The following is a 57,671-nucleotide window of genomic DNA, read 5'->3' as shown; positions in this document are numbered from 1 at the left end:
ACTCCTGACGCCGGGGACGACGGCATACGGTACGGCCTGCTGCTCGGTCTCTACCGGCCGCACGACCCGGACGCTCCCTCATATTGATCGACGATCTCTCCATCAGCGTTTTCTCAGCTTGCCGCAGTTGAGGTGGGCATAACGCGTAAGGAGAGGTGGTCGTCTACATGAGCGCACAATGGCGTGAGCGGTTGCGGACGGACGTGCCGGCGTCCCTGGTGGTGGTGCTGGTGGCACTGCCCCTGTCGCTGGGCATCGCGGTGGCTTCCGGGGCGCCTGTACTGGCCGGATTGATCAGTGCCGTGATCGGCGGGATCGTGGTGGGAGCCCTCGGCGGCTCCGTGGTGCAGGTGAGCGGCCCCGCGGCCGGCCTGACACTGATCGTGGCACAGACCGTGGCCACCTTCGGCTGGCGCGGGGCGTGCGCGATCACGGTCGCCGCCGGGGTGCTGCAACTGCTGCTCGGCGCGTCCCGGGTGGCGCGGGCGGCGCTGGCCGTCTCGCCCGCCATCGTGCACGGCATGCTCGCCGGGGTCGGCGTCGTGATCGTCCTGTCCCAGGTGCACGTGCTGCTCGGCGACGCCCCGCAGGCCTCGGCGCTGGCCAACCTGCGCGCGCTGCCCTCGGAACTGCTGCACAACCACACCCCGGCGGTGTTCGTCGGCGTGCTCACCCTGGCCGTGCTGTGGGGCTGGCGGGCCGTGCCGACGCTGGCCGGGATCGTGCCCGCGCCGCTGGCGGCGGTGGTCGTCGGCACCGCCGTCGCGGCGGCGACCGGCTGGGACCTGCAGCGGGTGGACATCCCCGACGACATCCTCGCCTTCGACGCCGGGCCGATCTGGCCCGACGCCGCGCCCTCGACGCTGCTCGCGGCGGTCGGCGCGGTGGCGTTGGTGGCCAGCGTCGAGTCGTTGCTGTGCGCGGTCGCCGTCGACCGGATGCACGACGGACCCCGGGTCAACCTGGACCGCGAACTTGCCGGGCAGGGCGCGGCCAACGTCGTGGCCGGGGCGCTCGGCGGTCTGCCGGTGGCCGGGGTGATCGTGCGCTCGACGACGAACGTGAAGGCCGGCGGCCGTACGAGGCTGTCCACGGTGCTGCACGGTGTGTGGATCCTGGTGCTGGTCCTGGTGGCCGCGCCGGTGATCGAGCTGATCCCGCTGCCGGCCCTGGCCGCGCTGCTGGTCTACACCGGCGTGCAGATGGTCAACCTGACCCACGCCCAGCAGGTGCACCAGCACAGGGAGATGCCGGTGTACGTGCTCACGCTGCTGGCCGTGGTGGTGCTGGGCCTGTTCGAGGGGGTGCTGGTCGGCATGGCGTGCGCGCTGCTGCTGTCGGTCTGGCGGCTCACCCACGCCACCGTGCGGGCCTACCAGGACGAACACGGCTGGCACGTCGCGATCGAGGGTTCGCTGACCTTCCTGGCGGTGCCGCGGCTGAGCCGGGCGCTGGCCCAGGTGCCCACGGGGGTCGCCGTCGGCGTCGAGCTGAACGCCGACTTCATGGACCACGCCGCGGTGACCGCGCTGCACGACTGGCGCACCGGCCACGAGCGCGGCGGCGGCACCGTCGAGGTGCACGAACTGCACCACAACTGGTACGCCGACGCGATCACCGGCCAGCGCGCGCCGGCCCGGAAGATCCACCCGACCGCCTGGCTGCTGCCGCGCGTGCACCGCGCCGTGCCGCACGGCGCCCGGGAGCGCCTGACCCGGGGTGCGCGGCTGTTCCACCGGCACGGGGCCCGCCGGGTCGGCCCGCTTCTGGCCGAGCTGGCCCGCACCGGCCAGCAGCCCACCCAGCTGTTCATCACCTGCGCCGACTCGCGCATCGTGCCCAGCATGATCACGTCGACCGGTCCCGGAGACCTGTTCACCGTGCGCAACGTGGGCAACCTGGTGCCCCGGGACGGCGACGGCGACCTCGACGGCAGTGTGCCGGCCGCGATGGATTTCGCGCTCAACGTGCTGCAGGTGCGCACCATCACGGTGTGCGGACACTCCGGCTGCGGCGCGCTGGCCGCGCTGCTGCGTCCGGGCACCCTGCCCGCGCCGATGCCGCACCTGCTGCGCTGGCTGCGGCACGCCCAGCCCAGCCTGCACCGGGTGGGCCAGGTCGGCGACGGCGACCACCTGACCCGGCTCTGCCAGCAGAACGTGGTCCAGCAGCTGGAGAACCTGATGTCCTACCCGGGGGTCGCCGAACGCGTGCACGACGGCCGCCTGGAGCTGGTCGGCATGTACTTCGACATCGCCACCAGCCGCATCCACCTGCTGGACCCGACCCACACCAGGTTCACGCCCGTCTCGGCGCACTGACGCGGGCCGGGGCGCGGCGGGCGGCAGCGCCCGCCGCGCCCGGCGTCACGCGATGTCGCGGCGGCGGTTGATCATGATGCCGATCGCACCGGCGACCAGCGACCAGCCGGTCAGCACCAGCACGCCGACCCACCACGACGCGGCTTCCGGGTACAGCTTCTCCGGCGAGACCATCACCTGTGATGCGATCGACGGCATCATGACGGCCGAAGTCAGCACCCAGTCGCTCTGGATGAGGTAGGCCCGGATGAGGTTGAACACGCCGATCCCGCCGACGAATCCCCCGAGATAAATGATCATCGCGGTGACGACCGCGCCGATCTGGCTGTTGATGAGCGTGCCGAGCCCGAAGCCGAGCAACGCCCACAGCAGGTACGCGACCAGGTTGAACAGGAGCGCCCGCTGCACGGGCCACTCGCCCAGGGAGTTGGTCAGCCCGAGGTTGTCGAAGAAGATCAGCCCGGCGGTGAGCGACAGAACCCGCGCCACGAGCCAGAAGACGAACCCGAGTCCGAGCACCGCGAGCAGCTTGCCGAACACCACCTGCGTGCGGCGCGGGGTGGTCAGGAACGTGGCCGTCGCCGTCTGGTACTGGAACTCGTTCGTGATCACGAGCGCGCCCAGCAGCATCACCAGCAGCAGGCCGAAGAACTGGCCGCTGGTGAAGATGTTGCCGGCCGCGTTGACCGCCTGCAGCGGCAGGTCGTGCAGCTGTGCGAACTCCGCCCTGGCCGCGGCGGCCTCGGCCGCGCTCATGCCGCGGCCGGGCTTGAACACCGCGGCGGTGTCCCGGGCCCGCTCGATGTGCTGGGCCGCCTCGGACATGTTGATGAACAGCGCGAACCCGGTGAAGAACACCGACGCGAGGCCGAACAGCCACCACGCGTTGGTGGTCGTGATCTTGCGGAGCTCGCTGCGGACGAGCCGGAGCCCCGGGATGCCGACGTGCGGGATCACCGGGCGGGCCGTGGCCGGGGGCGTCTGGAGGGTCGCGGTCATCGGATATCCGCCTTTCCGGCCGTCAGCTGCAGGAACACGTTCTCCAGGTCGCGCCGCTCGGCGGTCAGCTCATGGATCTCCGCGCCGACCCGCAGCGCCGCCGCACCGATCGTCGGCCCGTCGGCGCCCACGATGCGCAGCGCTCCGCCCTCGACCGGCGTGGCCGTGACCGCGTCGCCCAGCTCGGCGACCAGGGCCTCCGGGCGAGGTGTGCGGACGAGCATCTGGGCGGCCCCGGCCGACGCGAGGATCTCGGCCACCGTGCCCTGCCGGACCAGCCTGCCCGCCGCGATGATCACGACGTCGTCGGCGAGCAGCTCCATCTCCGACAGCAGGTGGCTGGACACCAGGACGGTGCGGCCCTCGTCGGCGAGCGACTTGAGCAGGTCCCGCATCCACCGGATGCCCTCGGGGTCCAGGCCGTTGGCGGGCTCGTCAAGGACGAGCACGTCGGGGTCGCCCAGCAGCGCGGCGGCGATGCCCAGCCGCTGCCGCATGCCCAGCGAGTAGCCCTTGAACTTGCGGTTGGCGGCCGGTGTCAGCCCGACAGTGGACAGCACGTCGTCGGCCCGGCCGACGGGGATGCCGGCCGCGTCGCAGAGCATGCGCAGGTGGTTGCGGCCGGTGCGGCCGCGGTGCGCGCCCGAGGCCTCCAGGAGCGCGCCGACCTTGCGGATCGGGTCGGTGAGGTCGGCGTAGCGCCGTCCCCCGATGGTCGCGGTGCCCGCCGTGGGCCGGACCAGGTTCAGCACCAGGCGCAGCGTGGTCGTCTTGCCCGCGCCGTTCGGCCCCAGGAACCCGGTGACCCGGCCCGGGCTGACGGTGAACGACAGGTCGTCGACCGCGCGCACGTTCTTGTAGACCTTGGTCAACCCACTGACGGCGATACCATCGTCGGCCATCGGCCAGCTCCCCTCACGTCCGACACCTAGAAGCGTGATGCATAGTAGTTCTAGGTATCGTGGCACACAAGAAGGCGGCCGGCGCGGCCGGGCGCACCGAGCACGCCCAGGCCGCGCGGAGCCGGATCAGGCCTCGGGGGCCGGGGCGGGGGCGTACACCAGGTTCAGCACGCCGGTCTTGAACGTCTCCGACGACACCAGGGTCAGCGGGATCGTCTCGCCGTCATCGAACAGGCGCTGGCCGTGGCCCACCACGATCGGGTGGATCAGCAGGTGCAGCTCGTCCAGCAGGCCGGCCCGCAGCAGCGAGCGCACCAGCACCACGCTGCCGGTGATGCCGAGGTCCTTGCCCGGCTCCGCCTGCAGCGCCCGCAGCTCGTCGAAGTCCCGGACGACGGTGGTGTTCTCCCAGGTCGGGTCCTGCAGGGTGGTGGACACGACGACCTTGCGCTTGCCGTTCATGACGGCCGCGAACTCGTCCTCGCTGCTGGGCCAGTACTCGGCGAAGCCGTCGTAGGTGGTGCGGCCCAGCAGCATCACGTCCGAGTCTTCCATCAGCTTGCCGACGGCCGCGCCCATGGCGTCGTCGAAGTAGGGGAAGTGCCAGGTGTGGGGGTCCTGGACGACGCCGTCCAGCGACACGAACAGCCCAGCGACGATCTTCCTCATGATGACCTCCGGTCGGTGCCGGCGCCGCGCCCCGTTGGCTCGGCTGCCGTCTCACCCACTCCGACGAACGAGCCCCGCGAAACTCATCGGCCCCCGGGAAGAAAATTCTGTCGGCCCCGTGAGCTGCGGCAACACGATCCGCCTCGGGGCGTCGATGAATTCGGCCGCCCTCGACCGTCCTATCTGACGAGGCGTACAACCGACCGGGCGGCGGGCGGGCGCGCCGCGGAGGAGGCAGCGGTGCGCGAGCATGTGCGGCAGGCGTACACGGTGCTGGTCATCGGCCCTTCGCTGGGCGCGGGGGACCTGGCCGCGCTCTGCGCCCGGGTCGACGACGCCCGCCGCGACCTGCCGCCGGGCAGTGACCTCGTGGTGCTCTGCGACGTCGGCACCCTGACCCGGCCGGATCTGGCCGGGCTGGACGTGCTCGCGCGGCTGCGCCTGCACACGGCGCGGGCCGGAGGCTCGCTGCGGCTGTGGCGGGCCGGTCCGCACCTGCGGCTGCTGCTGGAGCTGACCGGACTGCGCAGCGTGCTGCCGTCGTTTCCCGGCTCAGCCGACGAGTTCGGCCTCCTTGCCGCGCACGAGCACGGGCGGCAGGCCGAACAGCGGGAACAGCCGCTCGGTGTCGAGGAAGTTGTTGACCCCGGCGATCCGCCCGGCTGAGATCTCCAGGACGATGAGCGCCCACGGCTCGTGCCGGTCGGGGTCCTCGGTCGGCCGGTACTGCCCGAAGGCGGGCAGGCCGTTGGCGGCGACGGGCACCAGCCGGGAGCTCCGGCAGCCGCAGCCGAGGCCGAGCATCCAGGTGCGGATGTCGTCGACGCCGCGGAACCACAGGTCCAGCGGCGGCATGGACAGCGTCGCGTCCTCGTGCAGCAGCGTCGCGAGCGCGTCGAGGTCGTAGCGCTCGAACGCCTCCACATACCGGGTGAGCAGGGCGGCCTGCTCGGCGTCGGTCGGGGCCAGCACGTCGGCGTCGCTCGCGTGGGCGGCGCTCAGGCTCGCGCGGGCCCGCTGCAGCGCGCTGTTGACCGAGGCGACAGTCAGGCCGAGCAGCTCGGCGGTCTCCGCGGCGCTCCACGCGAGCACCTCGCGCAGGATCAGCACCGCGCGCTGCTTGGGGGCCAGGTGCTGCAGCGCGGCGACGAACGCGAGCCGGACCGACTCGCGGGCCACCGTCAGGTCGGCCGGGTCGGCGGTGTCGGGCAGCAGCCGGTCGTCGGGTGCGGGGCCGACCCACACCGACTCGGCCAGCGGCACGGGCGCGCTGGTGACCCGCTCGGGCGCGCCGGCCGAGGCCAGGTCCATCGGGCGGGCCCGGCGCTGCGCGCTGCCGAGCATGTCCAGGCACACGTTGGTGGCGATGCGGTACAGCCACGAGCGCACGGCCGAGCGGCCCTCGAACTGCTCGTAGCCCTTCCAGGCGCGGATCATGGTCTCCTGCACCGCGTCCTCGGCCTCGAACGCCGAGCCGAGCATCCGGTAGCAGTAGGCGGTCAGCTCCCGCCGGTGCGCCTCGAACATCTCCTCCACGTCCGCGAACCTACACCCGCCGCCCGACAACACCCGTCACCCGCGACGGTCCACCGGCTGCTCAGCGGCCGTCGGCAGGGGCCCGGCCTGCGGCAACAGCCGCCTCGATCCGCAGCAGGAGACCGCTCACCAGCAGCAACGCGCCGACGAACACCCCGTCGTCACCCAGGAAGCCGTACCGGCGGCCCAGGAACGAGATCACGATGACGATCACGCCGATGACGGCGGCCGCCGTGCCGCTGACGCGTACCGCGGGGCCAGGTCTGTTGTCCACGCGCGCACGCTACACAACGTCGGCCACACACGGTGCCCGCGCGACGGCCTCGTGCACGGCGCGGGCCCTCCGCAGGGGACGGTTGCGGGTGGCGGCGGGCCGGGCGACGTATTCTTCGGGCGATGGACAGCCGCGAGATCTGCACGGACCGACGCCTCACCGAGTTCCTGGTCGAGTACCTGGGCGGGTGGACCGAGGCGGAAGGCCTGACCGTGGTCGGCAGCCCCGCGCGGACCCGGCCGGGGTGGGACGGCCAGGTCCGCGACGTGGTCGGGGTGTCGACGCCGCACGGCGGGGTGCTGTCCGTCGCGCCGGAGGCCGTCGACGCGGTACGCGACGCGGTGCCGACCTGGGAAGACGTGCTCGACCGGCTGCCCGCCGCGCTCGGCCGGCCCGATGCGCCCGCGTTCCGCGGGGTGTTCCGGTGGACCGACGCTCCCGCGGAACTGCCGGACGCCGGTGAGTGGGTGCCGGCGCTCGACCCGCGGGTGCCGGAGTGGCTGCACCCGTTCGGCGGCCACGTGCTGATCGCGTTCGACGACGCGGGCCGGTACGCGGCGGGCGTGGGGATCAAGCGGCACAACAGCGCGGGCATGGAGATCTCCGTCGGCACGGAGGAGGCACACCGCGGCCGAGGGCTGGCCACGGGGCTGGTCGCGCAGGCGGCACGCTGGATCGTCGCGCAGGGCGCCGTGCCGATCTACCTGCACGACCCCGCGAACACCGCCTCGGACCGCACCGCCCGCAGTGCCGGCTTCCCGGACCTCGGCTGGCACATCATCGGCGTCGGCGGCCGCCCGCTGAGCGAACCGCGCTCGGAGCAGTCCACTCCCGACTAGAGCGTCTTCACGTAGCGGGCGTCGCGGTGCTCGACGGCGAACCCGGCCGACCGGTACAGCCCCAGCGCGCCGGTCGGGCCGGCCGCGTCGACCCCGAGCCCGGCCTGTGCGAACCCGTCCAGCTGGGCCTGCCGCAGCGCCGATGCCAGCAGCGTGCCCGCGACGCCGCGGCGGCGATGTTCGCGGCGGGTGCCGAGGACGGAGATCCACGCCTCGGCACGGCCGGTCGCCTCCGTGTCGGCCTCGTAGTAGTGCGTGAGCAGGATCGCGGCCGGCGTGTCACCCTCGCCGGCCGGCCCGTGCTCGGCGGTGGCGACGAACGACAGTCCGGGGCGGAACGCGCGGGTGCCGGTGTACCACTGCTTCCACATGTCGGGCGTCTTCTCCGAGAAGCCCCAATGGTCGACGAACGCCGCGTTGCGGACCAGCCGCGCCGCCTCGTCGTGACGCTCCAGGTCGAAGCGTTCGACGCGGTACCCGGCGGGCACGGCGACCTCGGGCAGGTCGCCGGTCAGCGGGCGGCACATCGCGAAGAACCAGCGCTGCGGCGCGAAACCCGCGCGGGCGAACAGGGCCTGCTTGCCCTCGTTGGCGTCGCTGACCTCGGCATGCAGCTCCAACGGAGGGGCAGGGTGCCCGGCTATCGCCGGGGCCGCCTCGATCGCCCAGTCGACCAGCCGCCCGCCCAGACCCTGCCGCCGGTACGCCGGGCGCACGTAGCCGCCGAAGATGAAGCGCCGCACGGGGACCGAACCGTTGGACGCCAGCACTCCATACGCGGCCAGGCGGTCGCCGTCCCACACGCCGACGGTCGCCGCGGCCAGGTCGAGGTCCGGATCTGCCAGCTGCTCGGCGACATCGTCGGCGTCGTAATGCTCACCGGTCCGATCGACCAGCTCCGCCTCGGCGATCACCTCGGCGCAGGCGGCGGCGTCGCCCACCCGCAACGGTTCCCATCGCATCGCGCGAGCCTATGAACGCGTGATGCCGGTCGCGAGTGATTTACGCGGCAACCGCTGTCCAGGGCAGGATGGCGCGTGGAACCATGCGAACCATGATCGGCGGGGGCAGACCATGACCTATGCAGTACGCAGGATCGAGCCGGGCGAGTGGCGTCAGCTGCGCGCCCTGCGCCTGGAGGCGCTGCAGGACTCGCCGACCGCCTTCGGCACGACACCCGCCGACGCCGCCGCGCTCGCCGACGAGGTCTGGCAGCAGCAGGCCGAACAGGCCGCGAGCTCGCCGACCACGGCGACGTTCATCGCCGTCGCCGCCGACGGCCGCTGGGTGGGCATGGCCGGCTCCGCACCGGTGGAGGTCGTCGCCGGCACCTACTGCATCCAGGGCGTCTACGTCACGCCCGCGTACCGCGGCCGGGCGGCCGGACTCGCGGCCCGGCTGGTCGACGCCGCGATCACGTGGGCCCGCGACGTCACCGACGCGTCCTGGCTCACGCTGGGTGTGCACGAGGACAACGAGCGGGCGCAGGCGTTCTACCGGCGCATCGGGTTCACCGAGACCGGCAAGGTCGTGCCCTGCCGCCTCAACCCGGCCCGGAACATCACCATCCTGGGATACGAGAAGTTCCGGCTGACCACGGCCCGCTAGTCTGACGATCATGGCAGATTGGGCTACCCGGCGGGCTTCGACGTCCGACGTCGAGACGGTGGCGGAGTTGCGGGCCGTGGTGCTGCGACCGGACCTGGAACGGCTCGGGCGCTACGACGAGCACCGGGTGCGCCAGCGGCTGCGGGACAAGTTCGTGCCGGAGCACACCCAGGTGATCGAGGTCGGCGGCGCGTTCGCCGGATGCGTGACGCTGCGTCCCGCCGAAGACGCCCACTGGCTGGAGAACTTCCTCCTGGCCCCGTGCCTACACGGCAGCGGGACCGGCACGGCCGTGCTCACCGAGCTGCTGGAGCAGTGCGATCGCGACGGCACCGTGGTCCGGTTGCAGGTGCTACAGGGCAGCGCGGCCCGGCGGCTGTACGAGCGGCACGGGTTCACCGTCGAGTCCGAGGACCCGGTGGACGTGTTCATGAAACGCGAACCGATGACATCGTCGCGAATGAGCTCGAAGGAGTAGTGCTCGGTCCGGTCGAGTGCCGGGGCCACCTCCGCCCAGGCGGAGCTGTCGGCGCTGCCGCCGTGCAGCAGGATCATCGCCGGTGCGGTGGGAGCCCCGAGCACTCGGTAGGCGAGCCGTACACCGCGGATGTCGATGATCTGGTCACCTGCCGTGGCAGCGAGACCACCGGCGGTCGGCCAGGGGCTTAAGCTCTGCCTTCTCATGGGCGGCGCAAGGAGGAACATGCGAGATCATGATGTATCCGGGTGGGCGCCGGCGGTCGTTCGCGACGTAGGCGAGGACGACAGCGGGGTTTACGTGATCGGGATTCGCGAGACCACCGAGGCTGATGCCTGGTCGCTGCTATTCATGGAGTGTTACGACGCGGACGATGAGCAGGAGATCGACCTCGACATGAACACGTACTGTCTGGTCGTCGACCCCGGACAGGCAACCTACTACGGCGGCGTTCGTGAATGCGTCCTCGCCGGTGGGCGGCTGCGCTTGAGGTTGACCGAGGACGCTGCCCTGACCCTGGGCATGCCAGTCGATGCGATGCTGGTCCTGGACGTTGCTCCCGAGCAGATCGACCTGCTCGCCCGTGGGCTGACACGAGTGTTGACCTCGGGTAGCCCGGCCGCACGGCCTGAACTGCTGGTAATGCCATGAGTCCGGTCATCGCACGCTTCCATGCCGAGACGGGTCCTGAGCCGTTGTTCGTCCGTGTACGGCAGGTGTTGTCGAGCGTACGTGAGCTGCGGTTGCACGGCGGGCATCTGGCCGAGCGGACTGTCGGCACCGACGCTCCGCTGGCCGACCTGCGGGCCTTCGACCCGGCGGCGTGGGATCTGATCCTCGTCGAGGCCCGGCAGGACACAGGCAAGTTCGTGTCGACGACATGGCGGCGGCGCTACCCGAATGGCGAGTGGTGGGTCGTCATCGGCTTCGGCGACACCGTGCGGACGCTGTACCAGGCTTCTGGCAACAAGCGAGCACTAGGCGCTGGAATCGTCACGGCAGGTCCGTTATGGGACTTGGTGTACCAGGTCAACACGAGCCTTGTCGAAGCGCACAGCGTATGACCGTCCTCGGTTGTCGGGTGCCCGGCAGGAACGAATCGGCTGCTCACTCCTGATTGGGCATACGCTTTCCTCAGGCCGCCGGTGGGGTCGCGGCTCAGGGGAGGAAACCGTGTCCGCACCGTCCGAAGCCGCCACCGTGACCGCCGCCGAGACGACACCCGCCACGGCCTCCGTGCTGCCGAAGATGCGCACGATGTGGTGGGAGGAGGGGGTCCGCGCCCGCGCCGACGCCGGGCTGCGCACCCTGGCCCAGGCCCTGCCCCGGCTGGTCGGCACCGCGCTGCGCATCGCCTGGCGCGCCGACCGGGCCCGCACCGCGATCGTGCTGTCGTGCACGGTGCTGGCCGGGGTCATGGCGACGGCCGGGCTGCTCGCGACCCAGCAGGTCCTGGTCGGCCTGTTCTCCGCCGCGCCGACCCCGGACCGGGTGGCCACGGCCCTGCCCGCGCTGATCGTGCTGGCGGGGGCGGCGGCGCTGCGGGCGGGCATGGGCATCGCCACCGGGTACGCCCTCAACGGGCTGACGCCCCGAGTCGACCGGGCGGTGCAGCGGCAGCTGTTCGAGGCGACCACCGCCGTGCGGCTGGACGCGTTCGACGAGGACGCGTTCGCCGACGACATGGAGCGGGCCGCCCGCGGCATGGAGTCGGTGATCGGCCTGGTCAACGCGATGATGGCGCTGGCCGCGGGCGCGATCGGGGTGCTCGCGGTGGCGGTGGCGCTGGTCGTGGTGCACCCGCTGCTGCTGGGCGCGATGCTGCTGGCGACGGTGCCGAACGCGTGGGCGGCACTGCGGGCCGGGCACCTGGAGTACCAGACGTACCTGGCCGGGTCGGTGCGCAGGCGGCGCATGTGGATCCTCAACCGGCTGATGGCCGACCGGATGACCGCGGCGGAGCTGCGCGCGTACGGGCTGCGCGGGTTCCTGCTCGGCCAGTACGACACGGTCATGGACACTGAGACCCGGATCCAGCTCGATCTGGCGCGCCGGGTCACCACCACCAACGCGCTCGGCGCGATGGCGGGCGGCGTCGCGACCGGCGCGGTGTACGGACTGCTCGGCTGGCTGCTGTTGGACGGGGCGATCCCGCTGTCGGCCGCGGCGACCGCCGTGATCGCGTTGCAGGCCGCCCGGCACTCGCTGGCGACGGTGACCTACCAGGTCGACGCGCTGTATATGGAGGGGCGGCACTTCGACGACTACACCGGGTTCATGGAGCGGGCGAAGGCGCACGTGCCCGCCGCAGATGGCAGCCTGCCCGCGGGCGCGCTGGAGACCCTGCAGGTCGACGCCGTCTGCCTGAGCTATCCCGACCGCGAGGCGCCCGCCGTCGACGAGGTGTCGCTGGACGTGCGAGCCGGACAGACGGTGGCGTTCGTGGGGGAGAACGGCTCCGGCAAGACCACGCTGGCCGCGGTTATCGCCGCGCTGCGTGCCCCGTCGGCGGGCACCGTCCGCTGGAACGGCGTGCCGCTGGCCCAACTGGACGCCGACGGGCTGCGGGCGCGCATCGCGGTGGTGTCGCAGGATTACTGGAAGTGGCCGTTCACCGCGGAGGTGAACATCCGCCTCGGCGAGGCGGGCGCGCCGGTGCGGCGCGAGCGCATCGAGGCGGCGGCGCAGCGCGCGGTCGCCCACGACATGATCATGCAGTTGCCGTTCGGGTACGACACGCTGCTGGACCGCACCTTCGCCGACGGGCAGGACCTGTCCGGGGGGCAGTGGCAGCGCATCACCGCCGCGCGCGGCTTCCTGCGCGACGCGGACCTGCTCATCATGGACGAGCCGTCCTCCGCGCTGGACCCGCGCGCCGAGGACGCCCTGTTCCAGGCGATCCGGGACCGGCAGGGCCGGCGGACCACCATCCTGATCACGCACCGGCTGGCCAACGTACGCCACGCCGACGTCATCTACGTGCTGCACGAGGGCCGGCTGATCCAGTCCGGCCGCCACGACGAGCTGATGGTGGCCGGCGGCCGGTACGCGGAGCTGTTCACGCTCCAGGCCAGCGGTTACCTGGACGCCGCCTGATCTCCTCATATCATGACAAGGTGGACGAGGTGCCGGAGGAGACCGTGCGTGAGCTGTACACGGCCCTGCCCGAGGAGTTCACGGCCGCCCGCGACGCGGCGGCGGCCGCGGCCAAGGCGGCCGGGCACGGCGCGCAGGCCACGGCGATCAAGCGGCTGCGCCGCCCCACCGTCGCCGCGTGGCTGGTCAACCTGCTGGCCCACCGCGCGCCCGAACGCATCACCGAGCTGACCGCCCTGTCCGCCGCGCTGCGCGACGCCCAGCGGCAACTGCGCGGCGCGGACCTGCGCGCGCTGACCACGCAGCGCCGCGAACTGCTCTCGGCCCTGGCCGAACAAGCCGTCGACCTGGGGGTACGGGCTCAGCCGGGCCTGACTCCGGCGAAGCTCCCGCAGGCCGAGGTCGAGCAGACCCTCGCCGCCGCGCTCGCCGACGACGAGATCGCCGCGCAGGTCCGGGCGGGCACGGTCGTCAAAGCGGTGTCGTACACCGGGTTCGGCGCGGCTTCGGCGTTCGGCGGCGCGGACACCGACGACGCGGACGACGCGGACGTGGTGGTGCTGCCGCGCAGGTCGGCCCGCAAGGCACCGGCGGGCCCGGCCCCGACACGTCCGGTTCCGGCACACGACGGCGCAGCGGCACCGGCTGGGGGTCGCGTCGCCCGCAGAGCGGTGGCACAGCGCGACCGGTCAGCCGATGACGTGCGGCCGCAGCAGGAGACCCGCGCGACCGAGCCGCCCCGTGTGCCGTTGGAGCTGCGGCGGGAGTTGGCGTCGGCGCGGGAGGCCGAGCAGCGGGCGCGGGACGAGGCGGACCGGGCGCGGGCGGCGGAGGCGGCGGGCGCCGACGAGCTGGCGCAGCTCAGGGAAACGCTGGCGGCCCTGGAGGAGCGGCGGGCCAGGGCGCATCAGGAGGTCAACGGGCGGCGGGCCGCCCGTACGGCGGCGGAGCGGGCGCTTGCCGCGGCCGTGCGACGCACGACGAAGGCGCAGGCGGCGATCGACGCCCGTAGCGCGACGGCATGACGCGGGCCCCGGCCGGGGCCGGATCGACACAGCAGGAGGAGCACACGATGTTCGGCAGGACGCGAGCGTTCTCGGGGTTCTCGGTCGACGACACCGAGACGGCCCGGCGATTCTACGGCGAGACGCTGGGTCTGGAGGTCACCGACCTCGGCGACGGCCTGCTGCGGCTGGAACTGGCCGGCGGCGGCCAGGTGCTGATCTATCCGAAGCCGGATCACGTGCCGGCGACGTACACCATCCTGAACTTCCCGGTGACGCACCTGGAGGCCGCGATGGGGGAGCTGCGGGAACGGGGTGTCGAGTTCGAGAACTACGACACCGCGGACCTGAAGACCGACGCCGCCGGGGTGTCCGACGCCGACACCGGCCCGCGGATCGCCTGGTTCAAGGACCCGGCCGGCAACATCCTGTCGGTGCTCGAAGAAGACTGAACGCCGCTGCCTCTGGCGTGGCCGCCTTCCGGGCAACTACGGTGACGGCCCAGGATGTCCACCGGCGACGGGGAGTAGCGCATGGCCGGGGCGGGACCGGGCGTGGCCCGGCGTGCGATCGTGGGCGGACTCGTGCTCGCGCTGCTGCTGCCGCTGCTCGCGTGCACCGGCGGTTTGCCGGGCCGGGACGAGGAACCGGTCGCGCTGTCGCCGGAGCAGACCGCGGCCGCACTGGCGTCACCGGATCCGGCGGAGCGCCGCCGCGGGGCCTGGTCGGTGCTGGCCAACCTCGGCGTGGCCGTGTACACCCCGGCGGGCGAGCAGGTGCTGGCCGGAGTGAGCCCGGGTCCGGACGGGGTGCACGTGCTCGAACCGCAGGTGGACACTCTCGCCGAGATGGCGGGCACGGCCCGGGAGCCGATGCTGGACTTCACGAGGCGGCTGTCGGCGCTGGGCGTGCGGCGCGAGCCGGCGGAGCTGCTGGAGCTGTACCGGACGGCGTACTGGCAGGCGCGGGACCGGTGGCTGGTGCGGCTGCTGCAGGCCCGCAAGGTGGACTTCTCGGGGGACGGCGAGCTGGGGCCCTCGGTCGACGCCCTCTCGGAGTGGCTGATGCTGCTCGACGGGTTCGTGGCCCCGGTGGTGGCGAGCCGGGTGCCCGAGCGGGCCGGTGAGCGGCCCGCGCCGGAGGCGGCCGGCTGGGGCGTGGTGTACGCGGCTGGCGGCCGGGACCTGTCGCTGGGCGGCGCGCCCGCGACGGCGTACGCCCAGGCGATGTTGCGCTGGCAGGATGTGCGGATCCGGCTGTCGCCGCAGAACGCGCGCCTGGCCCAGGGCGCCGGCGGTCCCGGCGACGCGCTCGACGTCGTCGCGACCGTGGACACCGCGCAGGCCGCCGCGACGGCCTTCGGGCCCGCGCCGCTGCTGGTGGCGGCGTCGCCCGCGCCGGGCGCGGTCGAGGTGGTGTTCTCGCCGCCCGCGCACCTGGCCGGGCATGTGGAGCTGGGCGGGGGCGGGCTGTCGCCGCACCGGGCCGCCGCCGACGCCGCCGGCCGGGCGTCCGTGCGTCTGCGGGCCGCGGTCGACCCGGGTGCGCCGTCCGATCCGGAGCGCTCCGTGACGGGCCACGTGCGAGCCGCGGCGGCGGACGAACTGGGACTGTTCCGGGCGGTGTTCACGAGTGCGCCGCAGGGCCTGGCCGCGTTCCTGGCGCCGATGCCGCGGCCGGTGGCCACGCTGCCGGTGACCGTCTCCTGGCACGGGGTGGAGGACTGCGCCACGTTCACCGACGGTGAGTGGTCGGGCACCGCGACGCTGTCGGGCACGGTCCGGGTGGCCGGTGCGACGTTGCGCTCCAACGGTGGCCAGGTCAGGTTCCGGCTGGTCGTGGCGGGTGGCAACGTCGTCGACGGCGAGGTGGAGCAGGTGATCGACCTGACCGGCACGGTGGACGGCCGGCAGGTCGTCGCGACGCTCGACGGAGTGGGCCCACCGGCGGGCGGCGCGGGCGCGGCGACCTTCGCGTACACCACGAGCACGCTGGAGCAGTCCGTGGGCGACCAGTCGTTGCCGACCGTGAAGCTGGCGACCCAGGGGCGGTTCACGCCGCGCACCGGGGACTGCTCGACGTTGACCGGTGACCTGTCGCTGACGGTGCGCGGCACCCGCGCCGCCGACGGGATCACCGGAACTCTCACCGCTCGGTTCGAGGCCACCAGCGCCGGCTGACAGGCCGCCGCACACCGTCGATGAGCTGCACCGTACGATGTGGACAGTTATCGAACATGTGTTCTAAAACACACACCGTATATTAACCGACTACTGGTTGACACCAAAGTGACGCATCTATATATCCTGATGGTGCGCGGATAACCAGTGGTTTGATGGGCGGCCTTCGGGCAAACCGCTGGTTGTGCCGGTGTGCTCCACCACGTCCGAACCGGGTGCGGGCCCGGACCGGGCGAATGCCGGCTCCGCGTTGCTCACCACTGCGATGACGGAGGCGGAACAATGTCAGACAGTCCAGGAGCCACCACCACGGCCACCAGTGCATACGACCTCATCGGCGGCGCGCCGTCGGTGCGGGAGGCGGTGGACCGGCTCTACACCTACCTGCTCGCCGACGAGCAGCTCGCCGACTACTTCGACGGCATCGACCTGCCCAGGCTCAAGAGCCACATGGTCGCGCTGCTTACCCACGTGCTCGGCGGCCCCACCGGATACCCGGTGGAGAACCTCGGGCCCGCGCACGCCCGGCTGAACATCAGCGCGGCCCACTACCAGCGGGTCGCGCAGTACGCCGCCGGAGTCCTGTTCGAACTGCACGTCCCGATGGACGTCATCCTCCAGGTCGGACAGGTGCTGGCCAGCGTGCAACCCCTGATCGTCGCCGAGCCGGCGGCGGTCTGAGGATGGACGCGCAGCGCCTGCAGGCCAGCTTCGCCGCCGTGCAAGCCCACGGTGACCGGGCCGCGCAGCACTTCTACGCCTTCCTCTTCGTGGCGTATCCGGAGCTGCGCGACCTGTTCCCGGTGTCCATGGCCGGCCAGCGGGACCGGCTGCTGCAGGCGCTGGGGCACGTCGTGTCCCACGTCGACCGGCTCGACCAGGCCGTGCCGTACCTGGAAGGGCTGGGCCGCGACCACCGCAGGTTCTCGGTGGTCGGGGCGCACTACGCGCAGGTCGGGCAGGCGCTGCTGGCCACCCTGGAGCACTTCCTGGGCGAGGAGTGGACCGACGACCTGGCCGCGTTGTGGTCGGCGGCGTACGAACTGGTGTCGGGCACCATGCTGCGGGCGGCCGAGCACGCCGCCCGCAGCCAGCCCGCCTGGTGGACCGCCGACGTGCTCGAACACGAACGCCGCGGCCCCGACCTGGCCGTGTTCACCGTGCGCCCGACCATGCCGCTGACCTACCGGCCCGGCCAGTCGGTGGCCCTGGAATGCCCGCTGCGGCCCCGGGTCTGGCGCTACCTGTCGCCCGCGAACACCCCGCGGGCCGACGGCACCATCGAATTCCACGTCCGCGCCCAGCCCGGCGGCGAGCTCAGCCCGGCGCTCGTCCACCAGCTCCGCGAAGGCGACCAGGTGCGGCTCGGCGCGCCGCTCGGCCGGCGGCTCACCCTCACCCCGGGCGGCGGCCGCGACCTGCTGCTGATCGCCGCGGGCACCGGCCTGGCCCCGCTGCGGGCCCTGGTCGAGCAGGTCGAGGTCGAGACCGCCGCCGGGGTGCCGGCCCGGTCCGTGCAGCTGTTCGCGGGCGCCCGCGGCGTCGGCGACCTCTACGACCTGCCGACCCTGCGCGGGCTGGAGGCGGCGCACCGCTGGCTGAGCGTGCTGCCGGTGACCCCGGAGGAGCGCGGCGGCGACGACGTGCTCGGCGCGGCGCTGCGCACCACGCGCCTGGGCGAGCGCGAGGTGTACGTGTGCGGGCCGCCCGCGCTGGCCGGGAACGCGCGCGAGGCGCTCGCCGCCGCGGGTGTGCCCGCCGCGCAGATCCACGTCGAGGACTACGACGGCGCGCGTTACCAGCCGTCCCAAGCACCCGCGGCGAGCCCCGCCGCGATCCGATGACACAGGGGGAGAAGTGAGCACTGTCCACGCGTACGAGCAGCCGGACCTGCGCAAGCGGGTGCCGCACACGCCGGAGTCGATCGTCCGCCACCACCTGCCCGACGCCACCGGCCGGCGGCGCGGATACGACAAGGAGGCCGTCGACCGGTTGCGGCGCACGCTCGCCGAGGACGTCGACGCGCTCAATGCCTACATCGCCGCCCAGCAAGCCGAACTCGACCGGGTCAAGCGGCTCGGCGACCGGCTGCAGCCCGTCGATCCGGCCGTGCGGGCCCGGCAGGTAGCCGCCGAGGCGGTCACCCTCACCGCCCGCGCGCAGGCCCAGGCCGACACCGTGATCGCAGCCGCGCAGCAGCAGAGCCGACTCATCGTGGAGAGCGCGGAGAAGCAGGCCGCGCACATCCTCGACGCCGCCCGCCGCGACGCCGACCGGGCCGCGGCCAGCTACCGGGCGAGTGCCGGGGGCGCGTACAGCCCCGACCGCGAACGCGAGGCCCGCGACGTGGCCATGCTGGCGACCTGCCTGCGCTCGCTGGAGGCGGCCCGGTCGAACCTGCCCGCCATCGAGGCCCAGTTCGACGCCGTGATCCTGGCGTTCGCGCACCAGCTGAAGCACCTGAGCCCGTCGCCCGACTGACCCTGGACCGCCGACGGCGTCGTGTCCTAAATGGAGTGAACATGTCCGGCCCGGCCTGCCCGTCAGATGATGTCCAGATGCAATCACGCCCCGTGTTGCCGATGTTTGCTTTGCGTTACAACCGGCTGCTGGACGCGATCCAGCCTGGCGGCGTACGCCAGACCGACGAGATGGTCGCCCGCGCCGTGGACGTGTCCGCGCAGTACATCGGCATGCTGCGCACCGGCAAACGCACCAACCCTGGCCACGAACTGGTCGGGCGGATCGCCGCGCACTTCGGCGTGGACGTGGCGTACTTCCTCGACCCCGAGCGGGCCGCGGCCGTCGACCGGGAACTGGAACTGCTCGGCGCACTGCGCGACACCAAGGTGCGCCGGCTGCTGCAGCGGGTGAGCGGCCTGTCCCCGGCCAGCCTCGACCTCGCCGCCGAGGTCGTGGAACGCCTGCGCCTGCTGGAAGGGCTCTACGACGACGAGTAAACGAACGGTAACCTGCCGGTGGGACACTTCCTCGCCGCAGGCTGACGGAGCCGGCGCGACGGCAGTGATGAGGCGGACGCGTGGCGGATCACACGGTGCACCGGCTCCCCGGACCGCAGGGGCTGACGGCCAACCTGACGATCGGCGCGCTCGTGCACGTGCTCGCCGCGCTCGTCTACGGGTTGCTGTCGCTGCTGCGGCTGGAGGGCTGCGACAGGGCGGACGGGCTGGCCGCGGGCTGGGGCCTCGCCGTCCTGCTGGACCTGCTGCTGGGCGGGGCGCTGCTGGCGGGCGCGCTGCGCCGTACCAACGGCAACCGGTGGGCGATGCTGGCCGGATGGGGGCTGACCCTGGTCCCGTTCGGGGTGCTCGCGGCCGCCACGTCAAGCTACATCGCCGACCTGCCCAGCGGCTGCGCCTGATGCACCCGCAGGATTTCCGTTCCACCATCGCCGGGCGGGAAATCCGCGGATTGCGTCCGGCTTCGGCGCGGGAGGTCACGCAGCTGGCCCGGAACGCGGGCTACGTGGCGACGGAACCGCTGGTGGCAGGCGTCTCGCTGCGGGGCGCGCCACCGGTGTACGGATGCGCGGGCCGCACTCCGGCGGGACGGCGGTTCGGCGACCGCACACCCGTCTACGCGGCCTCACTGTCCAAGCAGGTCATCGCGGCGCTGGTGGCGCTGGTGATGCGACAGGGCGGCCTGGCCGTGGACGAGCCACTGTCGCGGCGGCTGCCCGAGCTGCCCGCGTGGGCGGAGTCGGTGCGCCTGCGCCACCTGCTGCACCACGTCGGCGGCCTGCCCGGCGACGACCTGGTCGACCGCGCCCTGACCGGCGACCGCACCGGGCCCGGGGTGCTGGCCGCGCTGCGGGCGCTGCCCCAACCCGCACGCCCACCCGGCACCGCGTACGAGTACTCCAACGCCGGCTACGTCTGCCTCGCCGAAGCGGTGCGCCGGGCCGCGGGTGCCGAGCTGCCCTCGCTGGCCGAGGACCTGCTGTTCCAGCCGCTGGGGCTCGCCGACACGCGCCTCTGGGACGGGCCGGGGGCGGCCCCGCCGGACGCCGAGCCGCTGTCGCCCGCGCCGCTGTCGCCAGGCGACGGCGGGCTCTGGAGCACCCCTGCCGACCTGCTGCGCTGGGCCGACGCGCTCAACGACAGCCGGCTCGGTGTCAGCGGGCTGATGCAGGCTCCGGGCCGCCTCGACGACGGCACGGTGCTGGACTACGCCTGGGGCATGGGCGTGCGGCAGCGCCACGGGCTGACCGTGTACCGCCACGGCGGTGGCTGGCCCGGGGTGCGCACCGTGCTGGCCCGAGTGCCCGACCGGGGGCTGAGCGTGCTCGTCGTCGCCCTGGACGACGACACCGAGCGGGCGGCGTCACTTGCCGACAGCCTGCTCGACCTGCCGCTCGGCTAATACCGGGTTTGACTTATATAAGTCGCAGCTGTAACTTTGGGCCGTGCACGCCTTCGACGTACTCGGCGATCCGGTCCGGCGGCGGATCCTCGAACTGCTGGCCGGCGGCGAGCGGACCTCCGGCGCGCTGACCGAGGTCGTCCAGGCCGAGTTCGGCATCTCGCAGCCCGCGGTGTCGCAGCACCTCAAAGTGCTGCGCGACAACGGCTTCGCGACCGTGCGCGCCGAGGGAACCCGTCGGCTGTACGCGGTTGACGCCGCCCCGCTGCGGGAAGTGGACAACTGGCTGGACCACTTCCGCGGGTTCTGGAACCTGCGCCTCGACGCGCTGGGCACCGAACTCGCCCGGGGCCGCCGCGAACGCCGCCTGCGCGAGTCAGAAGACAAGGAGAAGCCCGATGAAGGACATCACCGAGCAGCTTGAGGCGATCCGGCGCGAGGTCGCCCGACGCGACGGCGGCGACCTCGGCGAGCTGGTCGCCGTGCTGGTCAAGCGCACCTACCACGCCGGCGTCGAGGACGTCTGGGACGCCATCACCGGCAAGGAGCGCCTGCCCCGCTGGTTCGCACCGGTCACGGGCGACTTCCGCGAGGGCGGCAGCTTCCAGGTCGAGAACATGGCCTCCGGCGACATCCTCCAGTGCCGCCCCCCGAAGCTGCTGCGCATGACGTACGGCGGCCCCACCAGCATCGTCGAGGTGCGCCTGACCTCGGCCGGCACCGACGTCACCGACCTCGAAGTGGAGCACACCGTGCCCGTCGCGATGGCCGGCAGCGGCGCGGGCGCGCTCTACGTCGGCCCCGGCTGGGACCAGGGCCTGCTCATGCTCGCCCGGCACCTCGGCGGCGAGCACATCGCCGACCCGCTCGCCGACCAGAACTCCCTACCGGGCCAGGAGTTCTCCCGCCGCTCCATCCAGGCCTGGGCCGACGCCGTCCGCGCCTCCGGCACGGCCACCGAAGAGGAGATCACCGCCTCGGTCACCGCCGCCGCCACCCACTTCGCCCCCGACCTCTGACCAACCTCGCGCGCCGAGGGCTCGGGTCAGAGCCCTCGGCTGCGCGCGTCGCGCATTTGAGTACCCACCACTCAGGACATCTCCCCGGACGCTGCCTAAGTTCGGCCGTATGTTGTCTTATCGATCGGCACTCGGATCCGGTACGCGGCTCCGGGCCGCGCTGGCGGCCCTGACCTGCATCCTCATGCTTCCCGCGGTCCTCGCGTCCCCGGCACGGGCCGAAGACGGCGGACGCGGCGGCGACCTGTCCGACCTGAGGGTGTGCGACCTGTCCGCCTGCTACCTGGTGCTGCGGGTGGTGGACTCCGACGGTGACGGTATGTCCGACGCCGACGAGATCACCCTCGGCTACGACCCGTTCGACCCGGCCAGCACCCCGCCGCTGAAGGTCCTCCTGGACGCGACGATCGCCAGGACGCTGCCGACCTACGAGCTCGGGTACGGCACGTGGGCCGTGTTCCCGGAGGAGTTCGTCCGGGGTCTGGAGAAGAACTGGCTGGCCCGCCAGGACCTGCCCGGGGGTCTCCCGCCGACCCTGCCGTCGGAGGTCTTCGGGATCCCCACGCGCCAGGGCAGCCTCGCGCTCGCCGGGATCCACGACGGGCTGCTCAAGCAGTTCGGCATCGAGATGCCGGGGGTGAACGGCCTGGCCTTCGGCCTGTCCGCCCGTGACGACGCGGGCAAGGACCTGGGCATCGACCTGGGTCGGTTCAACGGCAGCTGGTACAGCGCGTACGACGGTGTGACCTCGTGGTGGGCGGCGGGCCACGGCGGTGCCGACTCCTGGCCGGCCGACGACGACGGGACGAGGCGGACCAGCTACGGCGACGGGTCCACGTCGGTCACGACGGAGGGCGAGTGCGAACTCACCTGCACGTCGAGCACTCAGACCGAGTACTACGACAAGGATCTCAACACGGTCGGGTACTCCAGCGAGAAGACGTGGGTCGACCTGGACGGCGGCTACCACATCGAACGGACGCAGCGCGACGAGAACGGCAACGTCACCAAGCAGGTGCACATCGTCCACCGGACCGACAGCGAGGGCAACAAGACGGTCACGAAGGACACCACCGAGTACAAGCGAGACGAGAACGGCAAGGTCACCGAGACGAAGAAGACCCACGAGGAGAAGAAGGAAGACAAGGACGGCAAGAAGTCCTCCTCGAAGAAGACCCAGAAGTGCGACGACAAGGGCGAGAACTGCACTGACGCGATGACCACCGGTGACGACGTCACCGGCCCGCCGCTGCCCGGCACGGCTTGGCTCTCGCACCAGGAGGTGGCCGCGGCCCTGGAGAAGATGCTCACGATGAAGGGCGCGACGGTCACCCCCGTCCAGGACGCCCCCGACGTGATCGGTGTCGTGACCGATGACGACGTCGACGCGGCCATGCGCCGCCGGGACCTGATCTCGCTGTTCTCGGGTGAGGACACCGCCACGCACGCCGGGGCGATCGTCATCGCGGCCGGCTGGAACAAGGCCCACCCGGAGACCCGCCCCGACCTGCCCAGCCCGATCGAGGGCGCACCCGGCGGCGGCACCCCCGGCGGCTGCGCGTCCGGCCCCGGCACCTGCTGAGCCTCGCCTGGCGGCGGTGCGTCCCGCGTCGCGGACGTGTGCCGCACCGCCGCCGGGCGGCGTGCCTAGCGGCTGCCGATCCCGGCCCGGACGAGGCCGTCCCGTGAGGTGATCCCGAGTTTCGCGTAGGCGCGGGACAGGTGGTTCTCCACCGTCCGCACCGACAGGACCAGCCGTGTGGCGATCTCGGTGTTGCTCGCTCCGCCCGCCGCGAGTTCGGCGACCAGGCGCTCGCGGGAGGTCAGCGGGTCGGCGGGTGCCGGTGACCCGGCCAGCAGGGGAGTGGCCGGGTCGCCCACGTCGTACGCGAGTTCGTCGGCCCGTCGTCGGGCGGCAGCCGCGACCCGGCCCGAGGCGCACCGTGCGGCTGCGGCTGCGGCCTCGGCTGCGTACAGGGGTGAGCCGACGGCCTCGAAGGCCGCCGAGGCCTCCAGCAGGGTCTCGGGGCGGGCTCGTTCCAGGCCGGTGGCCATGGCCAGGCGCGCCGCGCCGATCGCGGAGCCGGCGGTGAGCGCGGCCAGCCGGGCGCGTACGCCGCTGCCGTCGTGCATGCGGAGGCGTTCGTGCAGGATCCAGGATTCGGCCGCCACCGCCCGTTCCCGTTCGGCCCTGGCCTGGCCCTGCCGCAACAGGTCGCGGGCCGTGGCGTGCCGGCCCTCGCCGTATGCGGCCCAGGCCAGGGCGATCGGGACGGTGTGGCGCAGGAAGCCCAGTCCCGCCTCCGGCGAGCGCAGGTACGTCACCCACGACGGGTCCGGGGGCAGGCCGCGCGAGCTGTAGGACACGGTCAGCACGCTCAAACAGACCCGGGTGCAGTCGGTCATCCCGGCGGCCGCCGCAGTCACGAGGCTGCGCCGCGCCCAGAGCGCCGCGTCGTCCAGGTGCCCCGCCTGCATCCGGGCCGCGCCGACGCACAGGGCAGCCCACGCGCGTTCGAAGACGACGCCGTCGGCCAGCGCGCTGTCGTAGGCGCGCTCGGCGGTGCGGGCGGCGTCGTCGAGCCGGCCGTGCTCGCGCAGGGCGTGGCTCGCGTACACGAGCAGCTTGTCGCGGGTCCCGGCGACCGCTTCCGGCCCGGCGGCCGTGACCTGGTCGAGCAGTTCCTCGACGGCGGCGACCGCCTCGCCGGTCCGTCCGATGTGGGCCAGGGCGTTGCTGCGGCTGGTCGCCAGCATGGTCCGGACCGGCAGCGGCAGCCCGGTGCCGTCCCCGATGCCGGACGTGAGCGCCAGCGCCTCGTCCGGGAGCCCGGCGTAGGCCAGCGCGTCCGCCTCGGCGACCGCGAACAGGACGCCGACCGGCGCCCCGGCGGGATACCGGGCGGACTGCCGGCGCAGCACCTCCCGGGCGGCGGGCAGGTCGTAGCGGCCCCAGAGGACCACCTTGTGCAGGGTCACCGCGAGCAGGGCGGCGTCCCTGCCGGGCGGGGTGCGGTCCAGCGCGTGGCGCAGGACGGTCACGGCCTCGTCGGTGCGCCCGGTCTCCCAGAGGGTGACCGCGAGGACGAGAGCGGCGCCGGCGGCGACCTCCGGGTGAGCGGTCCAGGCCTCGGCGACCCGGTCCAGGCATGCCCGGGCCAGCCGGACGGCGACGTCGGTCGCACCGCCCGTAGCCGCGACCCGGGCCGCGGCCAGCAGCCGTCCCGGCTCGACGACCTCCCCGGCGTCCAGGCTCAGCACGGTGCACCGCACGTGGTCGTGCGGCGCGAGCGCCCTGGCGACCGCGAGATGCTCGCGCAGCACCGACCGCCGCCGGGCGGGCGACAGCCCGTCCCACAGCACCTCGGCGAACAACGGGTGGACGAACCGCACGGTCTCGGCCGCCCACGCGGCGATCCCGTGTGTGACCAGGTGCTCCGTTCCGGCGAGGTGCCCGGCCTGCTCGACCTCGCCGTCGTTCGCCCGGCCGGTGGCGGCGAGGAAGTGCGCGGCGGCCACGGCGTCGTCGGGCAGGCCCCGCAGACGCGTCGGCAGGAGGCTGCGCAGCCCGGTCGGGATCGGCAGCGGCCGGACAGCGTGCCAGCCGACGGTCGAGCGGTGCAGCGCGCCGCTGTGGCGTGCGCTGTCGAGCAGTTGGGTGACGAAAAGCGCGTTCCCGCCGGTACGGCGCCACACGTCGTCGACCACGCCGGCGTCCACGGGTCCGTCGAGCAGCGTGTGGACCAGCTCCTCCGTCGACGTCCGGTCGAAGGGCACGACGGTCACCATGACAGTGCCCGACGACGCCGCGAGCTCGGCCACGACAGGCGGGACGCGACCGTCGGCGGTCCGTACGGTGCCGACCAGCGTGCGTCCGGCGTCCCGGGCGACCCGCATCGCGACCGCCAGCGAGACCTCGTCGCACCCGTGCAGGTCGTCGACCGCGAGCACCGCCTCGGCCGGGACCGCCCGCAGCACCTGGGCGACCATTTCCGCGAGCGACGTCGTCGCAGGGTCGACCAGGTGCGCCAGCGCCGCCAGCGGGACATGCGACAGCCCTCGCGTGCCCCAGGCCCGAACCGAGGGGAGCGCGGCGCACACGGCGTCGAGCAGCCGCGTCTTGCCCACCCCCGCCTCGCCGCTGACCAGCACCACATCCGTCCGCGAATCACGCACCGCGGACAGGACCTCACCGAGCTCCCGCGCCCGGCCGACCATCGTCATGCCGAAATCCTCCCGCACCCGAGGTGAGCCGAGCGTGATCCCATGTGGACCCCCACCGACCGCGCACCCAGCGGCGATCTTGCGTGAACTGTGGGTACGACACGCCTGAACCGGGCAGAACGGCAACAGTTCGCGCAAGATCGTCGCCGTGGTCGGGCGCGGTGTCCGTCGGCTGGTGTAGCTTGCGCGCCATGCCGACTGCCGCCACGGATGCCGTTGACCAGAGTTCCGGTGACTGGGCCGTGTTGGAGGCGGCGCTGGAGCGCAACTCGGTCGAGGACGTGATCGGCTGGGTGGCCGGGGCGGCCGAAGCCCGACGGCTGGCGGCTTTCACTCAGATCACGAGCTATATCAGGCGCAACAAGGAGCAGCCGTCCTGGTGGCACCCCCGTAAACCGGCGGTCCTGGCACTGGCCGGGATCGGTTGCGCGCCCGACGCCCGACGGGCCACGGCCGCCGTGTTCGCCCACGGGGCGTGGCGGGAAGGCACCTACGTTCTCCCGGCCGAGTCCGCCGTCACGGTGCTGCGCGAGCGCCCCATCACCTGGCTGCCCGAACTCGCCGCCGGGGTGGTGGCGGGATTGGACGCGCGTCCCTGGGACGAGTGGCGGCTGGCCGACGCGCTCGTGCGGGAGGCCGGGCTGCCGGTGCCGACTGAGCCGTCGTTCGCGATGGGCTGGTGGCGGCATGTCCACCGCGGCGAGCAGGCATACCAGGCGCTGGCAGACGATCCGTGGCGGCCGCTACTGCTCCCGCTGGTCCTGCAGCACGAAGGGTTCGGCGAGGCGCTGGCTCGCGGCGGCGCGCGGATCGAGGACACGTTGCGCCGGCTCGCCGCCGCCGACCCGGCGGCCGCCGGGGTCGTGCGTTCAGGCTGCCGGGCCCGGCTGCTGCTCGGCGGTACGCCCGCCGCCGTGCGGCCGTACGTACGCCTGCACGACGCGATTCCGGCCGACACCGGTGACCTCGCGGCGGGACTGACCGACTACCTCTCGCTGCTGCACTCGCCGCACAGCACCGTCGTCGGCCTGGCCCAACGCGCCCTGCGCGCCGCAGACGAGGCCGGCCTGCTCGAACTCGACACGCTGCGCGACATGACGGCGACGGTGCTCGCCCGCGACGAGAAGAAACTGCGCCAGACCCAGCAGGTATGGCTGCGCGCCGCTGCCCGCCGCCGCCCCGCCGACCGGGCCGAACTGCTCGCCCTGCTCGACCCGCCGACGGCCGCCGAGCAGCCGCTGCAGCCGCAGTCGGCGCCCGCGCCGCACGTGCCCGCACTGCACCGCATCACCACGGTCGCCGAGCTCGCCGAGGAGGTCGCCGCACTGCTCCACGGGGACCTGACCCCGGTCACCATGGAGCGGGTGATGGCGGGCCTGGTGACGATCGCGGCGGGGGACAGGACGGCCGCGGCGCGGGCGCTGGGCCCCGTCGTCGCGCGACAACGGGACTGGCTGAATCCAATCTGGAACATGGACCAGACCCTGATCTGGTGCGCGCTGGCCGTCATGGGCGGCTCGCCGCAGCTAGCAGCCCAGGCCCGGCCGGCGATCGCCGACGCGCAGCGCCGTATTCAGGCCGGTGGGCCGCTGGCGCCGCTGCACCCGCACGGCGACTTCACCCCCACCTGGCTGGCGCAGCACCGGCTCGCCGAGATCGCCGCGCACGGCCCCGCCACGCCGGTGCCCGTCCTGCTGGCCACCCCGACCGAGGCCAACGGTCACCTCGATCCGGCCGAGCTGGCCGGCCGGCTGGCCCGGTACGAGCAGGCAGGCTACGAGCCCTGGCCGACCGACCTGGCCCAGGCGCTGTTGCGGCTGCCCAGGTCTGCCGACCCGGCTGCGGTCGCCGCGGCCGGGCGGCTGCGCTCACCGGCCGGGATCGCGCTGGCCCGGCGGCTGCGCGACGGCCACTCGGACCCGGTCGCCACCCGCGTGGTGCAGGCCCCGAACCTGCGGGGTTTCGGACCGGCGGCCCGGGGCGTGGTGGCGCTGGCCCCGCCCGCCGACGCCGGCCCGGTCGAACGCCGGCTGTTCACCCTCACGCCGCCGCAGCGCGTGTGCCGCCAGCCGTCCGGTGACCCCGCCACCTGGGCGGCGATGATGCCGTCGCATCGGGAGGCAGTCGCCGCCTGGCTGCTGCCGAACATCGAGGGCCGCGGTATGGCGGTGCTCCTGCCGATGCTCGCCGAGACGAGCGGGCCGGTCGGACCCGCGGTGCCGCTGGCCGTCGCGTACGCGCTGGCGGCCGGGCACGCGGTGGACCGGGCCGCGGTCGTCGACGCCCTGCTCGGCTTCGACGCGGCCCTGGACCGGGCCGTGGTCGGCCGGGAGTTCGGCTGGCTGGGCGCGGCCGGGCTGGTGAAGGCCAAGCGGGCAGCCGCCGCGCTTGGCGACGCCGCGCGGGCCGGTGCGGTCGCCGGGGTGTGGGAACTGTGCCGGGCCGCGCTGCCGGAGCTGCTGCGCGCCGAGAGCCCGTTGCCCGGGGTCGCCGACGTGGTCGAGGTCGCCTGCCGCTGCGCGGTGGCGTTGGGGGTACGCGGTCCGATCGCGGCGGTGGACGCGGCAGCCGCCCGTGGTGGTTCGAGCCGGGTGGTCGTCGAGGCGCGCAGGCTCGCCGCGGCCCTGGCCCCGTAACCGCGCCGATGTGGTGTCCCCGCACGTGGTGGTTGGCGCGGGCGGGCTAGCGTGGCGGGCATGCCGGCCCGTCATTCGCACTGCTCCTACTGCGGGAGCGCCTTCGCCGCCGACCTGGCCTGGCCGCGCCGGTGTGCTGCCTGCGAGCAGGTCAGTTATGTGAACCCGGTGCCGGTCGCGGTCGCCGTGCTGCCGGTCGGCGACGGCCTGCTCGGCGTGCGGCGCCTCATCCCGCCGGGGGCGGGCCAGGTGGCGCTGCCGGGCGGGTTCATCGATCTGGGCGAGTCGTGGCAGGCGGCGGTGGTCCGCGAGCTGTGGGAGGAGACGGGCATCCGGGCCGACGCGGCCGAGGTGAGACTGTACGACACGCTCAGTGCCCCGGACGGCACCCTGCTCGTGTTCGGGCTGCTGCCGCACCGCGACGTCGCCGACCTGCCCGCGCCGGTCGCCAATGCCGAGTCGGCGGGCTGGGAACTGGTCACGGCGACCACTCCGCTCGCGTTCAGCCTGCACACCGAGGTCGCGGCTCGCTATTTCGCCGGTTAAGCCGACAGACCGGCAATCGTACTTTTGTCGATCTATATAAAAGTTCGAACATTTGCAGTAGAAGATATGGACACGGTGAGTGAAAGCTCGTAACGTGTGCGACACCCAGCCGAGTCTGTCCTGATCAAGGTCGAGTTCGGTCCGGCGCGTCCATCGCCCCGGTGGCCGTCGGCGCGGCCGCGGCGGCGCCTCGATCATGATGAATCGGAGGCCGTCATGGCAGGCCACTCGCGGCGTGCGGTCGTGTCCGGCGCGGCCGCCGTCGGTGCGGCGGTGCTGCTCGGCGGATGCACCGGCGGGCAGGCTCCGCCGGCGGCGCAGATCCTGGCCGGCGACGCCGCCCACCCGAACGCCGCCCCCGGCAGGCGTGTCGTGATCGGCTTCTCCGCGCCCGCGGCCGATCACGGGTGGCTGGCCGCGATCACCAACAATGCCAGGCGGCAGGCTCGGACGTTCTCGGACGTGGAGTTCAAGATGGTCGCGGCGGGCGCGAACGCCGCCGCCCAGCGCGCGGCGCTGTCCACACTGATCGCCGAACGGCCGGACGTGATCGTCGTGCTGCCGTACGACGGCAAGGAACTCGACGGGTTCGGCGTCGAGGCGATGCGCGCCGGCGTGCCGGTGGTCAACCTCGACCGGGCTTTCCCGAACCCCGCGGCATTCCGGCTGCAGATCAAGGGCGACAACTACGGCATGGGGGTGGCCGCCGCCCGCTTCATCATCGCGCGGCTCGCGACCCGGAAGGTGGACCGGCCGGTCATCGGCGAGATCGCCGGGCTGGACTTCCTCGAACTGACCCAGGAGCGGTCCCGCGGATTCAGGGACACATTGGCCGCGGCGGGCCTGTCGGTCGCGAACCGGCGCGCGGCCGGGTTCACGGCGGACACCGGCCAGCGCGAGGCCGCGCACCTGCTGCAGGCCCTGCCGCACCTGCACGCGGTGTGGAACCACGACGACGATCAGGGCGTCGGCGTGCTGGCCGCCGTCGAGGCCGCCAAGCGGGGTGAGTTCTTCATGGTGGGCGGCGCCGGGTCGCGGCAGGCGATGCAGACGATCAAGGCGGGTGGCACGGTGCTGGAGGCCACGGTCACCTACAGCCCGTCCATGGCGTCGTCGGCGATCCTGCTGGCCAGGCTGATCGCTCAGCAGCGGGGCCTGGCCGACCTGGCCGAGTTCGAGGTGCCCAAGGAGATCGTGCTGGCATCGGAGACGATCACCAGGGACAACGCCGACGCCTATCTCCACTTCGGATTCTGACAGGCCGGCCCCATGACGACCGGCCGACCCGGCCGGAATGCACGGCACAGCAAGACGCCCGCGGATTCGCCGCGTGGTGAACCGGCGTGAATCGGCGCACGCCCTGTCGGTATTCGTACTGCGGGAAGAGAGCACCGATCCATGTGTTGCCCTGCCATCACGGCCGGCCGTGTCCTGGGAGCCGGTCGTGACCGTCGTTGACCGGCCTGCCGCCCGGCTCTGGACCAAGCCGCCGCCACTGCCGCACCGTCCGCCCCGGCGCAGCCTCCTGCACCGGGAAAGCGTCGCGGGTTACCTGCTGCTCACCCCGTGGCTGACCGGGCTCGCCGCGATCACCGTCGCGCCGGTCCTCTACTCGCTTGCCCTGAGCTTCACCGACTACAACGTCATCACCGGCGAACTCACCTGGATCGGCCTGGCCAACTATGAGCGGATGTTCACCGCCGATCCCCGGTACTGGCGCTCGGTGCAGGTCACGGTCGTGTTCGTCGCCGTGTCGGTGCCACTGAAACTGCTCGTCGCGTTCGCGGTCGCGGCGCTGCTCAACGGCCGCCGCCGCGGCGCGGGCACGCTGCGGGCGCTGGTCTACCTGCCGTCCCTGCTGGGCGTCAGCGTCGCGCTGGCCATCACCTGGCGCACCATGTTCGACACGGGCGGTGCGGTCAACCAGGTCCTGGGCGTGTTCGGCGTGCCCGACCGGTCCTGGGCCACGGAGCCGGACACGGCGCTGTTCACGCTGATCCTGCTCGCCGCCTGGCAGTTCGGCGGCCCGATGGTGATCTACCTGGCCGCCATGCGGCAGATCCCCGCCGACTACGCGGAGTCGGCGCGCATCGACGGGGCGGGCCGGTGGCGGATCCTGCGCAGCGTCACCCTGCCCACGTTGTCCCCGGTCATCCTGCTCACCGTGGTCATGGAGACGATCGCGGCGTTCCAGGGCTTCACGGCCGCGTTCGTGTTCGGCGACGGCGGCGGCGGTCCCGAGGACGCGACCCTGACCTACACGCTGTACCTCTACCTGCGCGGGTTCGCCGGGCTGGAGATGGGCTACGCCTCGGCCATGGCCTGGGCTTTCCTGGTCGCGGTGGGGGCGCTGACCGCGCTCATCTTCTGGACCAGCCGCTGGTGGGTCCACTACCCGGGAGGCCGGCCGTGAGCGTCTCCGCCGTCACGCCGGGCCCCGGCCGGCTCGCCCGCGCCGCGGCCACCGCCGCCACGGTCGCCGTCGTGCTGGTCCTCGTCTACCCGCTGCTGTGGATACTGGCCTCGTCGCTGCGCTCGGCGGGCGAGACGGCGACCGGCCTGAGCCTGTGGCCGCAGGAGTTCACCTGGTCGAACTACACCGCCGGCTGGTCCGGGAGCAACGGGGTCGGCTTCGGCACGTTCTTCGTCAACAGCACCGTGGTCGCCGCCGGGGCGGTGGTCGGCAACGTCGTCACCTGCCTGCTGGCCGCGTTCGCCTTCGCCAGGCTGCGGTTCCCGCTGCGCCGGTTCTGGTACGCCGTCGTCATCGGCACGCTGCTGCTGCCCCAGCACGTGCTCATGGTCCCGCAGTACATGCTGTTCCGGGAGCTCGGCTGGCTGAACACCCCGCTGCCGCTGATCGTGCCGAAGCTGCTCGCCACCGACTCGTTCTTCGTCTTCCTGATCGTGCAGTTCCTGCGCTCGCTGCCGGAGAACTACGACGAGTACGCGCGCACCGACGGCGCGAGCCCGCTGCAGCTGTTCCGGCACGTGATCCTGCCGCTGAGCCGCCCGGCGATCACCGCCACGGCGATCCTGTCGTTCATCTGGACCTGGAACGACTTCTTCCCCCAGCTGGTCTACCTGCCGCTGGTGGAGGACTCCACGGCGCCGTCCGGGCTGCACCAGTACGCGATCGCCGGCGGGCTCAGCTCCCCGGGGCCGATGTTCGCGATGTGCGTGCTGTCCCTGCTGCCGGTGTTGCTGTTCTTCCTGGCCTTCCAACGACTGTTGACGACGTCGTCGGCGACCTCCGGCCGGATGGCGGCTCAACTGCCGCGCCCCCGCGGTCGCCGGTAGCGGTCCGTCCGCGGCGGGCGCTCGCGCAGGATCGGCCGGGTTCCGTGAGATACCGGAACCCGGCCGGCGCGTCAGGTCACCCGGCGTGGAACGGCAGGACCGTGCCGGACGTGCGGGCCTGCTCGGCAGCCCACACCACACGGTGGCTGGCCAGGCTCGCGGCTGCGTCGGAGTGCAGCGCCGACGCGTCGCCGCTGGCCACGGCCTTGAGGAAGGCGTCCATGATGCCCTCGTCGCCGCCGCCGTGCCCGTCACCCGCACTGCCGCCCTCGAGCGTGCCGGTGTCGATGGTGTGCTGCTCGCCGGTGCGGAAGTCGGTGACGTGCAGCAGCCGGCCGTCGCCGTCGACGTAGCCGTGGGTGCCGAACAGGCGGGTGCGGCGGTGTTCCATCGGGGTGAACGCGGTCATGGTGAATGTGCAGGTTGCGCCGTCGGGAAACTCCATCGCGACGACCTGGTGGTCGACGACGTTGTTGTCGCTGCCGTAGACGCAGCGCCCGTACGGGCCGGTGCGCAGCGCGGCGTCGATACCGGCCTCGGTGTGGTCGGTGGTGACCGCCGACAGCGGCCAGAACTCGCGGGCCGGGTCGCCCAGGCAGGACCGGTAGAGCCGAGGCGCGGAGTAGGGACAGCTGCGTTCGAGGGGGCAGTCCAGGCAGTTGTCGGCCGCTTCGGCCGGGCGCTGCTCGGCGCGGAAGTGCGCGAGCCCGCCGAAGGAGCTGACCCGGCTCGGGGCCGCGCCGATCAGGTACAGCAGCCAGTCGATGTCGTGGCATGACTTGGTGAGCAGCAGCGGCGCGGAGGTCTCGGAGTTGTTCCAGTGCCCGCGCACGAACGAGTGCGCGAAGTGCCACCACCCGATCGGCTCCAGGTGCTGCACGTTGACCAGCCTGCCGATGGCCCCGCTGTCGAGCAGCCCTTTCAGTGCCCGCGTGTACGGCGTGTAGCGCAGCACGTGGCAGACGGCGAGCATGACCCCGGCCTCTTCGACGGCGGCGGCGATGCGCAGCGCGTCGGGCTCCGTGGTGGCCATCGGCTTTTCCAGGAGTATGTGATATCCCAGCGCGGCGAAGGCCACGGCCGCGTCGGCGTGCATGCGGTCCTGGGTCGCGATCACCGCGGCGTCGCCGAGCGGCCCGGCCGTGGCCAGGTCGGCCCAGTCGGTGAAGACCTGGTCGGCGGGCAGCCCGAACTCGGCGGCGAAGGCCGCGCGGCGGGCGGGGTCGGGTTCGGCGACGGCCACCACCCGGGCCGCCCCCGTGGCGGCCGCGCGGCGGGCGTATCCGATGCCGCGCAGTCCGGCACCTGCCACGACCAGCCGCACCCCGTCTACAGTCATCTCAGCCATCCCGTGGAGGAGTTACTTTTGAAGGTCTCCATAATTAGTAACATGGCAACGCGGTGCGCAAAAGGGGGCCGGTGGTGACCGAACAGCTCGCAGGTGGGGATCTCTCGCGGTTGCGGCAGCTCAACGCCCTGGCGGTGGTGCACGTGCTGCGCGGCCGCCCGGCGCTGACGCTGACCGAGCTGTCGCGCGACACGGGCCTGTCCCGGCCCTCCACCGAGGACGTGGTGCTGCAGTTGCAGAGCCAGGGCTGGCTGGAGGAGGTGCAGCCCGCGCCCGGGGTGATGGGCCGCCCGGCCCGCCGCTACCGGTTCCGCGCCGACGCCGGCCGGGTGCTCGGCGTGGACATCGGCGGGCACACCATCCGGGTGCTGGCCGCCGACCTGGACGGCGAGGTCGGGCACACGGTGCGGGTGCCCGTGGCGATCACCGCGGGCCGGGCCGAGCGCCTGCGCGCGGTCGACGCGGCCATCGCGTTGTGCCTGTCCGAAGCCGGGCTGACCGGCGCGGACATCTGGGCGACCACCGTCGGCACCAGCGGCCTGGTCGACGCCGCGGGCCGGGTCGTGCTGTCGGTGGCGTTCCCGGAGTGGACCGGTGTGCAGCTGGCCCAGCACGTGGGGCGGCTGGTCGGCGGCACGGTGCTGGTGGAGAACGACAGCCGGCTGGCCGCGCTGGCCGAGACCTGGCGCGGGGTCGCCCGGTACGCCCAGCACGTGGTCTACCTGCTGGCGGGCCTGCGTACGGGCACCGGCCTGATCATCGACGGGAAGCTGCACCGGGGCTTCGCACAGGCGGCGGGCGAGATCGGGGCGCTGCCCGAGCTGGGCTGGATCCGGGCGCAGGAGCACCTGCGCTCGTGGACCGGCGCGCCCGCCGGCACCGACCCCGACGACCTGGCCGGGTACGTGTTCGCGAGCGCCCGCGAGGGCGACCGCAAGGCGGTGGCCGTGGTCCGCCGCTACGCCAAGGAGCTGGCGCTGGGCGCGTCGGCGCTGGTCCTGGCGCTGGACCCGCAGCTCGTCGTGCTCGGTGGCGGCTTCTCCCGCTCGGCCGACGTGCTGCTCGAACCGCTGCGCCGGGAGATCGAGAAGCGCTGCGTGCGCATCCCGGAGATCGTCACCTCGACACTCGGCGACGAGTCGGTGGCGCTCGGCGCGGTGAAACTCTCGCTGGAACATCTGCAGGAGCACCTGTTCGACGTGCGCACCGGAGTGGCCGCACCCGTGCGACCAGGGCGTTGACGTGTCGGCACGGCCAAGCCCGGGGACAGGTCTTGACAAACTTATTCAGGACTCCATTAATACTGGGCTAGCACATGTGACCCGGTGAATCCCCGATGACGTCCTTGCGAGAAGGGTTCCTCAGATGTGGAAAGCAGTGCGGGTCGGCGCGGCCGCGGTTCTGGCCGCCGCCCTCGCCGTGACCGCCGCGGGTTGTGGCAGCGACGAACCCGCTGCCGGTGACGAGAAGGTCACCCTGTCCTACGCGGTGTGGGACAAGAACCAGGTCCCGGTGATGGAGGAGCTCGCCGCCGCCTTCACCAAGGACCACCCGAACATCACGATCAACGTCCAGCTCACCCCGTGGGCCGACTACTGGACCAAGCTGCGGGCCGCCGTCACCGGCGGAGCCGCCCCGGACGTCTTCTGGATGAACGGACCGAACATCCAGCTGTACGCCGACAACGGCGTGATCATGCCGCTGGCCGACAAGGTCGCCGAGGCCAAGCTTGACCTGAGCGTCTACCCGAAGGCCCTGGTCGACCTCTACACCTTCGAGGGCAAGGTCTACGGCCTGCCGAAGGACTTCGACACCGTCGGCGTCTGGTACAACAAGGAGCTGTTCGACGCCGCCGGGGTGAAGTACCCGGCCGACGGCTGGACCTGGGCCGACTTCAAGGCCGCCGCGGGGAAGCTGACCGACCCGGCCAAGGGCGTCTACGCCGTCGGCGCCAACCTCGCCGGCCAGGAGTACTACTACAACACCATCTACCAGGCCGGCGGCAACGTCATCTCCGCAGACGGCAAGAAGTCCGGCTTCGACGACCCGGCCACCATCGAGGGCCTGCGCTTCTGGACCGACCTGATCAAGAACAAGCAGTCGCCGGACCTCAAGACGATGACCGACACCGCCCCGCTGCAGCTGTTCGAGTCGGGCAAGCTCGCCATGTACTGGGGCGGCTCCTGGAACGTCGCCGAGTTCGGCAAGAACGAGTACACCAAGACCCGCGTCGACGCGGCCCCGCTGCCGACCGGCGTCAAGCAGGCCACCATCATCCACGGCCTGGCCAACGTGGTGTCGGCCAAGACGAAGGCCCCGGCGCAGGCGTGGGAGTTCGTGAAGTTCCTCGGCTCCAAGCCGGCCGCCGAGATCCTCGGCAAGAAGGGCCCGATCCCGGCGTACACCGGCACCCAGGACGCCTGGCTGGCCGCCAACGCCCAGTTCAAGGGCAAGGTCTTCCTCGACGCGGTGAGCTACGCGGTGCCCTACCCGGTGTCGCGCAACACCGCCGCCTGGAACGACGAGGAGTTCAAGCAGCTCACCAAGGCCTACACCGGTGAGGTCGCGGTCGAGGCGGCCGCCAAGGAACTCGCCACGCAGATGAACGCCCTGCTGGCGAAGGAGTAGCACCGCATGACAGCAACCGTGACGGGCACCGCGGACGACGTCCGCACCGCGGTGCCCGCCCCGGTGCCCGCCCGGCGGCGACGCCGGTGGCGCCACCGGGGAGCCGAAGCCGCCTGGGCCTACCTGCTCATCGCCCCGACCGGGCTGGGCCTGGCCGTGTTCTACCTGTGGCCGGTGGTGCAGACCGGCTACTTCTCCTTCACCGAGTGGGGCCCGTTCGGCGGGCACGAATGGGTCGGGCTGGACAACTACCGCACCCTGGCCGCCGACGACGAGGTGCTGACCGCGCTGCGCAACACGGTGACGTACACGCTGCTCGGCCTGCTCGGCATCCCGCTGGCGGTGATGTTCGCGGCGCTGCTCAACCGGCCGCGGCTGCGCGGGGTGTCGGTGTACCGGGCGATGTTCTTCCTGCCCGTGGTCACCATGCCGGTGGCCGTGGCGATGGTGTGGCGCTGGCTCTACAACGGCGACTTCGGCCTGATCAACTACCTGCTGTCGCTGGTCGGCGTCGAGGGACCGCACTGGATCGCCGACCCGGCCACCGCGCTGTACGCGATGGTCGCCGTCGGGATCTGGACCAGCCTCGGCTACAACATCGTCATCTTCCTGGCCGGCATGCAGTCGATCCCGCGCGAGTACTACGAGGCCGCCTCGATCGACGGGGCCGGGGCGCTGGCCCAGTTCCGGCGGATCACGCTGCCGCTGCTGTCGCCGTCGCTGTTCTTCGTGTCCGTGCTGTCGGTCATCGGCTCCCTGCAGCTGTTCGACCTGGTGTACGTGATGGGCGGCAGCGGCCAGGCGGCCCGCGCCAACCCGGCCTTCCCGCGCATCCAGACCGTCGTGCACCTGTTCTACGACAAGGCGTTCTACACCAACGACCGCGGCTACGCCGCCGCGATCGTGATGGCGCTGCTGGTGCTCATCGTGATCCTCACGGCGATCCAGTTCCGGCTGCAGAAACGGTGGGTGCACTATGGCTGATCCGGCACGCCGCGGCGGGCGCGCCGCCACCCACGTCACGCTGCTGATCGGCGCGGCGGTCATGGTCGGCCCGTTCCTGTGGCAGTTTCTGACCTCGCTGAAGACCCTCACCAACGCCACGAAGGTGCCGCCCACCATCGCGCCCGACTGGCGCTGGTCCAACTACGGCGACGTGTTCGGGCTGCTGCCCTTCGGCGACCAGATCCTCAACACCGTGCTGATGACCGCCGCCCGCACCGCCGGGCAGCTGCTGTTCTGCTCCATGGCCGCGTACGCGTTCGCGCGCCTGCGCTTCCCCGGCCGCGGCCTGCTGTTCGGGGTCTTCCTGTCGGTGCTGATGGTGCCGCCGCCGCTGTTCGTCATCCCGCAATACGAGATCATGGCCGACCTGGGCTGGCTCAACAGCCTCACCGCGCTCATCGTGCCCGGCCTGTTCTCCGCGTTCGGCGTGTTCCTGCTCCGGCAGTTCTTCCTCGGCCTGCCCAAGGAACTCGACGAGGCCGCCCGCCTGGACGGCGCCGGACCGCTGCGCATCTACTGGTCGGTCATGCTGCCGCTGGCCAAACCCGGCCTGCTCGCACTCGGCATCCTGACGGTGCTGTGGTCCTGGAACGACCTGTTCTGGCCACTGATCGTCAACACCGACCCGGAGAAGATGACCCTGTCGGCGGGCCTGGCGTCGCTGCAGGGCCAGTTCCAGACCGACTACCCGGTGCTCATGGCCGGTTCCCTGCTCGCCTCGCTGCCCGTCATCGTGCTGTTCACGGTCATGCAGCGCCACTTCATCCAAGGCATCGCCTTCAGCGGCAACAAGGGCTGACTTAGACCCCAGATCGGAGACACGACCATGCTGCACCGGCATGGCCGCGGACGCCTGCACCTTCGGGCGGCGGCCGTACTCGTCACACTGCTCACCGCCGCGTCCGCCGCGACCCCGGCGCAGGCCGCCGCCGCCCCGCCGGACGGCATCGCGCAGCAGCTCGCGGTGCCCGCGTACTTCTACCCCGGCGGCGACGGAGCCGCCCTTTGGCAGCGCATGAACACACCGGGAGTCGGGATCGCGGTCGCGAACCCGTTCTCCGGCCCCGGCAAGACCCGCGACGCGAACTACGCCGCCGCCATCACCGCCGCCAAAGCCGCGGGGGTACGGGTGCTCGGCTACGTCGCCACCGGCTACCTCGGCAGCACCGGACGTGCCACCCGGCTCAACGAGACCACCCCGGCCGCGTGGGCGGCGCAGGTCCAGCAGGACGTGGCCACCTGGTACCGCCTCTACGGCGCGGACGGCCTCGGCGGGATCTTCTTCGACGAGGTGCAGAACGTCTCCGGCCCGCAGGACGCCTACATCGACACGTACCGGATGCTCGACCGGCACACCAAGAAGGCCCACCCCGGCGCGTTCACCGTGATCAACCCGGGGATCGACACCGAGCCCTGCTACGCCGACGCTGCCGACGTGATCCTCACCTTCGAGGGCACCTACGAGACCTACCTCGGCTGGCAGCCGCCGTCCTGGCACCGCGCGCTCGACCCGCGCAAACTGTGGCACCTGGTGCACGCCACCGACACCACGGCACACCTCACGAACGCGGTCGCGCTGAGCAAACAGCGTCATGGCGGCTACCTGTACGTCACCCCGGACGTGCTGGCCAACCCGTGGGACTCGCTGCCGCCGCAGGACTACTGGACGCAGCAGCTCGCGTCCGCCTCGGCGGGCGGCGGTGACACGGCCGCGCCCCGTACGGTCGGCACGCCGTTCCCGGTCCGGACCGGATCCACCGAAGCCGTCGTCGCGTGGCTGCCCGCCGCCGACCCGCACGGCCGGGTCACCGGCTACGACGTGCACGTCGACGGGGTGCGGGTCGCTGGTTCGGTGAGCGCGCTGCCGGTGGCGACGCTGTACGGCCTCGACCCGGGCCGGGCCTACCGGGTCAGCGTCACCGCGCACGACGCGGCCGGCAACGTCTCCGCGCCGAGCCGCGCGCTGACCCTGACCACGGGTCGCGCCGACGCGTCCGTTCCCGCCGCACCCGCCGGGCTGCACGCCGCCGAGACCAAGGTCGCCAGCGTGCGGTTGGGCTGGACCGCGTCGGCCGAGCCGGACCTCGCGGGCTATGACGTCGAGATCGACGGGGCCCCGCTGCTGTCGCTGCCGTCGTGGCTGGTCACGCAGGGGGCCACGGTGAGTGTGCCGGTCAGCGGGCTGGAACCGGGCACGGCGTACACCTTCACGGTCTTCGCCCGTGACAAGAGCGGGAACCGCTCGGCCGCCGCCGGGCCGCTGACCGTGAGCACGACGGCGCCCTCCGGTGACCCGATCACCGAGCTGTCCGGGACCATCGGCGCCGCCGACGTCACTTACCAGGCGCAGTACAACCTGCCGTTCGACTTCCACCACCTGTTCATCGACGTCGACAACGACGCGTCCACCGGGTTCGCGACCGCGGGCATCGGGGCGGACCTGCTCATCGAGAACGCCTGGTTCTACCGCCACACCGGCACCGGCTGGAGCTGGGCCCCCGTCGACGGGCCGAGCCCGTTGATCTCCAGCGACGACGACCGCTACGTCTGGCGCGTGCCCGCCGACGTGCTCGGCGGCCTGCCGGTCGGGCCGCACCGGGTCGTGTTCCACGGTTCCGGCAGCTCGCCGGAGACCTACACCGCAGTGCTCACCGTCAGCTGATCCATTTCCCATAAAGCGAGGTGCACATGAACGACACAGCTCATCCGCACCGCACCGCACCATCGGCCCGCCGGGTCCGGGCCAGGCTGCTGGCCGGGGCACTGGCCGCCGCCACCGCGCTGACCGCCGGGATCGTCGCCGTCACGGCGGCCCCGGCGGCCGCGGCCGGCTTCGAGATCGGCCGGACCCCGTTCTACGGCAAGGTCCCCACGCTCGGCGCGAACAGCCGCACCGCGTTCTGGTACGGCGCGCTCGACCAGGCGAAAGTCAACCAGCTCAAGGCGTACGACCTGGTCGTGCTGGAACCGACCCTGCGGGTGCTGAACGTGACCGCCGACCACTTCTACTTCGAGTCGGTCACCTCCGCGCAGGTCCAGGAGATCAAACGCGGCGTCGACGGGGTGCTCGGCAGCGCCGACGACGCGATCGTGCTCGGCTACCTGTCGGTCGGCGAGATGCTGCCGACGATCATCCCCGGGCACAGCGGCCATCTGACCATCCAGAAGGGTATCGAGCTGGGCCTGCTCCCGGCGGGCTACAGCGGCCCGTCGGGTCCGCTGCACGGCCCGAACCCGTGGAACTACAGCTCTTCGGGCTCCTACCTCAACGTCGAGGGCGGCGCGACCCCCGACGGCACCTATGAGGATGGTTACGCCAACTACGCCGGCACCTCGATCGGCGCCAATTACTCCTCCTGGGGCAACCGCCTGGCCTGGCGCGACAACGGCGTCATGCCCTGGTATCTCGACCAGCAGGGCACCTGGGTCAACGACAGCCGCTACCTGTACGGCGGCTACTGGAAGGACGGCGACGGCACCGTCGACGTGAACCCGACCTACGGCGGCGGCTACATCAACGGCGGCGACCCGGCCTGGCAGAAGTTCGTCACGTACCAGGTCGACAAGATCGTGCATGACGGCGACTACGACGGGGTCTTCCTCGACACCGTGGACACCCCGGATCCGGTCGGCGGCGCGGGGCCGGGCATCTCGTGGGGGCCGCGCGGCAACTTCGGCTTCACCGCGGGCGGCATGGTCGACCTGGTGGAGAAGATCAAGGCGGTGGACCCGAGCAAGGTCGTCGCGTCGAACCGGGGCTACTGGTACTTCAACCCCGACGAGGGCACCTCGCAGTTCGCCGCCCGCTACCGGCACGCGATCAACATCTTCGTGACCGAGTCCTGGTACTACAACACGTACATCCCCGGCTTCTACGACACCAGCCCGGGGTTCGAGGCCAACTGGAACACGAACCCGGCCTCGCCGACGTACCGGAGCCGCGACAACTTCGGCGGGTTCTGGAAGGAGTACGTCAACGCCCAGGCGAACCAGGCCGACGGCTTCAACGTGGCCATCATCGACTTCCGGGTGCCCGCCGCGAGCACCCAGAAGTGGATGAACGAGGTGGTGGTCAACTCCGGTTACCTCGGCTACGACGTCTCCGGTGCGAACCACTTCAATTCGGCGGTCTACGACGACGCCAAGAACTGGCTCGACGCCCAGGGGCGGGCCGCGCCCAGCCAGGCCGGGGCGCATCCGACGGACCTGTACAGCGGTTTCGTCGCGGACGGGACCGCGGGGGAGTGGTCGGCCGAGACGCCGATCTTCAGCGATCCGGCGGGCGCGAACGCCAAGGGCATCACCAAGGTGTACGTGAAGTTCGTCGGCAACCGGTTCTTCATGATGGTCGAGGCGAAGCAGGCGATCAGCCTCGCCCAGGAGATGATCTACTTCGACTACGACAAGGACGGGCCGAACGGGTGGCAGCCGTCCTGGCCGACGTCGCCTGATTCCCGGCTATACCTGGAGAACCTGAACCAGGCGTACCTGCTGCCGCACGCTGGTGCGGGCCAGGGCGATGTGTTCAAGTTCAGCAGCCCCAGCGCGCCGACCAACCGCGGCTGGCCCGTCCGGGTAGTGCAGTCCGGCACCCGGGCCGAGTTCGAGTTCGACCGCGACTACGTGTTCCCGGCCTCGATGGCGGGCACCGAGGTGTGGACGTGGCTGCGGGTCGCCAACTTCGGTGGCTCCTCGGTGAAGTTCACCGTGCCGGGCAGCGGCCCTCAGCCGTCGCCCTCTTCGCCGCCGCCGTCCTCGCCGCCGCCCGCCCAGCCACCGGTGATCTCGAACGTGCAGTACGCGAACGTGACCAGCACGGGCGCGACGGTCACGTGGACCACTGACGTGGCTTCGTCGTCGGTCGTCGAATACGGCACGTCGACGTCCTACGGCTCCACCGCCACCGGGGCGAGCAACGTGACCAGTCACTCGGTGACGTTGTCGGGGCTGTCCCCGGGCACGGCGTACCAATTCCGGGTCCGTTCGGTCTCGGCCGGTGGCACGACCAACAGCCCCAACGGCACGTTCACCACCGCCGCGTCCGGTGGCTCGTATCCGGCGATCACCATCGACGGCTCGGCCGGCGACTGGGGGAGCGTCGCGCCCGCGATGACCGGCAGCACGACCGTGCAGTCGGTGTCGGTGGCCAACAACGCCACGAATCTGTACCTGCTCACCAGGGGAACCGGGCTCAACGTGTTCGGGCAGTTCTTCCTGAACACCGACAACAACACCGGGACCGGATACAACGCCACCGGCTGGAGCAACCCGTCCGGCGCGGACTACATGCTGGAGAACGGCAACCTGTACCGCCACGCGGGCGGCGGCTGGGCCTGGACGTCGCTGGGCGCGGTCACGTTCGTCCGCAACGACACCGTGGTCGAGGCGGCGATCCCGCTGTCCACCCTGGGCCTGAGCCCTGGGTCGCAGCTGCGGCTGGGCTTCCTGAAGAACAACTCGGCCACCGACCGGCTTCCGGCGGCGAGCGGCACGTTCCCGGCGGTGACCCTGCTCAACGGGTCCGGCGGCGGTGGCACACCCGTGATCTCCAACGTGCAGTACGCGAACGTGACCAGCACGGCCGCGACGGTCACGTGGACGACCGACGTGGCGTCGTCGTCAGTGGTGGAGTACGGGACGTCCACGTCCTACGGCTTGACGGCGACCGTTGCCGGCAACGTGACGAGTCATTCGGTGACGTTGTCGGGGTTGTCGCCAGGCACGGCGTACCAGTTCCGGGTGCGGTCGGTCTCCGCCGGCGGCACGACGAACAGCCCCAACGGCACGTTCACCACGGCGTCGTCCGGCGGCGGCTATCCGGTGATCACCGTGGACGGGTCGGCCGGGGACTGGGCGAGCGTGACGCCGGTGCTGTCGGGCGGCACGGGGGTGCAATCGGTGTCGGTGACCAACAACGGCACGACGCTCTACCTGTGCGTCAAGGGCACCGGTTTGAACGTGCTCGGCCAGTTCTTCCTGAACACCGACAACAACACCGGCACCGGATACAACGCGGCCGGCTGGACCAACCCGTCCGGCGGTGACTACATGCTGGAGAACGCCAACCTGTACGACCACGGCGGCAGCGGCTGGGCCTGGACCCCGCTGGGCGCGATGACGTTCGTCCGCAACGACACCGTCATCGAGGCCGCTGTGCCGCTGGCGAGCGTGGGCCTCGCGCCCGGAGCCCAGTTCCGCCTCGGCTACATCAAGAACAACACCACCGACCGACTACCGGCCCCGAGCGGCACGTTCCCCGTCGTCGCACTGCTCAACTAACCCCTTACCGCGACGATCTTGCGGGAACCGCGGTGCGATACGCTCCTATTGGGCGTATCGGCCACGGTTCGCGCAAGATCGTCGCTCCTGGACCAGGCTCCCGTGACCTGCCTCCGAACCCGCCAAGGCGCGATGCCATCGCTCAGGCAGGTCGGCGCCGTGAGTCGAACTCCGATCGCGCTTCCGGTAATGCGTTGCTGAGATTCGCCATGATCGTGTCGAGCGCCCCCGCGGCATCAGCCTCGGCCGCTTCTTCCACGCCACGCCAGATCTCGACCGACTTGACGCCGTCTGACGTCGGCTCTTCGATCGACACGACGGCATGGAATCTGGTTCGTCCCGCATCGAGCATCTGCACGGCGCCGGCGGCCACCAGGGTGCAGGTGTACTTGGGGAGATTCTCCACCACACACATGTAGCCCCGTTCGAAGTGCACCTGCTCCCCGGGGACTCCCGGCCGGCGCCCGCGCAGGTTCTCAGGAACAGCGGTGCTGTGGGGGTGGACCTGTGCTTCCACGTTCGGCCAGGAGCGCGCCACATCGTGCAGGGCGGTCATCCTGTCGCGTAGGGCCCGCAGATGCGGTTCGCAGCGTGCGGCAGCGCGTTCACGCTGTCGTTCGGCGAGGTCCTCGCTGGTCCGGAGCGCCTCCAGCCGCTCGCCGAGGTCCCCCGCCCGGTTGGGCACCCGAACCTGTTGCTGCTGTCGGCCGGTGGCGGCGTCGTCGGTGACGCCAACCGGGTCGCAGCTCAGTAGGCGATTGTGGTAGGCGAGTCGGAACAACTCGACTCCGGGAAACTGCGTGAGAGATTCCCTCACCTCCGGCATTCGGCCGGCCGGAAAGCTTTCGCCGAGCATCACCGCAGTCAGGGAATCGCGTATGTCGACGTCGACCGGAAGGGTGGACTGATCGACGATCACCAGGCGATATTCGCTCTCGTTGGACCAGTCCGCGTGTTTCCTGAAGAAGATCAGGTCCTTGTGCTTCCGGGCGAATTCGATCGCTACCGCATCCAGACCGAATTCCCTTATCAGCCCACTGTCGAGGCTGGCGAAGCCGCCGCCGGCGGTCGCTCGGCGGTATTGCACCGGGCCGTCGAACCGGAGCAGAGCACCTTGAACTCGGCCGAACGCTGCCAGGAGCTTGTCGCGATCGAATCGCAGACACACTCCCGCGTGCCGTGCGCCGTAGTGCGCCCAGAGGGAGAGGTGGTTCCAGCCCCGCAGCACCTCAGGGTTCAGCACTTCTGAAGGGAGCGTCCAGTCTCGTGTCAGACACGCGACCTTTGCATGGACTCGGATGATGCGATCGATGTCCTCCCACAGTTCCGGGCCGAACTCCCAGTCCCGATCATCGTGATGCGTGGTGACGCTCGGATAGATCGGTCGCGACTCCCAGAGATCGTTGGTCGCTGCGAAAGGCGACAATCTGAGGGTGCCGCTGCGTAGAATCCCGGAGATGGCGGAATCGGCTGTCGTGTAGTGGAACAGCTGTCCGGTCGACGTCGGGTGAGCGGATAGGAGTTCTGCCTCCAGATACGCTTCGTGCTCCTGCATCGTCACATGAGAACACGGCCTGACCTCGGGAACCCAGCCGACTCCGCTCCTCGGTCTGTCAGCCGTTCAAAGGTCGGCGTGCGACGGTGAGGACGTGCGTGGCAGGCCAGTCGAGGGATCGACCGTCGATCTCGGTGAGCGCTGCGACCGTGGCCAGGCGGTTCTTGACCAGCCACTCGTTGCGGAACGGGGCCGACGAAGGATCGATCTCGAAGCCCGCTTCGGTCAGCAACTCCAACCAGTCCGCGAAACCAAGCCCGCAGAACTGCTCTTTGGTCTCCGACAGCCAGTTGTCGACGTAGTCCTTGCGGGTCAGGTAGTCCATCGCGGCACCCAGCTCGAGTCGGACCGCACCGTCGACGAAGGCCTCGTACGCGAACGCGAAGGGGTAGTCGATCGCGAACTGATCCAGTCGCGCACGTGTCGACAACGCCCCGACGTACCGGCTGACCTCGGTGACGGCGAGGCCGGCAAGGTCGTGCCGCTGCGACACCGGGTTCTGCCCATCGTCGTCGGCAAGCCGCAGGATCACGGGACGACGGCGGTCATCCGGGCCACACACATCGCTGTTGATCCAGACGCCGCCGGGCACGGTGTGTTCATAGATGCGGCGAGCGAACTGCAGCAGCGACTCCCGCTGCCGCCCGTACGACCAGATCTCGTGCGTCAGCGAGAAGCTGAGCGTGGTGTCCACCGATCGGTCTTGGAAGATTGCGCCGCCGAGTATGTTGCGGTGAAGGAAGTACACGTTGGCATTTCGGAAGACGCCTTGCGCCTTCTTGTGCATGCATTCCTGATATAGATGGCGGGCGACCTCGACACCGATGAGATCGCTCTCGTGCAGTGCGGTCTCCTTGTCGGCGAGTTCCAGGACCGCCCCGGTGCCGCAGCCGATGTCCACGATGCGTCCCGGCCGTACATACCGGCGGACACCGGCCCACTTGCGTTCGGCCGTGTCGGTGAACGACTCCGCGTACGTCCGGTAGTCGCGCGTGGTGGTCAGGCCGCCCTCGTCGCCGACGAAGGGGTCGTTGACCACGGATTGGACCGCCTCGACCAGGCGGTAGCGCTCAAGAACGTCGATCGTGGCGGGGTGGGCCAGTTTGCGCCAGGTGTCGTCGTTCGCGACCAGGCGGAGCAGGACCTCTCGGGGCCGTTCCGGGGTGGCCCCGCTCTCCGGGTCTGCTTCGACTTGCGCAACGGAGAAGCCGAGCTGCTCGTACATCTTGGCAAGCCGGGGCGCGGAACAGGCGACGAGTGTGTCCTCGGGCGTGAGTTCGAGTCCGGTGGCCATCGCGATGTTCTTGAGGATCACTTCGGCGAAAACCTCCGTGGGCGCCATGTCGAAGATCGGCACGACCAGCGAGCGCAGCCCGCTCAGCGCGCTCAAACGCTCGATTGCGGCCTCGCGACGGTGGTAGGGGATCGGATTTCGCCTGGTGTTCTCGTGGTTGGCCGAGGTCACTGCCCAGATGACCGTCGTGACGCCGCCTTTGACGAGTCGGCTCAGGTAGTCGGCCTGGAAACGGGTGAGAAGGTGATGGCGCCCGGGGAACAGAACGAAGCGGGCCGGCGAGTCGACTTCGATCACCTCACGGAGAAGTTTATCGATGGGTGGCCCGTCATCCTACTTGGTAGATCGTTGACTTTCCCTGCCCGACAGGCAATTCATGTCCCCTGATCGGGGGAAGGCTCGGTCGTTCGATGAACGACATCATGGATGAGTCCGTCGGCGGATACCTCGATCGGAGTGATGGTGCGGCGTCGTATCAAGCAGGTTATCGCAGATCTTCGGCACCGTCGTTTCATCGATCTCTACGCGACCACGCTGGTCGCATTGGTTTTCTCCGCGCTGCTGCTCGTGGGCGCGGACCTGCCGGACGGCGTCCGGTGGTCGCTGCTGTTCGCCGGGCTCGGCATCCTGCTGCTGCGGACCGCTTTTGCGAATTATCGTGACGAGCGGTTCCTGGATCGAAGCGACTACGACCGGAACCCGATCACCGATGACCTCCGCACCGCGCAGGATGTGTGGATCTTCGCGCCGGTGGGGTCCAACTTCCTGACCGACGAGCGCTGTGATCTGCTGCGACGTGGCCCTCTGGCCAAGGACGGCGGGACGGTGCGGATCGTGGTTCTCGGGCAGTTCGATCCCGAGGATCCGATCTCCGAGCAGCTCGACGCCCTGCTGGACTTCCCGGTCCAGAGTGCAGCCGACTCATTGCGGGAAACCCGGGCTCGGCTGGCCGCAATGGAGCAATGGGCGGTGAAAGGAAACTTCGCCTACGGTGACATCGCATTCAATCCCGGCTTCAGTATCATCGCGGTGAACCCCCACGCGGCCGGCGGCTATGCGAACGTCGAATTCCATGGGTTTCGCAACGATGCAGTACGGTCGCGAATGCACATCCATCTGACCCGCGACGACGGGGTCTGGTACACCTACTGGCTTGACCAATTCGAAGCCATCTGGCGCTCGGCTGTCGCCGACGCCTCATGACACGCGCCGACTCCGCGCATCCGCTCGCGTCGGCACGTCGCGGCACGCCGCCTGCGGTCGGGGCACTGTCTGATGAAGCAGTTCGCCGGCCGACGACTGCGATCTTCACAGGGGCCGGCATCAGCGGAGACGAACCCGCAGCGCTGCCCCGCGGGTTCGGCCTGCGTGACGATGTGCTGAAGATAATGCACTCGGCCGCGCAGGAGTTGCTCGGTCCGTTGGTCTCGGACGGCCAGCTGGATCGAATCCGCGGCGAGGCGTACAAGCTCGAGGTCGTCCTCGGTCGTCTCTGGGGAACGGTCGGTCCTGACGCGCTGGACTGTCTCTTCGCGCTGGAGGTCCGCGTGCCGAATGAGGCGCACATGCTCTCCGCCCTGCATCTGCTCGACGGGGGCACCCATGGCACGGTCAACTTCGACATCGGTGTCGAGTACGCATACGACCTGATCATCGGGCAGGCCGACCTTCCCGATGACGCACCACAGGAATATGTCGACGCGATCGGGGCCTGGCGGGCGCTGGCCCCCGCCGATCCGATGCCCCTGCTGACCGTGTCCAGCCACGCCGACTTCGCTGAATGGCTGCGTGCCGGGCGGCCGCCCGCCCTGCTCAAGGTGCACGGTGGGCTCGACCGTCAGCAGACGGCGCTGGCCGACGTGGTGGTCGTGGACATCGAGGAATTGGGGCAGCTCACCTCGGAGCGGGCTGCCGCCGTCGCCACTCTGGGTGAGGCCGAGCGACTACTCATCACCGGCTATTCCGGCGGCGATCCCGATGTGTACGGACCGCTGCTGTCCGCTGCCGCCCGGACGACCTCGGCCTGGCACTGCCTCAGCCTTCCAGCTGCCTCCAGTGTCCCGACCGACGCCATGGATCACGGCATCGGACTGGTCCAAGGCTCGCCCGACGGACTCGCTGTCACGGCATTGCGTCAGGTGCTGGGCGTCCCCGCTCCGCCACCGTGGCCATCGACTCGGCTCCCCGGTGAGGGATATGAGGAGCGGTTGGAGAGGTGGCGCCTACGATTACGCGAGGCGCACCCGGCAGCGTTGATCGCGCAGTCCTGGGCCTGGCTGCTCGCCGATCTCGGCGATCTGGACACCGCTGAGGCGATCTACGGCAGGCTCGGCCCGGACGCGCCAGGAGCGCGCCTGCGGCACGCGGAAACGCTCTATACGCGGGCCCGAGGAGATGACCGGGAGCGGGCCCGCCAGATGTTTCGCGAGGTCGCCGCCGGAACGGAGGATGCCACCACCCGCCTGCACTGCCTGTTGCGGATCGGCGGCATCGCCCGCGGCCGAGCAGCGCAGCACACCGACATCGCGCGGAGGGTGCTCGCTCTCGCAGAGGCGTACCTTCGCCCGGTACAGGTCGTCCTCGCCACGCGGAACGGACGCCGCCAGCCGGAAGAGGCCGGTGACGCGTACCGTGCGCTGCAGCAGACCTCGCTCCGCCTGCTTGAGCAACTGTCGGTGGTGGCGCCTCGGGCTTGCCGGCCGGTGATCGCGATGCTCTGCCAACTCGCGACCCGGTTCGGCGAGCGAGCCGCCCGGTTGGTCCGCAACGGTAACCGGCTCGCGCTGATCCGACAGCACCGGGCGCTGCTGCTTGCGCTGACAGCCTTGCTGCGGGGCCGTCCGGGTCCGGCAGACGTCCGATCGGACATGCGGGCGCTGCGCGACACCTATCGGGCCGCCGACGACCTGCCGGGCGCCGGCAATTGCAGCCTCACCCTCGCCGTGCTGGCCTGTGCGGACGGCGACCATGCCGAGGCCCGCGCGCTGACCGCGAGAGCGCTCGCCGAATACGCCGCGGGGCGTCCCGCCGGACAACCGCTTGCCTCCGGCAAGGCGCTGGTCGACGTGGTGACTCGGCTGATCGACAGGAGCGATCGGATCGGTGGCGGGTCACAGTAGCCCCAAATGGTCCAGACCGAGGTAGCCGGCCTCGACGTCTGTCATCTGGCCACTGCGCAGCAACTTGCGGAACTCGCTGATGCGCAGGCGCTGTGGCTGGATGAACTCGGTCGTGTCCGGGCTGGCCTCGCACACCGAGGTGCAGCCCGTGGCGACGAAACAGTGCCGAACGACCGTCGAGTAGGCGTCATCCAGGCAGCTCGTGACGAGTTCGAGGTCGCCCGCGTAGCCGGTCTCCTCCAGCAGCTCCCGCTCCATCGCGGCGCGCGGGTCTTCACCGGGCTCCACGGCGCCGCCGGGAAGTTCATAGAGGATCTTCATCGGTCCAGGCCGGAACTGGCGCGTCACGAGTACCTCGTCATCGCCGGTCAGTGCGACCACGCAGACCGCCGGTGCCTCGACCTTGATGTAGAAGTCATGGACCGCACCGGTGGGCAGTGCGAAGTCGACTCGCTGGACGCTCCTGCCGTAACGAGTGAAGACCAGCCTCCGCGACACTTCACGCCAATCGTCGATCACCGGGAAATGCTAACAAACGGAACTAATCGTAATATCGATCTTGGTCGCCCCGGGGTGTCCATCAATCATGTCCGGGTGGAGTGCCATCCGCTTGGCGGATCATCGCGCCCGCTGCGAACCCTGACTGCAGGGACTCGGCAATTCCCTGGAATCGCCACCGCGCATATCGCCCCACCTGGTGGATTCCACTCGCACGCAGAACGTCGAGCGTCTCCTCGACCCATGTCGACCTCGGCCGGCGCCATGTGTAGGCGACATCGATCCAGGTCGGATCGACTACCCGGACCTCGCCGATCCATCCCCAGTCGGTGAGCTCGCGCACGGACGCGGAGATCAGCTCTTGGACCGCACCGTCGGTCGGCGTCGTGCCATGCCGGTAGGCGAACTCGACATAGAGGCTCGCCGCGCGGCCGCGAAGCGCACCGGAAACGAATTGCTGGTCCACGTTGCTGTAGAAACCCACGCGGTGGAAGCCGGACACGCTGTCGGGTGTGTAGATCCAATGGTCGTCAGGCATCCGAGGGCCGCGGATAGCGCCTATGTTCAGCACGAGAACCGACGTGCAGGGGTCCGCGGCGGTCGCGGTGCCGAGATCGGTCATCTCTGCCACCCGGTGCAGTGGCAGCGTCGACAGCAGTCGCTCGTAATGCCACGATCGCCCGTCAGCGCAGTGGACCACGCGCTCGGTGGTGTCGATGCTGATGACTTCGCACCCGTAGGTGATGTCTGCTCGTGCCGCGAGTCGCCGGGCTATGGCATCGAGGCCTTCGACCGGATACCGGAATAGAGTGTTGTAGCCGACCGGCTCCGTGGGTCCAGTCGCGCCGTCGGTGATGACCTGACGATCGACCGGTGACTTCACCGCGTCCTGAGGGGCGATCCTGTCCCAGAGGCCGGCGGTGTAGCGCTGATGGAAAGGGTGAAAGAACAGCTCGCACAGACTCGGGCCGAAGGTCTGTTCCAGCCACTGGCTCATGGTGTGCGCCTGTGTGTCGCGCGCCGCCAGCACGTCGCGGGCCAGTTGGCGAGCCCGCTTGGCGCCGAACACATGAAGATGGTTCTGCACGGGATACGGGACCAGCACACCCGTCGAGGCGAAGAACACCGCAGCCCGCCGTGCATACTGCCGCAGTGTGGACATCCGGTCCAGGAGATCGAGGAGCAGCGGGTCGCCGCCGAAGATCCAGTGCCCGCCGCCGACCTCGAACCGGTAGGATTCCGCGTCCGAGTGGGTGCCGGTGCCACGGACGGCGTCGGCGGGTAGGTAGTAGGACCGGCATATGCCACCCGGAGCGTGAGCAGCCTCCAGCACCGGAGATCCGGAGGCGACGCCGGCCGCGAGTCCCGTCATGCCCGCCCCGAGGATCAGCGTTCCTGTGCCGAGGGTCGTCACTCGTCGTCCCCGAGGAATTGGACGATCGCCTCGGCTGTCAGATCGTGGCTCAGCGATGCCTCCATGACCGATGGCGGAAGCGTGATCGCGTCGGCGCCCATCGCCGCGAGCGAGACGAAGTCGTCCGTGCTGCGGACCGAGGATGCCAGGATGGTCGATGAGCTGCCCAGCATCGCCTTGGTCGTGATGATGTCGGCCATGAGCGCCTGAGGTGTGTCATCGATGTCCGGACGAACCGAGAGCCAGTCACGGTAGCGACCTACCATGGGCGCGATGTACGCCGGTTCGCCGGCCATGGCGAGGAGGGCCTGGGCGCGGGTGAAGACCAGGTGGACGTTCACCCTGATCCCGGTCGACTCTTCTCGCAGGCGACGGGCAGCCTGCAGGCCGTGGGCGGTCAGCGGAATCTTGAACACCACTTTCGCGAGGTCGAACCATTCTTGGGAGGCGACCTCGTCCACTTTGCGGATGGTCGACGCGAGGTCTTCGCCGCACGCTTCGACGTGCACTTCCAGGTCGGTGAACTCGGTGCGCACGGCCTTCATGAAGTCGTCTCGTCTGACACCGCAGCGGCTCAGGATGGTAGGTGTGGTCGTGATGCCGTAGACGAGATGGGCGAACTTCCTGATCATGGTGAGGTCACCGGTGTCCAGGAAGAGGCGAGGACGCGATGCAGCGGGGGTGGTCTGCATGCCTAAAACTCCACGCATATGTCGAGCACGGTGTCTGTCCCGCCAAGCGCCAGCAAATCCGCACCCATGCGGCGTGCCTGAACGGCGAAGCGGTCGTCGTCGGCAACGGTCGTGATGGCGTCGCGGAGCGTGTTGGAGGTGATCTCTGAATGCCAATACCCGAATATCTCGACGTCCGTCCCAAGGTCCGGTGCCGGCCGGCGTTCCAGGGGGCCGACCGAGTGCGGAAGGTGAAATCCGGCGCCTTCGGCCGCCACGCGGCGGAAGGCCGCCGCGCAGTCACTGTGATAAGGGCCGACGCAGATGACCGGTCGACCCAAGGTGAGCGCCAGCATGACGGTGCTGTTGCCGCCGTGGCATATCGTCACGGCGCTGTCTGCCATCGCCGCCGCGCCGGGTATGTATCGCTCGACGACGACGGTCCCCGCGCGTCGGCGACGATCAACAGGACCGCCGGCAGCGAATCGGTTCTCGTCGCTGACGATGTAGAAGCCGACGTCAGGCAAATCGCCGACAACCTGGTCCAGCACAGCTTCGAAGCCGAACTGGGGTCGCGTCGGCTCCCCTACGTACGAGTAGACGTTGAACCGGGTGCCGCGCTCGCTCAGGCGGACCGGAACGTGCGCTCCTGATCCCGCTCCGGTGATCAGGCCCGCATATACGGTGTTCGCGCAGTCGGCATCGAGGGGATCCAGGGCGGGGGTGCTGGGGACGATGGACATGTCGCCCTCGAACATGAACCGTTCGTCCTCGATCGGCGCCAGGCCCAGCCGCACCCGCACGCTATTGAAGCTGTCTCTGCAGTCCGGCATGACCGTCCCCGGCGGGACGTCCACCCACGACCCCATGATGGCGCCGCCCCGGTTGCCGGTCGCGTGCGTGATGCCGAGCACCGGCACGCCGCATGCCTCGGCGGCGCTGCGGATGGTGTCACGGTAGTCGTTGACGATGACCGAAGGTCTGAACGACCGGATGGTGTCCATCTCCTGACGCGTAATCTGCATGATCCACTCCGCGTCGTGAAAGCCCAGGCCCCGCAGCCGCTGCGCGTGTCGATAAGCGTGGGAGTAAAGCGGCATCGGGTACGGGGGAAGCCCTTGCCGGGGCGGCCGGTTCTCGATGACGAACAGTGCGTCGGCCGATCCTGCGGCGCGCAGTTCCGCTGCGAATTTGCTCGAAGTGACGATGCCGACGACCGCGCCGCGGCGTCGTGCCTGCGCTGCCAATGCCAAGGTCCGCGTGAGATGGCCGCGCCCACCATCCCAGAAGGCGAAGAGCAGCCGTGGGCGGGACCTGGTCACGGGCATATCAGCTCCTGTTGTGCGTAACGAATGGCGCTTGGTGTGCCGATGTCGAGGATCTCGCCGAACAGGTCGTAGATTTGTAGCTCGAACCCACCGCGGCGGATGGCCCAAGGCAACACCTGGTCGCGCATGTTCAGGGTGCTCTCGGGGCCATGGGCCGCGGTGTACTCGGCACACAGCCTGCTGAAGGCCCGGCAGCTGAACGCCAATGCGGCGGCACTGGTGAGAATCCGTGCACCGGCGCGGGCCGGGGCACGCGCCTCGTCGCGCGCGTGGCACCACAGCAGGCGGTCGGTGCCGAACTCGGCCACGATGTGCCCCACATCCGTGGTTCGCGCTGTCACCAGGCTGGTCGTGGCCATTGTTATGTCAGCTTGGCGTGCGCGGTGCGTGCGGACGAGATCAACGAGTCGGTGCCACGGCAGGGCGAGATCTCCGGGCAGGGCCAGGCACTGCCCGCTGATGTCGAGGCCGGTGATGGCATTCAGGACGGCGCCGTCCGGCCCCAGCGGCCGTGCCTCGCGTACGACGCGACAGACTGCGTCAGGTCGTAGCCGCCACGAGCCGGCGGCGACGAAGTCCTCGATCGCGTCGGCGTGGTGGCCTGCGCCCAGTACGAAGTCGCTCAGACCTGCCGCCTGCAAGCCGTGCAGCACCATGTCGAGCACGGTTCGGCCATCACGTAGCGTGATCAGATGTTTGGGAATGGTGTCGCCGGTGACATCGCGGGCGCGGCTGCCCAGTCCCCCCACCGGAAGGATCACCGTGACATGATCGGGGCCTGACCAGGGAAGTCGCTGAGTGGATCCGTACGGCAGACTTCGCTGGGTCATCGCGGAATCCGTACGTCCAGCACATCGAACAGGTCTGCGAAAGTCTGACAGGCACGAATGTACAACGCGATGGTTTCGCGTCGATGCGTGCCGTGATGGGGCAGCATGGCGGCGAAGTGCATGGCCTGTGCGTAGAGCGCCTGGGCGAACTGCCGATCAGTGATCTGCGCCTGCAGGGCCGTGCGGCCCGCGTGCAACACCGCAGGTTGCTCCCATCGGAACATGATCTCTGCTGGTCCGACGCTCAGTTGATAGTGCCCGTCCATGATCGAGCCGTATCCACCATGGACAGTGTGCATGATCTTGCCCAGATCGTAGGCCAGCGGCAACCATCGCCGGCCGTTCGGATCGACAAGGTGCAGGCGCTCGGCGACCATGAGGATGTTGCCGCCATGTAGGTCGCCGTGGATGAAGCCATAGCGGTCGGAAGTCACGTATGCCTGCGCCGCGGGACGTCGCGCGAGGTGTTCGAGCCAACGCCACGGACCCGCAAGCCACGCACCGTTGATCAGGTGGCCCGGCGCATCGATCAGACGGCGCAGGTATGACAGCCGTCGCGCTTCACGGTTGCGGAGGGCGGCGCGTTGCCGAAAGACATCCTCACCCCGTGCGGCCCGGCGGCTGCGATGGCCCTCGAACAGTTCCTTGTCCACGTGGACGGCAGCGGTGACCGCGGCTGCGACCTGCCCCTCGTCGATTTTGCCCGCCAGGGCACGGGCGTCGAACGTCTCCGCGGTGGCCAGATTCGCCAGCACCACGGTGGCGTGTGTGTCGGCGCGCACGCCGCCGAGGAACGGGCTGATGTCAGGGCGCGTCCGACGCACTGCGACGTACCAGGCGACCTCGCGGTGAGTGGCGGTGTCGTGGCCGAACTCCGTTTTGACGAACAGCGGTGGCCTGCTGCGGTGCAGGATCAAACACACAGAGCGCGTGTTGTGTCGGACGCGTAGCTCGCATCCGTAGGCTCGCAGAGCGGCCGCGGCCTGCGCGGCATGATTCTGGGCGTCGGTCGGCCGCAACGATGCCATGACCGTGAGAACCGCGTCGCAGTCTTCGGACCAGAGATCGTCATATGGTTCGGGCGTTTCCATTCGGATCAATGCCGCTCCCACCGCAGCCGCCGGAAACCCGATCGTCAACATATCGGCGGCGATGCACACGTGTCAATGACTCGAAGTGGGCCGACGATGCGACAACCGCCTATTGGCGAGTGCGAACCAGTGTGGTCATATGGAGAGCACCCCGCACAGCCTCATCGTGCATCGCACACCGGTCAGGGAGCATCGTCGTGGAACTGTCCAGGGCAGAGGCTTTGCAATGGCTCGCGCGAACCGAGCCGACGCTTATTGTCGTGGGATCCGGAATCTCATTGTCCCAGCCGACGTCCGCACCCTCGGTCTGGCCGTTTCTGGAGCGCACCACGCTGCTGATGGAAGAAGCCGCAGGCTTCACGCCAGTCGACAGAGGCTACGTGAAGCGAATCTTCCCGGAGTCCTGCTATGGGGCGATAGCCGAGGCGTTTCAGACCGATACCCTGCTCAAGGTCTGGAACGTCTTCAGCTGGGCAACAGCCAATGACCTGGGAGCCCACCCGAACGCAGGCCACATGGCAGTCGCCGCACTCGCTGCCGAGCGTCGCTGGCCGGTGATCACGACCAACTTCGACCGCTTCATCGAGGCGGCCGCGTGGCAGCAAGGGCTGCGGGTCGATGTCAGCCTGCCACCGCAGCGGCCGAGGGCCACGGCGTTCGCCCAGATGGCGGGCGCGGTGACCTTGGTCAAGGTACACGGCACGGCCGGCGCCTACCAGACCATCCGATCCACGGCAGCTGACCTGTCGCGGCTGTCGCGGGTCATCGGATCGTTCACGTTCGAGCCCGAGGTGCGCCGAGTCCTCGTGATCGGATACAGCGGACGCGACCTCGACCTCTTCCCGTTCATCGCCCGCCAGGCCGCGGCATGCGACGTGTTGTGGGTGGATCCGAAGTTCGACGCAGACCATCGGGCGCACACACTCGCCAACACTGTTCGTTATCAGGGAGCGTGGGAGGATCTCGCGTCGGACATCGTTCCGGCAGTGATGGCGGTCCCCTCGCCGCGCCCGTCGACCTCGCTTGAGGGTGCATACCTGGCGGAGGTCCGCCGACTCGTCGACACCCACATCGGCGAACTCTTCACGGGCGATCCCGGACGTACGATAGCCGCCCTGACCGGCGCGCTTGCCGCCGCCGGAGCACACGGCGACGTGTGCCGTCTGGCAGAGCACGTCGGCAGAGTGCGTGACCGGCGCAGTAGGTTCGAGACCCTGCAGTGGGCCGCGCATGCGGCGTCGTCCACCGATCGCTTCACGACGGCCCGACGCCTCATCCGGCGTGCGCGATCCGATGCCCTCCGGATGGCCTCCCTGTCGGGGCTCGGCCGGTGCGCCGTGGCGATGTCGTTCGCCGGTACGGCGGACGTGTGGCTGTCGGTCGTCCCAGCCGAACGAGTCCGCACACGGGTCAAGATCGAACGGCTCTGGCCACTGTTCCGGGTCCTGTGGACGACCGCGGCCTACGCCTTGCCGTTCGTTATCGCGCTCTACCGCCTGCATCGCGCCACTGGTCTGCCGAAGACCGCGGTCTACAGATTCGCGGCGGACTACCTTGAGCACTGCGTCCGGCTGATGTCGCTGCTCGAACGTTTGCGCCGCAGGTCGCGATGGATAGGTGGTCGGCTGGATCACCTGTGGCGACTGCTGGAGAGCGCCTGCGCGAGCATCGGGTACACCTGGGGAGTGCTCAACGTGTCGAAGTACCGCTCCCGCGAGCATGCGCGATTCAAAGGCCCCGAGGGCTCCGTGACACGGGCCAACGTCATGGGTGACCTCGTCGGCAAGACCATCGCGCTACGCGACGCCGCCAGGCACTACCTCGAGGCTGCCGCCGGTATGACCGAAGGCGCCGACTGGGCGCGCGGCGTGGAGTTGCTGGACGGCGCCCTGGAAACCGCGCAAGAACTCGGCGGCCCCACGTTGGAGTTGAAGATCCGGCTGATCCGTCGGCAATACGGCATCGACGGACCGTACGAGCGGGCGGCAATCGAGCGTGTGCTCGACCTGGCCGAGTGCCGTGCAATGGTGCACGAGCGCGAGGTGATTCTGCGAGCCCTCACGGAGCCGGCGTCGATCACGGCCGGCTCCGGGACCCGGTCGTAGCGGATTCCCCCGAGGACCGGGCGTCGGGCGACGGCCCACGTCCGCGTCCGGGGGGCCCGGCGCTGCTGGGTGGGCCTCCCGGGAGCGGTCGGGCTCAGCTGCGCTTAAAGCTGGCGTGGTCGTTCAGGGGGTTGTCGTGGACCCAGCCGTACGTCTCCGTGCCGGCGATGCGCACGTGCGTCCACGCGTTGCCCGACTCGTTGCGGGTAAAGCACGGCATCGTGTTCGCGCAGACGGCGCGCCGTGGAGCACGACACGAGCGGACCGATGCGGATCGTCAATGAAGTCCAATGTATTTCTGCGATCACTAGCCTTATCGGGCCAGGAGTGGCTGCCGCAGTTGGCTGAGGCCGGCATCGCCGGTGCAGTTGGACAAGCTGGACCTGTCCGTTAAGGCCAATGCCGGGAAGATAAGCGTTGTGGCAGGTCATGCCGGGTCTCGTCGGACGACGTCAATGGCGTAGTGGACGGCCATGGATCTCGGCTGGGTGG

Annotated in this window: 51 protein-coding genes (1 of these 51 running past the window's edge); 35 read left to right on the top strand and 16 right to left on the bottom strand. The window is 70.6% G+C overall.

Annotation, left to right across the window (positions count from 1 at the left end; genetic code table 11):
• A protein-coding gene (locus AB0B66_RS35230; RefSeq protein ID WP_360538229.1) for a helix-turn-helix domain-containing protein crosses the window boundary here: on the top strand, positions 1 to 87 show its end. Its footprint begins 525 nt before the window's first position; only the last 87 of its 612 coding nucleotides appear in the window; its start codon lies off the left edge, out of view; its stop codon occupies positions 85 to 87.
• An 80-nt stretch (positions 88 to 167) separates the two neighbouring features.
• Positions 168 to 2,321 (top strand): SulP family inorganic anion transporter, encoded by a 2,154-nt coding sequence (locus AB0B66_RS35225; RefSeq protein ID WP_360538227.1) that lies wholly within the window; start codon positions 168 to 170, stop codon positions 2,319 to 2,321.
• Between the two features lie 45 nt (positions 2,322 to 2,366).
• On the opposite strand, the gene AB0B66_RS35220 is transcribed toward AB0B66_RS35225, so the two are convergent.
• From AB0B66_RS35220 to AB0B66_RS35210, 3 genes are all read right to left on the bottom strand, one after another.
• Positions 2,367 to 3,320, bottom strand: coding sequence for an ABC transporter permease (locus tag AB0B66_RS35220; RefSeq protein ID WP_360538225.1), 954 nt, complete (start codon positions 3,318 to 3,320; stop codon positions 2,367 to 2,369).
• Positions 3,317 to 4,222 carry an ATP-binding cassette domain-containing protein gene (locus AB0B66_RS35215; protein WP_360538223.1) on the bottom strand — a complete coding sequence of 302 codons (906 nt, stop codon included), beginning with the start codon at positions 4,220 to 4,222 and terminating at the stop codon, positions 3,317 to 3,319. The genes AB0B66_RS35220 and AB0B66_RS35215 overlap by 4 nt, the downstream gene beginning before the upstream one ends.
• A 126-nt stretch (positions 4,223 to 4,348) precedes the next feature.
• Positions 4,349 to 4,891: a dihydrofolate reductase family protein gene (locus tag AB0B66_RS35210; RefSeq protein WP_360538221.1), complete on the bottom strand. Its 543-nt coding sequence runs from the start codon at positions 4,889 to 4,891 to the stop codon at positions 4,349 to 4,351.
• A gap of 240 nt (positions 4,892 to 5,131) precedes the next feature.
• On the opposite strand from AB0B66_RS35210, the gene AB0B66_RS35205 reads away from it, so the two are divergent.
• Complete coding sequence (locus AB0B66_RS35205) at positions 5,132 to 5,557, top strand: STAS domain-containing protein (RefSeq protein ID WP_360538219.1); 426 nt, start codon at positions 5,132 to 5,134, stop codon at positions 5,555 to 5,557.
• Here the strand turns inward: AB0B66_RS35205 and AB0B66_RS35200 are convergent.
• Entirely contained in the window at positions 5,444 to 6,418 is a 975-nt protein-coding gene (locus AB0B66_RS35200; RefSeq protein ID WP_360538277.1) for a sigma-70 family RNA polymerase sigma factor, read from the bottom strand. The two genes, AB0B66_RS35205 and AB0B66_RS35200, sit on opposite strands and share 114 nt — an antisense overlap.
• Before the next feature lie 70 nt (positions 6,419 to 6,488).
• Positions 6,489 to 6,701, bottom strand: coding sequence for a hypothetical protein (locus tag AB0B66_RS35195; protein ID WP_360538217.1), 213 nt, complete (start codon positions 6,699 to 6,701; stop codon positions 6,489 to 6,491).
• Positions 6,702 to 6,823: 122 nt separating this feature from the next.
• Here AB0B66_RS35195 and AB0B66_RS35190 point away from each other — a divergent pair, with 122 nt between their 5' ends.
• Positions 6,824 to 7,540: a GNAT family N-acetyltransferase gene (locus AB0B66_RS35190; RefSeq protein WP_360538215.1), complete on the top strand. Its 717-nt coding sequence runs from the start codon at positions 6,824 to 6,826 to the stop codon at positions 7,538 to 7,540.
• Here the strand turns inward: AB0B66_RS35190 and AB0B66_RS35185 are convergent.
• Complete coding sequence (locus AB0B66_RS35185; protein WP_360538213.1) at positions 7,537 to 8,502, bottom strand: GNAT family N-acetyltransferase; 966 nt, start codon at positions 8,500 to 8,502, stop codon at positions 7,537 to 7,539. The genes AB0B66_RS35190 and AB0B66_RS35185 overlap by 4 nt on opposite strands.
• A gap of 112 nt (positions 8,503 to 8,614) precedes the next feature.
• On the opposite strand from AB0B66_RS35185, the gene AB0B66_RS35180 reads away from it, so the two are divergent.
• From AB0B66_RS35180 to AB0B66_RS35100, 17 genes are all read left to right on the top strand, one after another.
• Positions 8,615 to 9,148 carry a GNAT family N-acetyltransferase gene (locus AB0B66_RS35180; protein ID WP_360538211.1) on the top strand — a complete coding sequence of 178 codons (534 nt, stop codon included), beginning with the start codon at positions 8,615 to 8,617 and terminating at the stop codon, positions 9,146 to 9,148.
• 10 nt (positions 9,149 to 9,158) lie between these two features.
• Complete coding sequence (locus AB0B66_RS35175) at positions 9,159 to 9,626, top strand: GNAT family N-acetyltransferase (protein ID WP_360538209.1); 468 nt, start codon at positions 9,159 to 9,161, stop codon at positions 9,624 to 9,626.
• Between the two features lie 225 nt (positions 9,627 to 9,851).
• Positions 9,852 to 10,277, top strand: a complete 426-nt coding sequence (locus AB0B66_RS35170; RefSeq protein ID WP_360538207.1) for an Imm10 family immunity protein — start codon at positions 9,852 to 9,854, stop codon at positions 10,275 to 10,277.
• Positions 10,274 to 10,690, top strand: a complete 417-nt coding sequence (locus AB0B66_RS35165; protein WP_360538205.1) for a hypothetical protein — start codon at positions 10,274 to 10,276, stop codon at positions 10,688 to 10,690. The genes AB0B66_RS35170 and AB0B66_RS35165 overlap by 4 nt, the downstream gene beginning before the upstream one ends.
• A 184-nt stretch (positions 10,691 to 10,874) precedes the next feature.
• The gene (locus tag AB0B66_RS35160; RefSeq protein ID WP_360538275.1) at positions 10,875 to 12,722 is read left to right on the top strand and encodes an ABC transporter ATP-binding protein; all 1,848 of its coding nucleotides are present in this window, start codon (positions 10,875 to 10,877) and stop codon (positions 12,720 to 12,722) included.
• A 20-nt stretch (positions 12,723 to 12,742) separates the two neighbouring features.
• The gene (locus AB0B66_RS35155; protein ID WP_360538203.1) at positions 12,743 to 13,747 is read left to right on the top strand and encodes a hypothetical protein; all 1,005 of its coding nucleotides are present in this window, start codon (positions 12,743 to 12,745) and stop codon (positions 13,745 to 13,747) included.
• Positions 13,748 to 13,794: 47 nt separating this feature from the next.
• On the top strand, positions 13,795 to 14,178 hold the full coding sequence (locus AB0B66_RS35150) for a VOC family protein (protein ID WP_360538201.1): 384 nt from the start codon (positions 13,795 to 13,797) through the stop codon (positions 14,176 to 14,178).
• 81 nt (positions 14,179 to 14,259) lie between these two features.
• Positions 14,260 to 15,906: a hypothetical protein gene (locus AB0B66_RS35145; RefSeq protein ID WP_360538199.1), complete on the top strand. Its 1,647-nt coding sequence runs from the start codon at positions 14,260 to 14,262 to the stop codon at positions 15,904 to 15,906.
• A gap of 282 nt (positions 15,907 to 16,188) precedes the next feature.
• Positions 16,189 to 16,587 (top strand): group 1 truncated hemoglobin, encoded by a 399-nt coding sequence (locus AB0B66_RS35140; protein WP_360538197.1) that lies wholly within the window; start codon positions 16,189 to 16,191, stop codon positions 16,585 to 16,587.
• A 2-nt stretch (positions 16,588 to 16,589) separates the two neighbouring features.
• A complete protein-coding gene (locus tag AB0B66_RS35135; protein ID WP_360538195.1) occupies positions 16,590 to 17,750 on the top strand; it encodes a globin domain-containing protein in 1,161 nt (386 codons plus the stop codon).
• Between the two features lie 13 nt (positions 17,751 to 17,763).
• A complete protein-coding gene (locus AB0B66_RS35130) occupies positions 17,764 to 18,387 on the top strand; it encodes a hypothetical protein (RefSeq protein ID WP_360538193.1) in 624 nt (207 codons plus the stop codon).
• 101 nt (positions 18,388 to 18,488) lie between these two features.
• Positions 18,489 to 18,866: a helix-turn-helix domain-containing protein gene (locus tag AB0B66_RS35125; protein WP_360538191.1), complete on the top strand. Its 378-nt coding sequence runs from the start codon at positions 18,489 to 18,491 to the stop codon at positions 18,864 to 18,866.
• Between the two features lie 80 nt (positions 18,867 to 18,946).
• The gene (locus tag AB0B66_RS35120) at positions 18,947 to 19,288 is read left to right on the top strand and encodes a hypothetical protein (protein ID WP_360538189.1); all 342 of its coding nucleotides are present in this window, start codon (positions 18,947 to 18,949) and stop codon (positions 19,286 to 19,288) included.
• A 104-nt stretch (positions 19,289 to 19,392) separates the two neighbouring features.
• Positions 19,393 to 20,289, top strand: coding sequence for a serine hydrolase domain-containing protein (locus AB0B66_RS35115; protein ID WP_360538187.1), 897 nt, complete (start codon positions 19,393 to 19,395; stop codon positions 20,287 to 20,289).
• Between the two features lie 43 nt (positions 20,290 to 20,332).
• Complete coding sequence (locus AB0B66_RS35110) at positions 20,333 to 20,713, top strand: metalloregulator ArsR/SmtB family transcription factor (protein ID WP_360538185.1); 381 nt, start codon at positions 20,333 to 20,335, stop codon at positions 20,711 to 20,713.
• On the top strand, positions 20,688 to 21,308 hold the full coding sequence (locus AB0B66_RS35105) for an SRPBCC domain-containing protein (RefSeq protein ID WP_360538183.1): 621 nt from the start codon (positions 20,688 to 20,690) through the stop codon (positions 21,306 to 21,308). The genes AB0B66_RS35110 and AB0B66_RS35105 overlap by 26 nt, the downstream gene beginning before the upstream one ends.
• A gap of 184 nt (positions 21,309 to 21,492) precedes the next feature.
• A complete protein-coding gene (locus AB0B66_RS35100) occupies positions 21,493 to 22,890 on the top strand; it encodes a thrombospondin type 3 repeat-containing protein (protein WP_360538181.1) in 1,398 nt (465 codons plus the stop codon).
• 65 nt (positions 22,891 to 22,955) lie between these two features.
• On the opposite strand, the gene AB0B66_RS35095 is transcribed toward AB0B66_RS35100, so the two are convergent.
• Positions 22,956 to 25,532: a LuxR C-terminal-related transcriptional regulator gene (locus AB0B66_RS35095; RefSeq protein ID WP_360538179.1), complete on the bottom strand. Its 2,577-nt coding sequence runs from the start codon at positions 25,530 to 25,532 to the stop codon at positions 22,956 to 22,958.
• Positions 25,533 to 25,723: 191 nt separating this feature from the next.
• Between AB0B66_RS35095 and AB0B66_RS35090 the strand changes: the two genes are divergently transcribed.
• From AB0B66_RS35090 to AB0B66_RS35070, 5 genes are all read left to right on the top strand, one after another.
• The gene (locus AB0B66_RS35090) at positions 25,724 to 28,168 is read left to right on the top strand and encodes a DUF6493 family protein (protein ID WP_360538177.1); all 2,445 of its coding nucleotides are present in this window, start codon (positions 25,724 to 25,726) and stop codon (positions 28,166 to 28,168) included.
• 60 nt (positions 28,169 to 28,228) lie between these two features.
• A complete protein-coding gene (locus AB0B66_RS35085; protein ID WP_360538175.1) occupies positions 28,229 to 28,714 on the top strand; it encodes an NUDIX domain-containing protein in 486 nt (161 codons plus the stop codon).
• A 216-nt stretch (positions 28,715 to 28,930) separates the two neighbouring features.
• Positions 28,931 to 29,971, top strand: a complete 1,041-nt coding sequence (locus AB0B66_RS35080) for a substrate-binding domain-containing protein (RefSeq protein ID WP_360538173.1) — start codon at positions 28,931 to 28,933, stop codon at positions 29,969 to 29,971.
• Positions 29,972 to 30,158: 187 nt separating this feature from the next.
• Entirely contained in the window at positions 30,159 to 31,127 is a 969-nt protein-coding gene (locus AB0B66_RS35075) for a sugar ABC transporter permease (RefSeq protein WP_360538171.1), read from the top strand.
• Positions 31,124 to 32,014: a carbohydrate ABC transporter permease gene (locus AB0B66_RS35070; protein ID WP_360538169.1), complete on the top strand. Its 891-nt coding sequence runs from the start codon at positions 31,124 to 31,126 to the stop codon at positions 32,012 to 32,014. The genes AB0B66_RS35075 and AB0B66_RS35070 overlap by 4 nt, the downstream gene beginning before the upstream one ends.
• Positions 32,015 to 32,090: 76 nt before the next feature.
• Here the strand turns inward: AB0B66_RS35070 and AB0B66_RS35065 are convergent, their stop codons facing one another.
• Complete coding sequence (locus AB0B66_RS35065) at positions 32,091 to 33,353, bottom strand: Gfo/Idh/MocA family oxidoreductase (protein WP_360538167.1); 1,263 nt, start codon at positions 33,351 to 33,353, stop codon at positions 32,091 to 32,093.
• An 83-nt stretch (positions 33,354 to 33,436) separates the two neighbouring features.
• On the opposite strand from AB0B66_RS35065, the gene AB0B66_RS35060 reads away from it, so the two are divergent.
• From AB0B66_RS35060 to AB0B66_RS35035, 6 genes are all read left to right on the top strand, one after another.
• Positions 33,437 to 34,603, top strand: coding sequence for an ROK family protein (locus AB0B66_RS35060; RefSeq protein WP_360538165.1), 1,167 nt, complete (start codon positions 33,437 to 33,439; stop codon positions 34,601 to 34,603).
• 124 nt (positions 34,604 to 34,727) lie between these two features.
• Positions 34,728 to 35,990 (top strand): sugar ABC transporter substrate-binding protein, encoded by a 1,263-nt coding sequence (locus AB0B66_RS35055; protein WP_360538163.1) that lies wholly within the window; start codon positions 34,728 to 34,730, stop codon positions 35,988 to 35,990.
• Between the two features lie 6 nt (positions 35,991 to 35,996).
• Positions 35,997 to 36,974, top strand: a complete 978-nt coding sequence (locus tag AB0B66_RS35050; protein WP_360538161.1) for a sugar ABC transporter permease — start codon at positions 35,997 to 35,999, stop codon at positions 36,972 to 36,974.
• On the top strand, positions 36,967 to 37,794 hold the full coding sequence (locus AB0B66_RS35045; RefSeq protein WP_360538159.1) for a carbohydrate ABC transporter permease: 828 nt from the start codon (positions 36,967 to 36,969) through the stop codon (positions 37,792 to 37,794). Before AB0B66_RS35050 ends, AB0B66_RS35045 begins: the two co-directional genes overlap by 8 nt.
• A gap of 27 nt (positions 37,795 to 37,821) precedes the next feature.
• Positions 37,822 to 39,657 (top strand): spherulation-specific family 4 protein, encoded by a 1,836-nt coding sequence (locus tag AB0B66_RS35040; protein ID WP_360538157.1) that lies wholly within the window; start codon positions 37,822 to 37,824, stop codon positions 39,655 to 39,657.
• A gap of 26 nt (positions 39,658 to 39,683) precedes the next feature.
• Positions 39,684 to 43,274 carry a fibronectin type III domain-containing protein gene (locus tag AB0B66_RS35035; protein ID WP_360538155.1) on the top strand — a complete coding sequence of 1,197 codons (3,591 nt, stop codon included), beginning with the start codon at positions 39,684 to 39,686 and terminating at the stop codon, positions 43,272 to 43,274.
• A gap of 142 nt (positions 43,275 to 43,416) precedes the next feature.
• Here AB0B66_RS35035 and AB0B66_RS35030 read toward each other — a convergent pair whose 3' ends face one another.
• Together AB0B66_RS35030 and AB0B66_RS35025 are read right to left on the bottom strand one after the other, a co-directional pair.
• A complete protein-coding gene (locus AB0B66_RS35030; RefSeq protein WP_360538153.1) occupies positions 43,417 to 44,829 on the bottom strand; it encodes a DUF2971 domain-containing protein in 1,413 nt (470 codons plus the stop codon).
• A 58-nt stretch (positions 44,830 to 44,887) separates the two neighbouring features.
• On the bottom strand, positions 44,888 to 46,420 hold the full coding sequence (locus AB0B66_RS35025) for a methyltransferase domain-containing protein (protein ID WP_360538151.1): 1,533 nt from the start codon (positions 46,418 to 46,420) through the stop codon (positions 44,888 to 44,890).
• Positions 46,421 to 46,549: 129 nt separating this feature from the next.
• Here AB0B66_RS35025 and AB0B66_RS35020 point away from each other — a divergent pair, with 129 nt between their 5' ends.
• Entirely contained in the window at positions 46,550 to 47,326 is a 777-nt protein-coding gene (locus AB0B66_RS35020) for a hypothetical protein (protein WP_360538149.1), read from the top strand.
• On the top strand, positions 47,323 to 49,242 hold the full coding sequence (locus tag AB0B66_RS35015) for a hypothetical protein (protein ID WP_360538147.1): 1,920 nt from the start codon (positions 47,323 to 47,325) through the stop codon (positions 49,240 to 49,242). The genes AB0B66_RS35020 and AB0B66_RS35015 overlap by 4 nt, the downstream gene beginning before the upstream one ends.
• Here the strand turns inward: AB0B66_RS35015 and AB0B66_RS35010 are convergent.
• The 6 genes from AB0B66_RS35010 to AB0B66_RS34985 all read right to left on the bottom strand — a co-directional run bounded on the left by AB0B66_RS35010 (position 49,234) and on the right by AB0B66_RS34985 (position 55,143).
• A complete protein-coding gene (locus AB0B66_RS35010; RefSeq protein ID WP_360538145.1) occupies positions 49,234 to 49,761 on the bottom strand; it encodes an NUDIX hydrolase in 528 nt (175 codons plus the stop codon). The genes AB0B66_RS35015 and AB0B66_RS35010 overlap by 9 nt on opposite strands.
• Before the next feature lie 61 nt (positions 49,762 to 49,822).
• Positions 49,823 to 51,154 (bottom strand): FAD-dependent oxidoreductase, encoded by a 1,332-nt coding sequence (locus AB0B66_RS35005; RefSeq protein WP_360538143.1) that lies wholly within the window; start codon positions 51,152 to 51,154, stop codon positions 49,823 to 49,825.
• Positions 51,151 to 51,846 (bottom strand): transaldolase family protein, encoded by a 696-nt coding sequence (locus tag AB0B66_RS35000; RefSeq protein WP_360538141.1) that lies wholly within the window; start codon positions 51,844 to 51,846, stop codon positions 51,151 to 51,153. Before AB0B66_RS35000 ends, AB0B66_RS35005 begins: the two co-directional genes overlap by 4 nt.
• A gap of 2 nt (positions 51,847 to 51,848) precedes the next feature.
• Positions 51,849 to 53,153, bottom strand: a complete 1,305-nt coding sequence (locus AB0B66_RS34995) for a hypothetical protein (protein ID WP_360538139.1) — start codon at positions 53,151 to 53,153, stop codon at positions 51,849 to 51,851.
• Complete coding sequence (locus AB0B66_RS34990; RefSeq protein WP_360538137.1) at positions 53,144 to 53,914, bottom strand: NTP transferase domain-containing protein; 771 nt, start codon at positions 53,912 to 53,914, stop codon at positions 53,144 to 53,146. The genes AB0B66_RS34995 and AB0B66_RS34990 overlap by 10 nt, the downstream gene beginning before the upstream one ends.
• A gap of 65 nt (positions 53,915 to 53,979) precedes the next feature.
• Positions 53,980 to 55,143: a phosphotransferase gene (locus AB0B66_RS34985; protein WP_360538135.1), complete on the bottom strand. Its 1,164-nt coding sequence runs from the start codon at positions 55,141 to 55,143 to the stop codon at positions 53,980 to 53,982.
• Between the two features lie 128 nt (positions 55,144 to 55,271).
• Between AB0B66_RS34985 and AB0B66_RS34980 the strand changes: the two genes are divergently transcribed.
• The gene (locus AB0B66_RS34980; RefSeq protein WP_360538133.1) at positions 55,272 to 57,179 is read left to right on the top strand and encodes an SIR2 family protein; all 1,908 of its coding nucleotides are present in this window, start codon (positions 55,272 to 55,274) and stop codon (positions 57,177 to 57,179) included.
• Positions 57,180 to 57,671 lie beyond the last annotated feature (492 nt).

The organism is Catellatospora sp. NPDC049111 (assembly GCF_040648615.1).
GTDB lineage: Bacteria > Actinomycetota > Actinomycetes > Mycobacteriales > Micromonosporaceae > Catellatospora > Catellatospora aurea.
This window is presented reverse-complemented; position numbering and strand designations above follow the sequence as displayed.

Bases quoted from the DNA above. Each gene is read 5' to 3' on its own strand.
- AB0B66_RS35160 (WP_360538275.1), top strand. From the start codon at position 10,875: ATGCGCACGATGTGGTGGGAGGAGGGGGTCCGCGCCCGCGCCGACGCC.
- AB0B66_RS35200 (WP_360538277.1), bottom strand. From the start codon at position 6,418: ATGTTCGAGGCGCACCGGCGGGAGCTGACCGCCTACTGCTACCGGATG.
- AB0B66_RS35020 (WP_360538149.1), top strand. From the start codon at position 46,550: ATGAGTCCGTCGGCGGATACCTCGATCGGAGTGATGGTGCGGCGTCGT.
- AB0B66_RS35215 (WP_360538223.1), bottom strand. From the start codon at position 4,222: ATGGCCGACGATGGTATCGCCGTCAGTGGGTTGACCAAGGTCTACAAG.
- AB0B66_RS35180 (WP_360538211.1), top strand. From the start codon at position 8,615: ATGACCTATGCAGTACGCAGGATCGAGCCGGGCGAGTGGCGTCAGCTG.
- AB0B66_RS35080 (WP_360538173.1), top strand. From the start codon at position 28,931: ATGGCAGGCCACTCGCGGCGTGCGGTCGTGTCCGGCGCGGCCGCCGTC.
- AB0B66_RS35135 (WP_360538195.1), top strand. From the start codon at position 16,590: ATGGACGCGCAGCGCCTGCAGGCCAGCTTCGCCGCCGTGCAAGCCCAC.
- AB0B66_RS35030 (WP_360538153.1), bottom strand. From the start codon at position 44,829: ATGCAGGAGCACGAAGCGTATCTGGAGGCAGAACTCCTATCCGCTCAC.
- AB0B66_RS35210 (WP_360538221.1), bottom strand. From the start codon at position 4,891: ATGAGGAAGATCGTCGCTGGGCTGTTCGTGTCGCTGGACGGCGTCGTC.
- AB0B66_RS35105 (WP_360538183.1), top strand. From the start codon at position 20,688: ATGAAGGACATCACCGAGCAGCTTGAGGCGATCCGGCGCGAGGTCGCC.
- AB0B66_RS34995 (WP_360538139.1), bottom strand. From the start codon at position 53,153: ATGCCCGTGACCAGGTCCCGCCCACGGCTGCTCTTCGCCTTCTGGGAT.
- AB0B66_RS35035 (WP_360538155.1), top strand. From the start codon at position 39,684: ATGAACGACACAGCTCATCCGCACCGCACCGCACCATCGGCCCGCCGG.
- AB0B66_RS35050 (WP_360538161.1), top strand. From the start codon at position 35,997: ATGACAGCAACCGTGACGGGCACCGCGGACGACGTCCGCACCGCGGTG.
- AB0B66_RS35150 (WP_360538201.1), top strand. From the start codon at position 13,795: ATGTTCGGCAGGACGCGAGCGTTCTCGGGGTTCTCGGTCGACGACACC.
- AB0B66_RS35225 (WP_360538227.1), top strand. From the start codon at position 168: ATGAGCGCACAATGGCGTGAGCGGTTGCGGACGGACGTGCCGGCGTCC.
- AB0B66_RS35220 (WP_360538225.1), bottom strand. From the start codon at position 3,320: ATGACCGCGACCCTCCAGACGCCCCCGGCCACGGCCCGCCCGGTGATC.
- AB0B66_RS35185 (WP_360538213.1), bottom strand. From the start codon at position 8,502: ATGCGATGGGAACCGTTGCGGGTGGGCGACGCCGCCGCCTGCGCCGAG.
- AB0B66_RS35125 (WP_360538191.1), top strand. From the start codon at position 18,489: ATGTTTGCTTTGCGTTACAACCGGCTGCTGGACGCGATCCAGCCTGGC.
- AB0B66_RS35190 (WP_360538215.1), top strand. From the start codon at position 6,824: ATGGACAGCCGCGAGATCTGCACGGACCGACGCCTCACCGAGTTCCTG.
- AB0B66_RS35175 (WP_360538209.1), top strand. From the start codon at position 9,159: ATGGCAGATTGGGCTACCCGGCGGGCTTCGACGTCCGACGTCGAGACG.
- AB0B66_RS35085 (WP_360538175.1), top strand. From the start codon at position 28,229: ATGCCGGCCCGTCATTCGCACTGCTCCTACTGCGGGAGCGCCTTCGCC.
- AB0B66_RS35000 (WP_360538141.1), bottom strand. From the start codon at position 51,846: ATGCAGACCACCCCCGCTGCATCGCGTCCTCGCCTCTTCCTGGACACC.
- AB0B66_RS35165 (WP_360538205.1), top strand. From the start codon at position 10,274: ATGAGTCCGGTCATCGCACGCTTCCATGCCGAGACGGGTCCTGAGCCG.
- AB0B66_RS35040 (WP_360538157.1), top strand. From the start codon at position 37,822: ATGCTGCACCGGCATGGCCGCGGACGCCTGCACCTTCGGGCGGCGGCC.
- AB0B66_RS35055 (WP_360538163.1), top strand. From the start codon at position 34,728: ATGTGGAAAGCAGTGCGGGTCGGCGCGGCCGCGGTTCTGGCCGCCGCC.
- AB0B66_RS35095 (WP_360538179.1), bottom strand. From the start codon at position 25,532: ATGACGATGGTCGGCCGGGCGCGGGAGCTCGGTGAGGTCCTGTCCGCG.
- AB0B66_RS35140 (WP_360538197.1), top strand. From the start codon at position 16,189: ATGTCAGACAGTCCAGGAGCCACCACCACGGCCACCAGTGCATACGAC.
- AB0B66_RS35090 (WP_360538177.1), top strand. From the start codon at position 25,724: ATGCCGACTGCCGCCACGGATGCCGTTGACCAGAGTTCCGGTGACTGG.
- AB0B66_RS35015 (WP_360538147.1), top strand. From the start codon at position 47,323: ATGACACGCGCCGACTCCGCGCATCCGCTCGCGTCGGCACGTCGCGGC.
- AB0B66_RS35145 (WP_360538199.1), top strand. From the start codon at position 14,260: ATGGCCGGGGCGGGACCGGGCGTGGCCCGGCGTGCGATCGTGGGCGGA.
- AB0B66_RS35170 (WP_360538207.1), top strand. From the start codon at position 9,852: ATGCGAGATCATGATGTATCCGGGTGGGCGCCGGCGGTCGTTCGCGAC.
- AB0B66_RS35065 (WP_360538167.1), bottom strand. From the start codon at position 33,353: ATGACTGTAGACGGGGTGCGGCTGGTCGTGGCAGGTGCCGGACTGCGC.
- AB0B66_RS35045 (WP_360538159.1), top strand. From the start codon at position 36,967: ATGGCTGATCCGGCACGCCGCGGCGGGCGCGCCGCCACCCACGTCACG.
- AB0B66_RS35100 (WP_360538181.1), top strand. From the start codon at position 21,493: ATGCTTCCCGCGGTCCTCGCGTCCCCGGCACGGGCCGAAGACGGCGGA.